Source organism: Micromonospora sp. DH13 (assembly GCF_020873825.1).
GTDB lineage: Bacteria > Actinomycetota > Actinomycetes > Mycobacteriales > Micromonosporaceae > Micromonospora > Micromonospora haikouensis.
On the sequence record NZ_JAHWGR010000049.1, the window covers coordinates 1 to 43,194 of the forward strand.

34 protein-coding genes are annotated in these 43,194 nt (G+C 74.3%); 29 read left to right on the forward strand and 5 right to left on the reverse strand.

Annotated elements, in window-relative coordinates:
• The first annotated feature begins 543 nt into the window (after window positions 1-543).
• Window positions 544-2,112, forward strand: a complete 1,569-nt coding sequence (locus LPA42_RS30605) for an MFS transporter (RefSeq protein WP_077939368.1) — start codon at window positions 544-546, stop codon at window positions 2,110-2,112.
• A gap of 11 nt (window positions 2,113-2,123) precedes the next feature.
• On the forward strand, window positions 2,124-2,732 hold the full coding sequence (locus LPA42_RS30610) for a TetR/AcrR family transcriptional regulator (RefSeq protein WP_077939369.1): 609 nt from the start codon (window positions 2,124-2,126) through the stop codon (window positions 2,730-2,732).
• Window positions 2,733-2,846: 114 nt separating this feature from the next.
• Here LPA42_RS30610 and LPA42_RS30615 read toward each other — a convergent pair whose 3' ends face one another.
• A complete protein-coding gene (locus LPA42_RS30615; RefSeq protein WP_077939370.1) occupies window positions 2,847-4,766 on the reverse strand; it encodes a helix-turn-helix domain-containing protein in 1,920 nt (639 codons plus the stop codon).
• Window positions 4,767-4,780: 14 nt separating this feature from the next.
• The gene (locus tag LPA42_RS30620; RefSeq protein WP_077939371.1) at window positions 4,781-5,563 is read right to left on the reverse strand and encodes a 3-hydroxybutyrate dehydrogenase; all 783 of its coding nucleotides are present in this window, start codon (window positions 5,561-5,563) and stop codon (window positions 4,781-4,783) included.
• A 227-nt stretch (window positions 5,564-5,790) separates the two neighbouring features.
• On the opposite strand from LPA42_RS30620, the gene ruvC reads away from it, so the two are divergent.
• The 8 genes from ruvC (at window position 5,791) to LPA42_RS30660 (ending at window position 15,203) form a co-directional block, all read left to right on the forward strand.
• Window positions 5,791-6,318 carry a crossover junction endodeoxyribonuclease RuvC gene (gene ruvC, locus LPA42_RS30625; RefSeq protein WP_077939372.1) on the forward strand — a complete coding sequence of 176 codons (528 nt, stop codon included), beginning with the start codon at window positions 5,791-5,793 and terminating at the stop codon, window positions 6,316-6,318.
• Window positions 6,315-6,917 carry a Holliday junction branch migration protein RuvA gene (gene ruvA / locus LPA42_RS30630; RefSeq protein ID WP_077939373.1) on the forward strand — a complete coding sequence of 201 codons (603 nt, stop codon included), beginning with the start codon at window positions 6,315-6,317 and terminating at the stop codon, window positions 6,915-6,917. The genes ruvC and ruvA overlap by 4 nt, the downstream gene beginning before the upstream one ends.
• Entirely contained in the window at window positions 6,914-7,984 is a 1,071-nt protein-coding gene (ruvB, locus tag LPA42_RS30635; RefSeq protein ID WP_077939374.1) for a Holliday junction branch migration DNA helicase RuvB, read from the forward strand. The genes ruvA and ruvB overlap by 4 nt, the downstream gene beginning before the upstream one ends.
• Window positions 7,985-8,123: 139 nt before the next feature.
• A complete protein-coding gene (gene yajC / locus LPA42_RS30640) occupies window positions 8,124-8,468 on the forward strand; it encodes a preprotein translocase subunit YajC (RefSeq protein ID WP_077939375.1) in 345 nt (114 codons plus the stop codon).
• A 247-nt stretch (window positions 8,469-8,715) separates the two neighbouring features.
• A complete protein-coding gene (gene secD, locus LPA42_RS30645) occupies window positions 8,716-10,602 on the forward strand; it encodes a protein translocase subunit SecD (RefSeq protein ID WP_077939376.1) in 1,887 nt (628 codons plus the stop codon).
• Between the two features lies 1 nt (window position 10,603).
• On the forward strand, window positions 10,604-11,791 hold the full coding sequence (gene secF / locus LPA42_RS30650) for a protein translocase subunit SecF (protein ID WP_077939377.1): 1,188 nt from the start codon (window positions 10,604-10,606) through the stop codon (window positions 11,789-11,791).
• 96 nt (window positions 11,792-11,887) lie between these two features.
• Complete coding sequence (locus LPA42_RS30655) at window positions 11,888-12,454, forward strand: adenine phosphoribosyltransferase (RefSeq protein WP_077939378.1); 567 nt, start codon at window positions 11,888-11,890, stop codon at window positions 12,452-12,454.
• A 277-nt stretch (window positions 12,455-12,731) separates the two neighbouring features.
• Window positions 12,732-15,203 (forward strand): bifunctional (p)ppGpp synthetase/guanosine-3',5'-bis(diphosphate) 3'-pyrophosphohydrolase, encoded by a 2,472-nt coding sequence (locus LPA42_RS30660; protein WP_198956702.1) that lies wholly within the window; start codon window positions 12,732-12,734, stop codon window positions 15,201-15,203.
• A gap of 82 nt (window positions 15,204-15,285) precedes the next feature.
• Here LPA42_RS30660 and LPA42_RS30665 read toward each other — a convergent pair whose 3' ends face one another.
• Entirely contained in the window at window positions 15,286-16,125 is an 840-nt protein-coding gene (locus LPA42_RS30665) for a peptidylprolyl isomerase (protein ID WP_077939380.1), read from the reverse strand.
• A gap of 70 nt (window positions 16,126-16,195) precedes the next feature.
• A complete protein-coding gene (locus LPA42_RS30670; protein ID WP_077939381.1) occupies window positions 16,196-17,071 on the reverse strand; it encodes a peptidylprolyl isomerase in 876 nt (291 codons plus the stop codon).
• Between the two features lie 256 nt (window positions 17,072-17,327).
• Here LPA42_RS30670 and LPA42_RS30675 point away from each other — a divergent pair, with 256 nt between their 5' ends.
• The 5 genes from LPA42_RS30675 (at window position 17,328) to LPA42_RS30695 (ending at window position 23,439) form a co-directional block, all read left to right on the forward strand.
• Window positions 17,328-18,047, forward strand: a complete 720-nt coding sequence (locus LPA42_RS30675) for an MBL fold metallo-hydrolase (RefSeq protein ID WP_077939382.1) — start codon at window positions 17,328-17,330, stop codon at window positions 18,045-18,047.
• 52 nt (window positions 18,048-18,099) lie between these two features.
• On the forward strand, window positions 18,100-19,428 hold the full coding sequence (hisS, locus tag LPA42_RS30680; RefSeq protein WP_077939383.1) for a histidine--tRNA ligase: 1,329 nt from the start codon (window positions 18,100-18,102) through the stop codon (window positions 19,426-19,428).
• Between the two features lie 88 nt (window positions 19,429-19,516).
• Complete coding sequence (locus LPA42_RS30685; protein ID WP_077939384.1) at window positions 19,517-20,452, forward strand: acyl-ACP desaturase; 936 nt, start codon at window positions 19,517-19,519, stop codon at window positions 20,450-20,452.
• 184 nt (window positions 20,453-20,636) lie between these two features.
• The gene (locus LPA42_RS30690; RefSeq protein ID WP_228987048.1) at window positions 20,637-21,686 is read left to right on the forward strand and encodes a S1 family peptidase; all 1,050 of its coding nucleotides are present in this window, start codon (window positions 20,637-20,639) and stop codon (window positions 21,684-21,686) included.
• Between the two features lie 154 nt (window positions 21,687-21,840).
• Window positions 21,841-23,439, forward strand: a complete 1,599-nt coding sequence (locus tag LPA42_RS30695; protein ID WP_077939386.1) for an MFS transporter — start codon at window positions 21,841-21,843, stop codon at window positions 23,437-23,439.
• 95 nt (window positions 23,440-23,534) lie between these two features.
• Here the strand turns inward: LPA42_RS30695 and LPA42_RS30700 are convergent, their stop codons facing one another.
• Window positions 23,535-24,173, reverse strand: a complete 639-nt coding sequence (locus LPA42_RS30700; protein WP_077939387.1) for a DUF998 domain-containing protein — start codon at window positions 24,171-24,173, stop codon at window positions 23,535-23,537.
• 219 nt (window positions 24,174-24,392) lie between these two features.
• Between LPA42_RS30700 and aspS the strand changes: the two genes are divergently transcribed.
• From aspS to LPA42_RS30770, 14 genes are all read left to right on the forward strand, one after another.
• Window positions 24,393-26,198 (forward strand): aspartate--tRNA ligase, encoded by a 1,806-nt coding sequence (aspS, locus tag LPA42_RS30705; RefSeq protein WP_074478700.1) that lies wholly within the window; start codon window positions 24,393-24,395, stop codon window positions 26,196-26,198.
• A gap of 103 nt (window positions 26,199-26,301) precedes the next feature.
• Complete coding sequence (locus LPA42_RS30710) at window positions 26,302-27,114, forward strand: sugar nucleotide-binding protein (RefSeq protein ID WP_077939388.1); 813 nt, start codon at window positions 26,302-26,304, stop codon at window positions 27,112-27,114.
• 72 nt (window positions 27,115-27,186) lie between these two features.
• The gene (locus LPA42_RS30715; protein WP_077939389.1) at window positions 27,187-27,843 is read left to right on the forward strand and encodes a helix-turn-helix transcriptional regulator; all 657 of its coding nucleotides are present in this window, start codon (window positions 27,187-27,189) and stop codon (window positions 27,841-27,843) included.
• Window positions 27,840-29,153, forward strand: coding sequence for an MFS transporter (locus tag LPA42_RS30720; protein ID WP_077939390.1), 1,314 nt, complete (start codon window positions 27,840-27,842; stop codon window positions 29,151-29,153). Before LPA42_RS30715 ends, LPA42_RS30720 begins: the two co-directional genes overlap by 4 nt.
• 175 nt (window positions 29,154-29,328) lie before the next feature.
• Window positions 29,329-29,541 carry a hypothetical protein gene (locus LPA42_RS30725; RefSeq protein WP_074478696.1) on the forward strand — a complete coding sequence of 71 codons (213 nt, stop codon included), beginning with the start codon at window positions 29,329-29,331 and terminating at the stop codon, window positions 29,539-29,541.
• A gap of 75 nt (window positions 29,542-29,616) precedes the next feature.
• Window positions 29,617-31,113 (forward strand): replication-associated recombination protein A, encoded by a 1,497-nt coding sequence (locus LPA42_RS30730; protein ID WP_077939391.1) that lies wholly within the window; start codon window positions 29,617-29,619, stop codon window positions 31,111-31,113.
• A gap of 2,888 nt (window positions 31,114-34,001) precedes the next feature.
• Window positions 34,002-34,628 (forward strand): hypothetical protein, encoded by a 627-nt coding sequence (locus LPA42_RS30735; RefSeq protein ID WP_077939398.1) that lies wholly within the window; start codon window positions 34,002-34,004, stop codon window positions 34,626-34,628.
• 149 nt (window positions 34,629-34,777) lie between these two features.
• Window positions 34,778-35,239 (forward strand): DUF948 domain-containing protein, encoded by a 462-nt coding sequence (locus LPA42_RS30740; RefSeq protein ID WP_043967924.1) that lies wholly within the window; start codon window positions 34,778-34,780, stop codon window positions 35,237-35,239.
• Between the two features lie 27 nt (window positions 35,240-35,266).
• The gene (locus LPA42_RS30745) at window positions 35,267-35,572 is read left to right on the forward strand and encodes a hypothetical protein (protein WP_043967926.1); all 306 of its coding nucleotides are present in this window, start codon (window positions 35,267-35,269) and stop codon (window positions 35,570-35,572) included.
• The gene (alaS, locus tag LPA42_RS30750) at window positions 35,569-38,247 is read left to right on the forward strand and encodes an alanine--tRNA ligase (protein ID WP_077939393.1); all 2,679 of its coding nucleotides are present in this window, start codon (window positions 35,569-35,571) and stop codon (window positions 38,245-38,247) included. The genes LPA42_RS30745 and alaS overlap by 4 nt, the downstream gene beginning before the upstream one ends.
• Before the next feature lie 138 nt (window positions 38,248-38,385).
• Window positions 38,386-38,847 (forward strand): Holliday junction resolvase RuvX, encoded by a 462-nt coding sequence (gene ruvX, locus LPA42_RS30755; protein WP_077939394.1) that lies wholly within the window; start codon window positions 38,386-38,388, stop codon window positions 38,845-38,847.
• Window positions 38,844-40,046 (forward strand): endolytic transglycosylase MltG, encoded by a 1,203-nt coding sequence (mltG, locus tag LPA42_RS30760; RefSeq protein WP_077939395.1) that lies wholly within the window; start codon window positions 38,844-38,846, stop codon window positions 40,044-40,046. Before ruvX ends, mltG begins: the two co-directional genes overlap by 4 nt.
• On the forward strand, window positions 40,046-40,888 hold the full coding sequence (locus LPA42_RS30765; protein WP_077939396.1) for a shikimate dehydrogenase: 843 nt from the start codon (window positions 40,046-40,048) through the stop codon (window positions 40,886-40,888). The genes mltG and LPA42_RS30765 overlap by 1 nt, the downstream gene beginning before the upstream one ends.
• Window positions 40,889-41,120: 232 nt before the next feature.
• On the forward strand, window positions 41,121-42,989 hold the full coding sequence (locus LPA42_RS30770; RefSeq protein ID WP_077939397.1) for a glycerophosphodiester phosphodiesterase family protein: 1,869 nt from the start codon (window positions 41,121-41,123) through the stop codon (window positions 42,987-42,989).
• Window positions 42,990-43,194: the final 205 nt, after the last annotated feature.

The window sequence follows — 43,194 nt, forward strand, 5'->3', positions numbered from 1 at the left end:
ACACCACCCCGCCGGGTCGGACAATCCGCTCATTCCGGTGGAGGGGTGACGGGATGCCGGGCAGGTGGGGGTATCAACGGCGCGGGATACCCCCACCTGCCCGACATGAAGTCGATCAACCCAGCGGCGCCCAGCCCGGCCCGCCCCCGGCTCGCCCCGCCCCCGGCCCGCCACGGCCCCGCCCCCGGCCCGCCCCGGCCCCGGCCCGCCACGGCCCCGGCCCCGGGCCGGGACCGCCGGTCACTCCCGCCCCGCCCCACGCCAAAGCCGCCTCATGCCACGGCGCCGGGTCGGACAAACCGCCGCGCCGGGCCGTCGCGTGCGGGATGTCGGGCAGGTGGGGGGTATCCCGGCGCGTTGATGCCGCCACGTCGCCGACATGGAGTCGATCAACAGGATCGGGTGCCGGGTGGTGCGTGACGTGGCGCACAAACGATACGATCCGGTTCCGTATCGTAAACGGTTCGCCTAACGTCGTCGGAGTTACGAGCCTGCCCCGTATCGTATTTGCGGGACGGGCGAACCGGGGGAGAGGACCGGCCCATGCAACCGCACGAGAACACCGGACATCCGAGGCGGTGGGCGATCCTCGGGGTGCTGGTGATCAGCCTCCTCGTCGTCGTCCTCGACAACACCATCCTCAACGTCGCCCTGCGCACCCTCGCCGACCCGGTGCACGGCCTCGGCGCGAGCCAGGGCGAGCTGGAGTGGGCGATCAACTCGTACACCCTGGTCTTCGCGGGTCTGCTCTTCACCTTCGGCGTGCTCGGCGACCGCGCCGGGCGCAAGCGCTTCCTGCTGGTCGGGCTGGTCCTGTTCGGGCTGTCGTCGCTGCTGTCGGCGTACGCGCAGAGCCCGGCGCAGCTCATCGGCGCCCGCGCGCTGATGGGCGTCGGCGGGGCGGCGATCATGCCGGTGACCCTGTCGATCATCTCCAACGTCTTCGACCCGCGGGAGCGCGGCCGGGCGATCGGCGTGTGGGCCGGCGCGGTCGGCCTCGCCGTGGCGATCGGCCCGATCCTCGGCGGCGCGCTGCTGGAACACTACTGGTGGGGCTCGGTCTTCCTGATCAACGTGCCGGTGGTCGCGGCCGGCGTGGTCCTGGTCGCCCTGCTGGTGCCCGAGTCCCGTGACCCCGACCCGGGGCGGGTCGACGTCCCCGGCGTGCTGCTGTCGGTGGTGGGCCTGGTCGCCCTGACCTACGGCATCATCGACGGCGGCGAGCACGGCTTCGAACGGCCCCTGGTCTGGGTGTCGATCCTCGGTGGCCTGGCCGTGCTGGCCTGGTTCGTGCTGCTGGAGCTGCGCAGCGACCACCCGTCGCTGGACGTCCGGCTGTTCCGGGTGCCCCGCTTCGCGGCCCCGGTGGCGCTGGTCGGGCTGGTCTTCTTCGCCGCCATGGGCGTGATGTTCTTCAGCTCGTTCTACCTGCAACTGGTCCGCGGCTACACCCCGCTGCAGACCGGCCTGCTCTTCCTGCCGTTCGCCGCCGCCCAGCTCGTCTTCGCCCCGCGCAGCGCGGCGATGGTCCGCCGGTACGGGGGCCGGGCCGTCGCGGCCGTCGGGCTGGCGCTGACCAGCGTGGCCCTCGCGGCGTTCGCGTTCATCGACGCGGGCACGCCGATCTGGGTGGTCCTGGTGGTCTTCCTCCTCCAGGGCATCGGCATGGCCAACATCATGCCGCCGGCCACCGAGTCGATCATGTCGGCGCTGCCCCGGGAGAAGGCCGGCGTCGGGTCGGCGGTCAGCAACACCGTGCGCCAGGTCGCCGGCGCCCTCGGCGTGGCCGTGCTCGGCTCGGTGCTGTCCGCGGTGTACCGGGACGACGTCGCCCCGGCCCTGCGGGGCCTGCCGGCGGGGGCGCACGAGGCGGCGAGCGAGTCGATCTCCGGCGCGTACGCGGCGGCCGGGCAGCTCGGTCCGACCGGGCCGGCCCTGGTCACGGCCGCCAACGGCGCCTTCGTCTCGGCGATGCACTGGGCCGCGGCGCTCTCCGCGGCGGTCGCCGTGCTCGGCTTCGTGGTCGTGCTGCGCTGGATGCCCGGCCGGGCCCTCGACCGGGCGGCCGGCGCACCGGCGGCGAGTGAACCCGAGTTGGCCGGAACAGCGTAGGTCCGGGAACAATGTCGGACATGACTTCCGCCGCCGAGGCTCCGCGGTCGCCCGGGCGACCGCGGAGCAGCCGCGCGGACGAGGCGATCGTGGAGGCCACCCTCGACCTGCTCGCGGAGGGCAGCACGATCGAGGCGCTCACCATCGAGGCGATCGCGGCCCGCGCCGGCGTCGGCAAGGCCACCATCTACCGCCGCTGGCCGGGCAAGGACGCGCTGCTGCTGGACGCGCTGCGCCGGCTCAAGGGCGTGCTGCCGAATCCGGCGGGCCACTCCGTGCGGGACGACCTGGTGCTGCTGGTCGGGGCGGTCGGCCACAACATCGACCCGCGCGCCGCGAAGATCATGCCCTGCCTCGTGCCGGAGGTGAACCGCAGCCCCGACCACTTCCGGCTCTACCAGAACATCATCGCGCCCCGCCGGCAGCTGATGCGCGAGGTGCTCCGCCGGGGGGTACGCCTCGGCGAGCTGCGGGCCGACCTCGACATCGAGGTGGCGATGGCGCTGCTCACCGGGCCGATGCTGATGCAGCGGATGCTGCGCTGGCACCCCGAGCTGGACGACGTCCTGCTCCCGGACCGGATCGTCGATGGCGTCCTGGACGGCATCCGGGCCCGCTGACGCACCCCGCCCCGGTCGGCGGGCCGTCGCCCCGCGCCGGTCGGCGGGCCGTCGCCCCGCGCCGGTCGGCGGGCCGTCGCCCCGCGCCGGTCGGCGGCGTGGCGCCCCGAACCGTCAGGGCGCCGGCTCGCGGAGCCGGTGCAGGCGCAGCGCGAGCTGCACCTCCAGGGCCCGGCCGGGCTTCTGCCAGTCGGGGCCGAGCAGCTGGCCGACCCGTTCCAGCCGCTGGGTCACCGTGTTGACGTGCACGTGCAGCAGCTCGGCCGCCCGGGCCAGGCTGCCGCCCACCCCGAAGTACGCCTCCAGGGTCTTCACCAGCGCGGTGCCCCGCCTGGCGTCGTAGTCCACCACCGGCCCGACGGTGGTGGCGATGAACCGGGCCACGTCCCCGTCGCCCCGGTCGCCCACTGCGCCCAGCAGCAGCCCGACGAAGCCCAGCTCGGCGGTGCTCGCCCCCTGCCCGGTGCGGCCCAGCGCGCCGAGCGCCGTCAGGCAGCGGTCCGCCTCCTGGAAGATCGTCGCCAGCGAGGCGGGATCGGTCGACGGGCCGCTCGCCCCGGCGGTCACCGGCCGGCCGGTCACCCGGGACAGGTCCCGCGACACGGCGCGGGCCGCGCCGCCCGCGTCCCGGCCGGGCAGCATCAGCACCACCCGGCCGTCGCGCGCCGCCGCCAGGCCGCCGCGCGTCGAGGCGTACGTGGTGGCCCAGGAGAGCGCCCGCTGCCGGGCGGAACCCGTCGCGGCGATCGCGTCGTCGCCGACCGCCACCAGCACGTGCGGGGCGTCCAGGTCGACACCGAGGCGGCGGGCCCGGGTGCGCAGGGCGTCGGTGTCGGCCAGCGGCCGGGCGATCAGGTCGTCGAGCAGCTCGCCCCGCACCCGCCCCTCCGCCTCGGCCACGGTGCGGCGGAACAGCAGCAGCAGCGCGGTCACCAGCGCCGCCCGCTCCAGGATGCGCTGGTCGGCGTCGACCAGTTCGCCGTCGGGGCGCAGCACCAGCGCGCCCAGGTTCTCCGTGCCGGCGACCACGGCCGCGTACCAGAAGGGGCCCCGGCGGACGCTGCGCCCCTCGGTCCGCGACGCCGCGACCGCCTCCACCAGGTCCGCCCGGTCCGGCTCGTCGATCTGACCGACCCGGGCGAGCCGCCGCCCGTGGGCGTCGAGCGCCAGCAGCGCCCCGCCGAGCACGTCGGTGACGGCGGACGCCACGTCCTCGACCCCGCCGCCGCGCAGCACCAGCGCCGTCATCCGGTCGTGCGCTGCCGCCGCCCGCTCGACGGAGCTGCTGTGCGCCCGGATGGTGGTGTTGGCCGCCGACAGCTCCGCCAGCGCGGCCTGGGTCTCGGCCAGCAGCCGCGCCGTGTCGATCGCGACCGCCGCGTGCGCCGCGAGGGACACCAGCAGCGACACCTCCTCCCGGGCGAACGGCCGGGCGGAGCGGTTGGCGGCGTACAGCACGCCGATGGAGGTGGAGCCGAGCCGCAGCGGCACGCCGAGGATCGCCACCAGGCCCTCCTCGCCCACCCCGGCGTCGATCTCCCCGGTGTGGTGGAAGCGTTCGTCCTCGGGGTAGTTCGCGGTGACGTACGGGGTGCCGGACTGGGCCACCAGACCGCCCAGGCCCGCGCCCATCGGCAGCCGCAGCCGCTGGAACCGCGCCGAGATCGACCCGTCGGTGACCCGCATGTACGTGTCGCCGCGCTCGTCGTCGTCGAGCGTCATGTACGCCACGTCCGCGCCGAGCAGGTGCCGGGCCCGGTGCACGATCGCCCGCAGCACGGCGTCGAGGTCGCGCAGGCCGGCCAGGTCGCTCGCGGTGTCGTACAGGCCGGACAGCTCGCTCTCCCGGCGGCGCCGGCGCTCCAGCAGGGCCCGGACCCGCAGCGCGACCACCTTCGCCTGCTCCAGCTCGGCGAGCCGGTCGGGGGGCGCGCCGGCCGCGCGGGCCGCCACCAGCGGGCCCTCGAACTCCACCGCGGCGGCCTCCCGGGCGAGCAGTTCCAGGAACTCCACCGGCGACGACATGACCGACATTGTGCGCGAGGCCACTAGTTCGCCGTCCAGCCCCCGTCGAGGGCGATGGACGCGCCGGTGATGAACGCGGCCGGTGGCGCGCACAGGTACGCCAGCAGCTCCGCGACCTCCTCCGGCTCGATGAGCCGCTTGATCGCCGCCCGGGCCAGCATGATCTTCTCCACCACCTCGGCCTCACCGATGCCGTGGGTGGCGGCCTGGTCGGCGATCTGGTCCTGCACCAGCGCCGTGCGCACGTACGCCGGGTTGATGCAGTTGGCGGTGACCCCGTGCGCCGCGCCCTCCAGCGCGACCACCTTCGACAGCCCCTCCAGGGCGTGCTTCGCCGACACGTACGCCGACTTGTACGGCGAGGCCCGCAGCCCGTGCACGGAGGAGATGTTGACGATCCGCCCCCAGCCCCGGGCGTACATGTGCGGCAGCGCCCGGCGCACGATCCGGAACGGCGCCTCCACCATCACCCGGTGGATGTAGGCGAACCGCTCGGGCGGGAAGTCCGGCACCGGCGCGACGTGCTGCAGGCCGGCGTTGTTGACGACGATGTCCACGTCGGCGTCGAGCCGGTCCACCTCCGCCGGGTCGGCCAGGTCCACCCGCACGGCCCGGCCGCCGGCCAGCGCTGCGACCTCCTCGGCCGCGTCCGCGTCGCGGTCGAGGACCAGCACGCGGGCCCCGGCCGCCGCGAGCCGCAGGGCACAGGCCCGGCCGATGCCGCCGCCACCGCCGGTCACCAGCGCGGTCCGACCGGCCAGGTCGACGTGTACGACGTGGGGGCCCGCCACGGGTTCTGCCGTCATGGCGCACAAAGCTACGAGCTGGGTGGCCGGGGGCACATGGGTCGATGGCACATACTCGACACCCCGGCTGTGTGCCGCCACGCCCCCCGGCCCGTCGGCGGCCTGACCCCCGGCCCCTCGGCGGCCCGCCCCCTGCTCTTCGGCGGCGTGTCCCCACAGCCGGCTGTCGGGGCCGCCCAGTAGGGTGTCGAACACACGTACTGCCGACGTGGTGGGGAGGAGGCGGCGTGCGCGTGCTCGGCGTCGACCCGGGGCTGACCCGGTGCGGGGTCGGCGTGGTCGAGGGCGTGCCGGGCCGGCCCTGCACCCTGGTCGCCTACTACGTCGTCTACACCGACCCGGGCGACGACCTGCCGCTGCGCCTGCTGCACCTGGACCGCTCGCTCACCGAACTGGTCGCCGAGCACCGGCCGGACGCCGTCGCCGTCGAGCGGGTGTTCAGCCAGCACAACGTGCGCACCGTGATGGGCACCGCCCAGGCCAGCGGGATCGCCGTGCTGGCCGGCGCGCGCGCCGGGCTGCCCGTGCAGACCTACACCCCGAGCGAGGTCAAGGCCGCCATCACCGGCTCCGGCCAGGCCGACAAGGCGCAGATGACGACCATGGTGACCCGGCTGCTGCGGCTGCCCGAGCCGCCGAAGCCGGCCGACGCCGCCGACGCCCTGGCCCTGGCCATCTGCCACGTCTGGCGCGGCGGCACCCGCTCGAAGCTGGCCGAGGCGGCCGACCGGGCACGACGAGGAGGAGCACGATGATCGCCAGTGTGCGCGGGACGGTGACCGCGACCGGCCCGGACCACGCGGTGGTGGAGGTCGGCGGGGTGGGCCTGGCGGTGCACTGCGCGCCCGGCACGCTCGCCGACCTGCGGGTCGGCGAGCCGGCCCGGCTGGCCACCAGCCTGGTGGTCCGGGAGGACTCGCTCACCCTCTACGGCTTCGCCGACGACGACGCCAAGCAGTTGTTCGAGCTGCTCCAGACCGCGAGCGGGGTGGGGCCCCGGCTGGCCCAGGCGGTGCTCGCCGTGCACACCCCCGACGCGGTGCGCAAGGCCATCGCCAACGCCGACACCGCCGCGCTGACCCGGGTGCCGGGCATCGGCAAGAAGGGCGCCGAGCGCCTGGTGCTGGAGCTGCGGGACCGGATCGGCCCGGTGCCGGTGGGCGCCGACGGGGCGGCCGGCGTGACCGGGGGCGCCTGGCCCGAGCAGGTCCGCCAGGCGCTGGTGGGCCTCGGCTGGACGGCGGGCCAGGCCGACCAGGCGGTGGCCGCGGTCGCGGAGACCGTCGACGGCCCGCCGCCGCCCGTGCCGGTCCTGCTCAAGCAGGCCATCCGCCTGCTCGGCCGCACCCGATGACGGGGCCCGACGGCAACCTCGTCTCCGCGTACGTCAACGACGCGGAGCGCGACGCCGAGGCCAGCGTCCGGCCGAAGCGGCTGGAGGAGTTCATCGCCCAGCACCGGGTCCGCGAGCAGCTCGACCTGCTGCTGCGCAGCGCGATGCGGCGCGGCTCCCCGCCCGACCACATCCTGTTGTCGGGGCCGCCTGGCTTGGGTAAGACGACGCTGGCCAACATCGTGGCGGCCGAGCTGGGCTCCGGCATCCGGGTGACCAGCGGCCCGGCCATCGAGCGCTCCGGCGACCTCGCGGCGATCCTGACCAGCCTCACCGAGGGTGACGTGCTGTTCATCGACGAGATCCACCGGATCGCCAAGCCGGCGGAGGAGCTGCTCTACAGCGCGATGGAGGACTTCCGGGTCGACGTGATCGTCGGCAAGGGGCCGGGGGCCACCGCCATCCCGCTGGACGTCGAGCCGTTCACCCTGGTCGGGGCGACCACCCGGTCGGGCCTGCTGACCGGGCCGATGCGGGACCGCTTCGGCTTCGTCGCGCACCTCGACTTCTACTCCCCGGCCGACCTGGAGGTGCTGCTGCGCCGCTCGGCGCGCATCCTCGGGGTGCCGATCACCGACGACGGGGCCGCCGAGATCGCCGGCCGGTCCCGGGGCACCCCCCGGATCGCCAACCGGCTGCTGCGCCGGGTGCGCGACTTCGCCGAGGTCCGGGCCGACGGCACGGTCACGCTGGAGACGGCCCGGGCGGCCCTGACGGTGTACGACGTCGACGCGCTCGGGCTGGACCGGCTGGACCGGGCGGTGGTCACCGCGCTGGTCGACTCGTTCCGGGGCGGCCCGGTGGGCCTGTCGACGCTGGCCGTGGCGGTGGGGGAGCAGCCGGACACCGTCGAGGAGGTGTGCGAGCCGTTCCTGGTGCGGGCCGGGCTGCTCGCGCGTACGCCCCGGGGGCGGGTGGCCACCGAGGCGGCCTGGCGTCATCTGGGTCGTACCCCACCGAATGGTACATTTGGCACCGGTGCCCCTCCCGCGCCCGATCTGTTCTCCGCCGCGCCCGATGAGCCGTGATCCGTTCGTGATCTGTGCCGCATTCGGCGTTCCCAGGTGCAGGGACTAGACTCGCCGCGGTCTGTACAGGACGTGAGAATCCGCCTCCGCTCCGGTGCCCCTCGTGCCGAGCCGGAGGCCAATCGGAAGGTCAGTAACCGTGCTTTACGCAGCAGCGGGTGGCGGGGGAGCCGGCGGTCTCACGCCGATCCTCATGATCGCCCTGCTCTTCGGCGTCATGTACTTCATGATGATCCGCCCCCAGCAGAAGCGCCGCCGCGAGGCGGAGCGGATGCAGTCCACCCTCGGCCCCGGCGACGAGGTGGTCACCATTGGCGGGCTCTACGGCACGGTCACCGGCGTGGACGACGAGACCGTCCTGCTCGAGGTCGCCCCCGGCGTGCAGACCCGGTACGCCCGTCCGGCCATCGCCCGCGTCGTCAGCCAGGCCGAGCGGGCCGAGTCGACCGAGGACGTCGAGGACGCCGAGACCGTCAAGGAGTGACCGTCGTCCCGGGGACGGGGCAGCGGAGACAGCGATAAAACTGGATAGTTGGGCCCACGCCCGACGCCGACGCGTGAGCGCTGCCGGCCGCCGCCCCCGCGACGGCCGTGGGCAGCCGTGTCGACGTCGGGTCGCCGGCCCGGACACCCGTCGCCGGGACCCCCGGCCCGACCCTCGTGCCGCCGCCTAGGGCGGTGCGACCGTAACAGGGAGACAGACAGCCGTGGCACCACCACCTCAGGGACAGATGCGGCCCGGACGGCAGCTCGCCGTGCTCGGGCTCATCTTCGTCGTCCTCTATCTCTTGGTGTTCTTCTCGGGCGGCGCCAGTGGTGGCTTCAAGGACCGGCTGGAGCCCCGGCTCGGCCTGGACCTGGTCGGCGGCACCCGGATGACGCTGGAGGCGACGAACAGCCTCGACGGCAAGCCCCCGACGGCGGAGAACCTCGAAGAGGCCCGCCAGATCATCGAGAACCGGGTCAACGCCTACGGCGTGGCCGAGGCCGAGGTGGTCACCGAGGGCAACCGGAACATCGTCATCTCCCTGCCCGGCGAGAACCGCGACCTCACCGACGTCGGCAGCGCGGCCGAGCTGCGCTTCCGCAAGGTGCTCAAGGCCGCCGACGGCAGCGGCGCGGCGGCGGCCCCCGCGCCCACCCCGACGCCGGCCCCGTCCGGCAGCGCGTCGCCGAAGCCGTCCGGCAGCGCCAAGCCGTCGGGCAGCGCGTCGCCGTCCGGCGCGAAGGCCACCGCGTCGCCGAGCGCGGGCGGCCAGGGCGGCGGGGCGCCGGCCCCGAGCGCCAGCGCCACCCCGTCGCCCTCGGCGAGCGCCGCGCCGTCGTCGAGCGCCAGCGCCGAGCCGGTGCCGGCGGGCGTCGAGGAGCAGCGCAAGGCCGTCGAGCAGAAGGTCGGTGCCGCCGCCTGGCAGGCCGCGAGCGGCCTGCAGGCCCCGGCCGACCTGACCGCCGACCCGTCGCTGGCCGACAAGCTCAAGCCGTTCGGCGCGCTCAGCCCGCGCGAGGTCGCCGTGCTGCCGGCCGAGATGCAGTTCAACGTGCCGACAATCACCTGCGCGCAGCTCGACCAGCGCCCCCCGGCGTCGATCAAGGACGAGAAGCAGAAGGCCGTCGCCTGCGAGGACGGCGTCCAGAAATACCTGCTGGACGTGGCGAAGGTGCTCGGCACCGACGTCGGCGACGCCAACGCGGTGCTCGACCAGACCAGCTCCTGGGTGGTGAGCCTCGACTTCAAGGGCGCAGGCCAGGAGAAGTGGACCAACCTGACCCGCGAGGCGTTCAACAACGAGGGCCAGGCCTGCGACCAGACCGCGCTGGGTCAGGACGGCAAGTGCCGGGTCGCCGTGGTGCTGGACAACAAGGTCGTCTCCTCGCCGGAGATCCAGGGCGTGCTCACCGGTGACTCGCAGATCACCGGCAGCTTCGACAACAAGACGGCCAACGCCCTGGCCGGCCAGTTGCGCTACGGCGCGCTGCCGGTGACCTTCGAGGCGCAGGAGCAGCAGAACGTCACCGCCACCCTCGGCGCGAGCCACCTGCGCGCGGGCCTGCTCGCCGCCGGCATCGGCATGCTGCTGGTCATCATCTACTCGTTCTTCTACTACCGGCTGCTCGGCTCGGTCATCTTCCTGAGCCTGGTGCTGTCGGGTCTGCTGGTCTTCGGCGCGCTGGTCGTCCTGGGGCGGCAGATCGGCTTCACCCTCACCCTCGCCGGCATCGCCGGCATGATCGTCTCACTCGGTGTGGCGGCGGACTCGTTCGTCATCTACTTCGAGCGGCTCAAGGACGAGATCCGGGAGGGGCGCAGCCCGCGCAGCGCGGTGCCCCGGGCGTGGACCCGGGCCCGCCGGACGATCATCTCGGCCAACGCCATCACCATCATGTCGGCCGTGGTGCTCTACATCGTCTCGGTCGGCGCGGTGAAGGGCTTCGCCTTCGCGCTCGGCCTGGCCACGGTGCTCGACCTGGTCGTGGTCTTCCTGTTCCGTCACCCGATCATGACGATGTTCGCCCGGACCCGGGCGTTCCTGTCCCCGCGGGTCAGCGGTCTCGGCCGGATCCTTCCGCCCGCGCGGAGCGAGCAGGCCACCCGCACCTCGCGCGTCAAGGAGGCCTGAGATGGCTAAGACTGGTTTGGCGAGCCGCCTCTACGCGGGCGAGGCCGGCCTCGACGTCATCGGCCGGCGCAAGCTGTGGTTCGGTGTGGCCGGGGCGCTGATCCTCGTCGCCGTGCTCAGCTTCGCCCTGCGCGGTTTCACCCTGGGCATCGAGTTCGCCGGCGGCAACTCGTTCCAGGTGCCGGCCAGCGTCGGCACCCTCGACGACGCCGAGAAGACGGTCGACACGGTGCTGGCGAGCACTGCGGCGGGCGCCGAGGTGGTGACCGCGCAGAAGGTCGGCGGCACCGGCGGCGACTTCTACGAGATGCGCACCACGCAGCTCAACGCCGAGCAGGCCAACGCGGCGAAGGCCGAGATGGCCCGTGCGTTCGGCATCCAGCCCGACCAGATCAGCGGCAACCAGGTCAGCGAGGCGTGGGGCAGCCAGGTCACCTCCCGGGCGCTGCTCGGTCTGGTGATCTTCGTCCTGCTGGTGACGGTCTACCTGGTCCTGCGGTTCGAGTGGCGGATGGCGGCCGCCGCCGTCTCCTCGCTGTTCATGAACCTGATCCTCACCGCCGGCATCTACTCGCTGGTCGGCTTCGAGGTCACCCCGTCGACGATCATCGGGTTCCTCACGATCCTGGGCTTCGCGCTCTACGACGTGGTGGTGGTCTTCGACAAGGTGCAGGAGAACACCCGGGGCATTACGGCGAACAACAACCAGACGTACGGCGAGGCGGCCAACCTGGCCATCAACCAGAGCCTCATGCGGTCGCTGAACACCTCGGTGGTCGCGCTGCTGCCCGTCGGTGGTCTGCTCTTCATCGGCGCCGGCCTGCTGGGCGCGGGCACGCTGAAGGACCTCGGCCTGGTGCTGTTCGTCGGTATGGCGGTCGCCTTCCTGACCTCCATCCTGCTGGCCACCCCGCTGCTGGTGCTGCTGAAGAACTACGAGCCGCGGATCCAGGCGCACAACAAGCGGGTCCTGGCCCGGCGGACCGCCCTCGCCCGGGGCGAGATCACCCCGAAGGGCGCGGCGCGCCCGGCCGCCGACGCCGACGAGCCCGCCGACGCCGACGCGGCCCTGGCCGGGGCCGCCCCGAAGGTGGGCGCCCGGCCCGCCGGCAAGCGCGCGACCGGCGCCCGGGGCGGTCGCCCCGCCGGTGGCGGCGGCAACCGGCCGGGCGGCGCCAAGCGGCGCTGATCGGCCACACCGGTAGGGAACACGTTCCGACGGCGTCCCGCAGGCTGTGCGAGCAGCGTGCGGGACGCCGTCGGCCATGAAGGGAGACGGGCCGCCGTGACGGAGACGCACAGCGCCGGGGTACGGGGAGACAGCGGCCCGCGGGTCGCCGAGCTGGTCGCCAGCCGCGTGCTGGACGTGCCGGACTTCCCGAAGCCGGGCGTGATGTTCAAGGACCTGATGCCGCTCTTCGCCGACGGCGAGGTGTTCCGGCAGGTCGTCGACGGGATCGTGGCGTACCACGGGCGGGACGCGTTCGACGCCGTGGTGGGCATCGAGGCCCGGGGCTTCGTCGTCGCGGCGGCCATCGCGTACGCGACGGGGGTGGGCGTGGTGCCGGTGCGCAAGGCCGGCAAGCTGCCCCGCCCCGCCTACTCGGCCTCCTACGCCCTGGAGTACGGCGAGGCGACGCTGGAGGTGCACGAGGACGCGTTCACCGCCGGGCACCGGGTGCTGGTGGTCGACGACGTGCTCGCCACCGGCGGCACCGCCGAGGCCACCCTCGATCTGGTGGAGCGGGCCGGCGGCACGGTGGCCGGCTTCACGGTGCTGCTGGAGCTGGGGTTCCTCGGCGGGCGCAAGCGGCTCGCCCCGCGCCCCGTGCACGCCCTGCTGAGCGTGTGAGCCGTCCGGGCCGCCCCTCGCCCCGGCACCGACGACCCGGGGCGCGGCGTGCGCAGTGCCTGTTCGTGCCCCGGTGCCCGATTGGTGGCCCCGGCCGCCGGGCGGACCCGGTGGGGACCGTCCGGCGGAGCGGCGGGGCACCGTGCGTGCGGGTAGCATTGCCCATTGCTGACCGGGCGGGTGACCGTCCGGGCGGCGTGAGACCAGGCCGGCCGGACGGTCGGCGCATCCCCGGCGAGCGGTGAGGAGGCCGGTGTCCCACGATGTCGTCCCTCCGGTGGAGGGCACGGTGCACCCGACAGGCGACGCTGACGGTTCGGTAACCGATCGGGGCGCTGACGCCCTGGCCGTGGCGGGTGGGAACGGCGCGGGCTCCGGGTCCGCCGACGGCGCGGCGGCGGGTGCCGGTGCGCCGCTGTTCCCGGCCGACGCCGCCGACGATCCGTCGCAGCTCACCGGCGATCCGTCGCCGAGCGGCGGCTTCGCCCTCTCCAACGCGCCCACCGGGCGGCGGGTGCGGGCGAGGCTGGCCCGGTTCAACGCGCCCTGGCAGACCTCGCAGGTCAGCGAGGTGCTGGAGCCGCTGATCTCCAGCCACCGGGAGAACCACCCGAAGGCCGACGCGAAGCTGATCCAGACCGCGTTCGACACCGCCAACCGCTGGCACTCCGGTCAATACCGCAAGTCCGGCGACCCGTACATCACCCATCCGCTCGCGGTGGCCACCATCCTGGCCAACCTGGGCATGGACACCACGACGCTGGTCGCCGCGCTGCTGCACGACACGATCGAGGACACCGAATACACCCTCGACCAGATGAAGGTCGACTTCGGCCCCGAGGTGACCCTGCTCGTCGACGGGGTGACCAAGCTCGACAAGGTCAAGCTCGGCGACGCCGCGAAGGCGGAGACGATCCGCAAGATGGTCGTGGCGATGGCGAAGGACCCGCGGGTCCTGGTGATCAAGCTGGCCGACCGGCTGCACAACATGCGCACCCTCTCCTTCCTGCCCGCGCCGAAGCGGGAGCAGAAGGCGAAGGAGACGCTGGAGATCCTGGCGCCGCTGGCGCACCGCCTCGGCATGAACACGATCAAGTGGGAGCTGGAGGACCTCGCCTTCGGCACGCTGTTCCCGAAGCGGTACGAGGAGATCCTGCGCCTGATCGGGGAGCACCAGCCGCAGCGGGAGTCGCTGCTGCGTCAGGTGACGCAGAAGGTGGGCACCGACCTGAAGGCCGCCAAGATCAAGGCGGAGACGACGGGCCGGCCGAAGCACCTCTACTCGATCTACCAGAAGATGATCGTGCGGGGCCGCGACTTCAACGACATCTACGACCTGGTCGGGGTGCGGATCCTGGTCGACACGGTGCGCGACTGCTACGCCGCGCTGGGCGTGATCCACGCGAACTGGCAGCCCGTGCCGGGCCGGTTCAAGGACTACATCGCGATGCCCAAGTTCAACATGTACCAGTCGCTGCACACGACGGTCATCGGGCCCACCGGCAAGCCGGTGGAGATGCAGATCCGCACGTACGCGATGCACCGCACCGCCGAGTTCGGCATCGCCGCCCACTGGAAGTACAAGGAGCACAAGGGCACCCAGATCGTCGGCCCGCCCGCGCACATCGACGAGATGACGTGGCTGCGGCAACTGCTGGACTGGCAGCGGGAGGCGGCCGATCCGAGCGAGTTCCTCGACGCGTTGCGGTTCGACCTGTCGAGCCAGGAGGTGTACGTCTTCACCCCCAAGGGTGACGTCATTCCGCTGCCGACGGGGTCGACGCCGGTGGACTTCGCGTACGCGGTGCACACCGAGGTCGGGCACAAGTGCATCGGGGCGCGGGTCAACGGCAAGCTGGTGCCGTTGGAGTCGACGCTGTCCAACGGCGACGTGATCGAGATCTTCACGTCGAAGTCGGACACGGCCGGGCCGACGCAGGACTGGCTGGGCTTCGTGAAGAGCCCCCGGGCGCGCACGAAGATCCGGCAATACTTCAACAAGGAGCGGCGCGAGGAGGCGATCGAGGCCGGCAAGGACGCGATCGTCAAGGCGATGCGCAAGCAGGGCATGCCGTTGCAGCGGATGCTCACCTCCGACGCGCTGATGGCCATCGCGCGGGACCTGCACCTGGCCGACGTGGCGTCGCTGTACGCGGCGGTCGGCGACAGCCAGGTCTCCGCCCAGTCGGTGGTGCAGAAGCTGATGGCCGCGTACGGGGGCGAGGAGGGCGCGGCGGAGGACATCGCCGAGACCGCCGTGGCCACCCGGCCGCCGCGCAGCCGGCAGAGCAGCGCCGACCCGGGTGTGGTGGTGCGGGGCGTCAGCGACGTGTGGATCAAGCTGGCCCGCTGCTGCACCCCGGTGCCGCCCGACTCGGTCTTCGGGTTCGTCACCCGCTCCGGCGGGGTCAGCGTGCACCGCGACGACTGCGCCAACGCCGAGGACCTGCGGGCCCAGGCCGAGCGGGTGGTCGAGGTCAGCTGGAAGCTCACCTCCGCCTCCACGTTCCTGGTGGCCATCCAGGTGGAGGCCCTCGACCGGCACAAGCTCCTCGCGGACGTCACCCGGGTGCTCTCCGAGGAGCGGGTCAACATCCTCTCCGCGACGGTCACCACCACCCGCGACCGGGTGGCGGTGAGCCGGTTCAGCTTCGAGATGGCGGACCCGAAGCACCTGGGGCACCTGCTGGCCGCCGTCCGCAAGGTCGACGGGGTGTTCGACGCCTACCGGGTCACCTCGGGGTCCTGAGCCGCTCAGCAGGGCCCCGGACACGACAGCGCCCGCCGGTGGTGACCGGCGGGCGCTTCGTCGTGCGGGGTGGGGCGGGCGGTCAGCCCTGCGCCTCGCTCATCGTCATCTTCTTGATGACGACCTCCTTCTTGGGGTGGCCGCCGCCGGCCTGCTTGGCGTACGCCCCGTCGTCGCCGGCCTTGGCGACATCCTTGACGATGTCCATCCCGCCGGTGATGGTGCCCAGGACGGTGTAGTTCGCGTCCAGCGGCGAGTCGCCGTAGACGATGAAGAACTGGCTGCCCGTGCTGCCCGGCTGCCCCGAGTTGGCCATCGCGATGACGCCCTCCGGGTACGGCGGGCGCTTGTCGGTCGGCAGGTTCTCCTCGGCCATCCGGTAGCTCGGGCCGCCGGTGCCGTCGGTGTCCCGCCAGCCCTTGCCGGTGGCGCTCGGGTCGCCGCACTGGAGCACCTTGATGCCCTCGGTGACCAGGCGGTGGCACTTGGTGTTGTCGAGGAAGTTCTTGCTCGCCAGGTGGGTGAAGCTCGCGGCGGTGCACGGCGCGGCCGACCGGTCGACCTTGGCGGTGATCGGGCCCAGGTTGGTGTCGAACGTCAGGGTCTGGGTGCCGGTGTTCGGTTGCTGGGCGGCCGGCAGCCCGACGTCCTTGATCTCCTTGGTCTGCTGCTCCTTGGGGACCTCGGTCCAGGCGCACTGCACGAAGCCGGGGGCGGCGGCGGTGTCCTGCTTCTTGTCGTCGTCGCCGCCGATGCTGGCGGCGAGCCAGACGGTGCCGGCGACCACGAGCAGCAGGGCCGCCCCGGCCCCGACGATCGCCTGCGTCTGCCGGCGCTTGCGGGCCCTGGCCGCGCGCTCGGCCATCTCCCGCTCGAGCCGGGCGCGCGCCGCCGCGCGCTGCCGCTCTCTGGTGGACGTCACGGTCGATCCTCCTGGACTGTCTCGGGCGCGGCCGGTGCCGCAAAAGGCTGTGGGGTGTGGGGGAGCCGGGTCAGCCGGCGCTGGGGCTGGCCGACGCGCCGCTGGGGGCCGGGGCCGGCGCGGTCGTCGGCTCGCCGACGGTGAGACTCTGGATCACCACGTCGGTCTTCGGCTTGACCTTGGCTCCGCTCCCATTGTCCACGGTCTGCAGGGCACCGATCTTCGTGACCACGTCCAGGCCGCCGGTGACCTTCCCGATCACCGGGTAGGCCGGCTTGTCCGGGTCGAAGTCCTTGAAGAAGATCAGGAACTGGCTGCCGTTGGCGCCCGGCGGGTTGGCGACCATCGCCACCGTGCCCTTCGGGTACGCCGGGGGCTGGTCGGGCGCGGGGCTCGCCGACGGGCTGGCCTCGGGGGCCACCGGGACGTTCTCGTCGTAGAACGAGTACGTCGGGCCGCCCAGCCCGGTGCCGCTCGGGTCGCCGCAGCGCAGCGCGCCCTCGGAGGTGATCTCGTGGCACTTCGTGTTGTCGTAGAAGCCCTTGCTCGCCAGGTGGGCGATGCTCGCCCCGGCGCACGGGGCCGACGCGAGGTCCAGCTCGGCGGTGATCGGGGCGCCCTGGTTGGTGGTGACGGTCAGTGCCCGGGTGCCGGAGGTCGGCAGGCCCTGGGTGGCCGGGGTGCCCACGTCCTTGAGGTTGGTGTTCGCGGTGGCGTCCTGCGGCGTCCAGAGGCAGACGTCCTCGGCGGCCGTGTCCTGCTTCGGGTCGTCGTCGAAGGCGCCCAGCGCCCAGGCCGAACCGGCCACGATCAGCACGAGCACCACGGCGGCGCCGACACCGGCCTGGATCTGCCGTCGGCGTCTGGTCCGGGCGGCCCGTCGCGCCAGCTGCCGGTCGAGCTTGGCCCGCGCCAGTTTGCGCTGCCGGTCCCTGCTGGAAGCCACCCGTGCTCCCCTTCCTCTACCCTGATGGTCACCGGCGGTCGGCGTCGCGCCCCGTCGGGTGCCACGTGCGCCACGCCACACGCCCGCCAGAGTGTACGGGTAGCGGCTGGGAAAGTGGTGTACGAGGTCCGGGCTGGCTTTATCGGAGTTGCTCACTGGGCCGGTGTTGCCACGGGGGCGGGTGGGCCGGCGCGATCCGCCCGCCGCTGCGGCTAGGCTTCCCGTGCAGGCTAGACAGCGACGGAAGGGGAGCGCCGTGCTCGTGGCGAGCTTTCCCGCGGACGCCTTCGGCACCAACTGCTATGTGGTGGCGACCGGGCCGGGGGAGCAGTGCGTGGTGGTCGACCCGGGCATCGGGGTGATCGACCGGCTCGACGCCGTCCTCGCCGAGCATCGCCTGCACCCCGCCGCCGTGCTGCTCACCCACGGCCACCTCGACCACACGTTCTCCGTCGCGCCGGTCTGCGGCGCGCGGGGCGTCACCGCGTACGTCCACCCGGAGGACCGGGAGCTGCTGGCCGATCCGGCCAAGGGGCTGTCGATGGACCTCCGCGGGCTCTTCGGCGGCCGGCTGCCCTACTCCGAGCCCGACGACGTCGCCGAGCTGACCGACGGCGCGACCCTGTCGCTCGCCGGGCTGGAGATCACCGTCGACCACGCCCCTGGCCATACCGGCGGGTCGGTGCTGTTCCGGCTGCCGGGCGAGGGCTCGGAGTGGGAGGCCGAGCAGGTCTGCCTCTCCGGCGACGTGCTCTTCGCCGGCTCGATCGGCCGCACCGACCTGTGGGGCGGCAGCATGCCCCGGATGCTCACCAGCCTGCGCGACAAGATCCTCCCGCTGGCCGACGACACGGTGGTGCTGCCCGGCCACGGCCCCGCGACCACCATCGGCCGCGAGCGCGCGAGCAACCCGTACCTCATCGAGGTGGCGGCCTCGGGCGACGCGCGCCCGGCCGCACCCACCCGCGGTCTCTAGGCCGCGCCTCGACCTTTCCCGCGCCGCCGGCGCGGGTGCTGAACGGAGCGTCATGAGCAAGCCCACGCCCATCTCCGGCTTCCCCGAGTGGACCCCGGCGCAGCGGATGATCGAGCAGTTCGTGCTGGACCGGATCCGCGCCACCTTCGAGCTGTACGGCTTCGCGCCGCTGGAGACGCGCTCCGTCGAGCCGCTGGACCAGCTGCTGCGCAAGGGGGAGACCTCCAAGGAGGTCTACGTGCTGCGCCGCCTCCAGGCCGACGCCGACGGCCCCGCCGGCGACGACGCCCTCGGCCTGCACTTCGACCTGACGGTGCCGTTCGCCCGCTACGTGCTGGAGAACGCCGGCAAGCTCCAGTTCCCGTTCCGCCGCTACCAGATCCAGAAGGTGTGGCGGGGCGAGCGCCCGCAGGAGGGGCGCTACCGGGAGTTCCTCCAGGCCGACATCGACATCGTCGACCGGGACACCCTGCCCGCCCACTACGAGGCGGAGATGCCGCTGGTCATCGGCGACGCGCTGCGGTCGCTGCCGATCCCGCCGGTGACCATCCAGGTCAACAACCGCAAGATCTGCGAGGGGTTCTACCGGGGCATCGGCCTGACCGACCCGGAGGCCGCCCTGCGCGCCGTCGACAAGCTCGACAAGATCGGCCCGGCGAAGGTGGCCGAGCTGCTCGCCGAGACGGCCGGGGCGAGCGAGGCGCAGGCCAAGGCGTGCCTGGCCCTGGCCGAGATCTCCGCCCCGGACGCCTCGTTCGCCGACGCCGTGCGCGGCCTCGGGGTGACCCACCCGCTGCTCGACGAGGGCGTCGCCGAGCTGGTCGCGGTGGTGGAGACCGCCGCCGCGCACTCCCCGGGGCTGTGCGTGGCCGACCTGCGCATCGCCCGCGGGCTCGACTACTACACCGGCACCGTCTACGAGACGTCGCTGGCCGGCTACGAGCGGTTCGGCTCGATCTGCTCCGGCGGCCGGTACGACAACCTGGTCAGCGCCGGTGGCGCGTCCTTCCCCGGGGTCGGCATCTCGATCGGGGTGAGCCGGCTGCTCGGGCTGCTCTTCGGCGCGGGCGCGCTCACCGTGTCCCGCAGCGTGCCGACGTGCGTGCTGGTCGCGGTGACCAGCGAGGAGCGGCGGGCGGCGAGCAACGCCGTCGCCGACGCGCTGCGCCGCCGGGGGGTGCCCACGGAGGTCGCGCCGAGCGCGGCGAAGTTCGGCAAGCAGATCCGGCACGCCGAGCGGCGCGGCATCCCGTACGTGTGGTTCCCCGGTGCCGACGGGGCGCCCGACGAGGTGAAGGACATCCGCTCCGGCGAGCAGGTGGTCGCGGCGGCCGGGGAGTGGACCCCGCCCCGGGCCGACCTGTCGCCCCTGGTGAGCTGAGGGGACGCCGCGCGGGCCGGGCGTTACTGGCGCGTACGGCGCGGAGGACCTACGGTGGCGTAAGTTACGCCACCGTAGGGAGAACGTCGTGACCGAACTCAGCCAGACCGCCCTGCTCGTCGAGCTCGAACCCGTCGTGGCGAAGAACCTCGACCGCCACCTCTCGATGGCGAAGGAGTGGTTCCCGCACGAGTACGTGCCGTGGAGCGAGGGGCGCACCTTCGACGGCCCGCTCGGTGGCGAGGCGTGGTCGCCGCAGGACTCGACGATCCCCGAGATCGCGCGCACCGCGCTGATCGTGAACCTGCTGACCGAGGACAACCTCCCCTCGTACCACCACCAGATCGCCACCCTCTTCGGCCCGGACGGGGCGTGGGGGACGTGGGTGGGCCGGTGGACCGCCGAGGAGGGCCGGCACGGCACCGCCATCCGCGACTACCTGACGGTGACCCGGGCGGTGGACCCGGTGGCGCTGGAGCGGGCCCGGATGGTGCACATGACCGCCGGCTACACCAACTCCCACGACGAATCGATGCTGCGCTCGCTGGCGTACGTGTCGTTCCAGGAGCTGGCCACCCGGATCTCGCACCGCAACACGGGCCGGGTGGCCGGCGACCCGGTGTGCGAGGCGCTGCTGGCCCGCGTCGCCGCCGACGAGAACCTGCACATGGTCTTCTATCGCAACCTGCTCGCCGCCGCCCTGGAGGTGGCCCCGAGCCAGGCGATGCGGGCCATCGCCGAGGTCCTCGCCGACTTCCAGATGCCCGGCGTGGGCATCGAGGGCTTCGCCCGCAAGTCGGTGGCGATCGCCCTGGCCGGCATCTACGACCTGCGCCAGCACCGTGACGAGGTGGTCGTCCCGGTGCTGCGCCAGTGGGACATCTTCAACGTGACCGGGCTGAACGCCGACGGCGAGGCCGCCCGCGACCAGATCGCCGCCCACCTGGACACCCTCGAGGTCCACGCGTCCCGTTTCGAGGAGAAGCGCGACGCCCGCGCGGCCCGCCTGGCCGCCGCCCGCTGACCCGTCTCCCGGAACGGGGGTGGCGGGTGGCTGGGGTGAAACGGGGCGAAGCCGGGTCTTGCGAGTTAATCCAAGTATGTGAATACTTCAGTTCACTCGGCCGGTTCACCCCAGCTCCGGCCGGTGGTCCTCGGGTCCGTCACCCCCGGCGCGACCCGTTCACCCCCTTCCGGGAGGTTGTTACATGCGACCCACGAGGTCAACGCTCCTCCGCGCCGTGTCCGTCGCCGCCGCCGGCACCCTGGTCGCCACCGCGCTGATCGGCGCCCCCGCCCAGGCCGCCCCCGCCGCCTCGCCCGACGCCGCCGCCACCCTGGCCGAGCGGCTCGGTGACCGCTCCGCCGGCACGTACGCCGACGCCAGCGGCAAGATGGTCGTCACCGTGACCGACGCGGCCGCCGCCCGTCAGGTCCGCGCCTCCGGCGCCATCGCCAAGCTCGTCAAGCGGGGCGCCGCCGAGCTCGACCGGGCCACCGCCGAGCTGGAGCGCTCCGCGAAGATCCCGGGCACCGCGTGGTGGACCGACCCGGTCACCAACCAGGTCGTCGTCTCCGTCGACAGCACCGTCACCGGCGCCAAGCTGGAGCGCGTCAAGGCCGCCGCCGCCCGGACCGGCGGCGCCGTCCGCATCGAGGCCGAGGCCGGCGTGCTGAGCACCCGCATCTCCGGCGGCCAGGCGATCTACGCCGCCGGCGGCGGCCGCTGCTCGCTCGGCTTCAACGTGCGCAGCAGCTCCGGCGTGACCTACTTCCTGACCGCCGGGCACTGCACCAACATCGCCTCGACCTGGTACTCGAACTCGGGCCAGACCAGCGTCCTGGGCACCCGCGCCGGCACCAGCTTCCCGGGCAACGACTACGGCATCGTCCGGCACAGCAACTCCGCCAACGCGACCGGCAACGTCTCCCTCTACAACGGCACCTACCGGGACGTCACCGGCGCGGCCAACGCGTACGTCGGCCAGAGCGTGCAGCGCTCCGGCAGCACCACCGGCGTGCACAGCGGCACGGTCGGGGCGCTCAACGCCACCGTCAACTACGCCGAGGGCTCCGTCTCCGGCCTGATCCGCACCAACGTCTGCGCCGAGCCGGGCGACAGCGGCGGCTCGCTGTTCAGCGGCAGCAGCGCCATCGGCCTCACCTCCGGCGGCAGCGGCAACTGCACCCGCGGCGGCACCACCTACTTCCAGCCGGTCACCGAGGCGCTCAGCGTCTACGGCGTCAGCATCATCTGATCCACCACGCCCTCGCGAAGCGGGTCGCCGGCCTCCGGCGGCCCGCTTCCGGCGTACCCCCGGAACCGGCGCAGCCGCGAGGAGCGGCGGCCCGGTCGGGCGGGATCCGCGCGCGGATCGACTGGGCGGGCCGAACCGGGGTACGTTGCGCCCGGTGAGCGCCACACCGCCTTCCGCCCCGCCCGCGTCGGCCTGGGCCCCGCTGCGCCTCGCCGTGTTCCGCAGCCTGTGGCTGGCCGTGCTGGCCAGCAACGTCGGCACCTGGATGCAGACCGTCGGCGCCCAGTGGCTGCTGGTCGAGCAACCCAACGCCCCCACCCTGGTCGCCCTCGTGCAGACCGCGAGCATGCTGCCGGTGCTGTTGCTGGCCCTGCCGGCCGGCGCGCTCGCCGACACCCTCGACCGGCGTCGGCTGCTCATCGGCGTGCAGTGCTTCCTGGCCGCCGTGGGGGTGCTGCTGACCGCGCTCACCGCCGCCGACCGGATGCCGCCGGCCCTGCTGCTCACCCTCACCTTCGCCCTCGGCGTCGGCCAGGCCCTAACCCTGCCCGCCTGGCAGGCGGTGATCCCGGAGCTGGTGCCCCGGGAACAGCTTGTCAGCGCCTCCGCGCTCGGCTCGATCAGCGTCAACCTGGCTCGCTCCGTCGGCCCGGCGGTGGCCGGCGTGCTGGTCGCCCAGGCCGGGGTGGCCGTGGTCTTCGCGGTGAACACCGCGTCCTTCGCGATCTTCGCCGGGGCGCTGCTGCGCTGGCGGCCGGACCGCCCCGACGGCCCGGCCATGCCGGAACGGTTCACCGCCGCGCTGCGCGCCGGCGGCCGGTACGTGCGCCACTCGCCGGTCGTCCGCCGCATCCTGCTGCGGGCCGCGCTGTTCGTGGTGCCCGGCAGCGCGCTGTGGGCGCTGCTGCCGCTGGTGGCCAGCCAGCGCCTCGGCCTGGGCCCCGGCGGGTACGGCGTGCTGCTCGCCGCGCTCGGCGTCGGCGCGGTCGCCGGCGCGCTCGTGCTGCCCCGGGTGCGCCGGGCGCTCACCGCCAGCCAGCTCCTCCTCGTCGCCGGGCTGGTCTACGGCGGGACGCTGCTGGTGCTCGCCCTCGTGCCCGTGCCGGCCCTGGTCACGGCGGCGCTGGTGCCCGCCGGGCTGGCCTGGATGACCGTGCTGTCCACCGTGAACGCCGCGATGCAGCTCTTCCTCCCCGGCTGGGTACGCGCCCGGGGGCTGTCGGTCTACCAGATGGTCTTCGCCGGCGGGCAGGCGCTCGGCGCCCTCGCCTGGGGCGCGCTCGGCGAACTCGCCGGCCTGGTCACCGCGCTCGCCGTGGCCGGGGCGGCCATGGCCGTCGCCGCGCTCACCGTGCCGCTGTGGCCGCTGCGCGACACCCGCGGGGTCGACCGGGACCCGGCCGTCTACTGGCCCGAGCCGCACCTGACCCTGGACGCGCACCCGCGCACCGGGCCCGTGCTGGTGACCGTCTCCTACACCGTGCCGCCCGAGCGGCAGGACGCCTTCGTCGAGGCGATGCGGGCGGTGGGCCGGTCGCGGCGGCGCACCGGGGCGATGCGCTGGGGGCTGTTCCGGGCGGGGGAGCGGGCGCACGGCTTCGTCGAGGTCTACCAGGTGCCGTCCTGGGAGGAACACCTGCGCCAGCACGGCGGCCGGCTCACCGGCGCGGACCGGGCGGCGGAGGAGCGGGCGAGGGCGCTCACCGAGGGCGAGGTCCACGTCGCCCACCTCCTCCCCGCCGACGAGCCGTAGCAGGGATGCAAGGAAGGGCACCTTGTTAACGCTTTCTGTTGTACAGGGGCCCCCTGTTAACACCACGGGCCGCGGTGCGCCCGGCGGTGCCGTGGTCAGCGCCGGGCCAGCCACCCGGCGACCAGCAACGGGCAGAGCGCCTCCGCGCCGGCGGCCACCCGCTCGGCCAGGCCGACCCGGTCACCGCCGGTGGCCAGCTCGACCGCGAACCAGGCCACCGGCACCAGCAGCCCCACCGCCAGTGCCGCCCAGGCGGCCCGCCCGCGGGCGTACCCGTCAGGGGCGGGCCGGTCGCCGCCCGCCGACCCGACCGCGTCGCGTCGGGGACGGCCGGCCCGTGGCCCGTCTCCGGCGGGGGCGAGCACTGGCCAGAGGGCCAGCGCGCCGAACGCGACGGCGGCGGCCAGCCCGTGCGGCGCCGAGCCGCCGGCGGCCGGCAGCGGAAACGCCGCCACCGCGAGCGTGGCGACCCCGCCCAGCGCGAGCAGCGCCCGCGCCCCGACCGCCAGCGGACGCAGCCCGGCGGCGGTCACGCAGTGGCACAGGCCGAGCCCGACGAGGCCGAGCGTCATGATCCACCGGTCGGCCGCGCCGACGGCCGCGAGCGCGCTGATCGTGCCGGTGACCTGGTCGAAACCGCCGGGCTGCCGGGCCGCGCCGAGCAGCCAGCCGCCGACCAGGAAGACCGGCGCCGCGCCGGCGGAGAGCAGGGCCCACGGGGGTACGACACGCATCCGGCACACCGTACGCGGCGCGGGGCGGATCGGCGCGTCGGCGGTGCTCCGGCGGTGCTCCCGCGGTGCGGGGCGGGTTAGCAGGGGTCCCTTGTACAACAGAAAGCGTTAACAAGGGGCCCCTCCTTACCCCCAACCGCGCCCGGTGACGGCGGGGGGCGGGGCACCCTGACAGAATGCGAGGGCAGACCGAACGCAGACGATGAGGAGACGCAAGCCGTGATCCGTACCCATGACGCCGGCAGCCTGCGCGCGACGGACGCCGGCACCACGGTGACGCTCGCCGGGTGGGTCGCCCGCCGGCGCGACCACGGCGGTGTCATCTTCGTCGATCTGCGCGACGCCTCGGGCGTCGTGCAGGTGGTCTTCCGCGAGGAGGACGCCCACGCGCTGCGCAACGAGTTCTGCGTGAAGGTGACCGGCGAGGTGACCCGCCGGCCCGAGGGCAACGAGAACCCGGAGCTGCCCACCGGCGAGATCGAGGTGACCGCGAGCGGCCTGGAGGTGCTCTCGGAGGCCGCGCCGCTGCCGCTGCCCGTCGACGACCAGGTCGAGGCCGGCGACGACATCCGGCTCAAGTACCGCTACCTGGACCTGCGCCGGGGCGGCCCGGCGAAGGCGATGCGGCTGCGGTCGCGGGCCAACCAGCTCGCCCGCGGCGTGCTGCACGAGCGTGACTTCCTGGAGATCGAGACGCCGACGCTGACCCGGTCCACCCCGGAGGGCGCGCGCGACTTCCTGGTCCCGGTCCGGCTCCAGCCGGGCAGCTGGTACGCGCTGCCGCAGTCCCCGCAGCTGTTCAAGCAGCTGCTGATGGTCGGCGGCATGGAGCGCTACTACCAGATCGCCCGCTGCTACCGCGACGAGGACTTCCGCGCCGACCGGCAGCCGGAGTTCACCCAGCTCGACATCGAGATGTCCTTCGTCACCGAGGACGACGTGATCGACCTCGGCGAGGCGATCGTGTCGGCGCTCTGGTCCGACCTGGCCGGCTACGAGATCCCCCGGCCCATCCCGCGCATCACCTGGCACGACGCGATGGCCCGGTACGGCTCCGACAAGCCGGACCTGCGCTACGGCGTGGAGCTGACCGAGCTGACGGACTACCTGCGCGGCACGGCGTTCCGGGTGTTCGCCGGGGCGATCGACGCGGGCGGGTACGTGGGCGCGGTCGTCATGCCGGGCGGCGCGGGCCAGACCCGCAAGGAGCTGGACGGCTGGCAGGACTGGGCGAAGGCGCGCGGCGCGAAGGGCCTCGCGTACGTGGTGCTCGACGCCGAGACCGGCGCGCCGCGGGGCCCGGTGGCGAAGAACCTCTCCGAGGAGCACCTGGCGGGGCTGGCCGACGCGGTCGGCGCGAAGCCCGGCGACGCGGTGTTCTTCGCGGCCAGCGCCGACGCCCGGGAGGCGCAGGAGCTGCTCGGCGCGGCCCGCATCGAGATCGCCAAGCGGGCGAAGCTGATCGACGAGAGCGCGTGGGCGTTCTGCTGGGTGGTCGACGCCCCGATGTTCGAGAAGACCGACGAGGGCGGCTGGACGGCCGTGCACCACCCGTTCACCTCGCCGAACGCCGAGTGGGTGGACCGGTTCGAGGAGGCGCCGGACCGGGCGCTGGCGTACGCGTACGACATCGTCTGCAACGGCAACGAGATCGGCGGCGGGTCGATCCGTATCCACCGGGGCGACGTGCAGCAGCGGGTGTTCGACCTGCTCGGCATCACCCCCGCCGAGGCGCAGGACAAGTTCGGCTTCCTGCTGGAGGCGTTCAAGTACGGCGCACCGCCGCACGGCGGCATCGCGTTCGGCTGGGACCGGGTCTGCATGCTGCTGGCCGGCGCGGACTCGATCCGCGAGGTGATCGCGTTCCCGAAGACCCGGGGCGGCTTCGACCCGCTGACGGGCGCGCCGACGCCGATCACCGCGCAGCAGCGCGCCGAGGCGGGCATCGACGCCAAGCCGAAGGCCCCGACCGGGGCGCACGCCGGCACCGCCGGCCCGGCCGCCCCGGTGGCCGACCCGGTCTGAGCCGACCGAGGCGATCCTGGCCCGAGCCGAGGCAACAGGAGCGACCGGCGATCCGGCGGGCGGCCCCACGGTGGGCCGTCCGCCGTCGGGGAGGGGGCGACGCGTGACGCTGCTCGTGGTGGGTGCCAGCGGGTACCTCGGCGGCGAGGTGTGCCGCCGGGCGGTCGCGGCGGGGCGGCGGGTGGTCGGCACGTACCACGCCAACCCGGGCGCGCCGGCCGGCGTCGAGGCGCGGCGGCTCGACGTGACCGACCGGGCCGCCGTGCGCGCGCTGGTCGCGGCGGTGCGGCCGGCCGCCGTGGTGAGCACCCCCTACCGGTACGACGACTGGACGGTCACCGCCGACGGCGCGGCGAACGTGGCGTACGCCGCCGCGGAGGCGGGCGCGCGGCTGGTGCACCTGTCCAGCGACGCGCTGCACGCCGGCCGGCCCGAGCCGTACGCCGACGACGACGTGCCGACGCCGGTGTTCGCGTACGGGGCGGCGAAGGCGGCGGCGGAGACCGCCGTGCGGGCGGTCGACCCGGGCGCGGCGCTGGTGCGTACCTCGTTGATCGTGGGCGACGAGCGGAGCAAGCAGGTCCGGCTCTGCCTGGCCGCCCTCGCGGGCCGGGGGGCCCTGTTCACCGACGAGCTGCGCTGCCCGGTCGACGTGGGCGACCTGGCCGCCGCCGTGCTGGAGCTGGCCGCGTCGGACTACGCCGGCCCGCTCAACGTGGCGGGGCCGGACGCGGTCAGCCGCGCCGAGCTGGGGCTGCTGGTGGCGCGGCGGTTCGGGCTCGACCCGGGCGGCCTGCGGACCGCCACGAGCGCCGCGTCGGGCCTGGTCCGCCCCGTCGAGGTACGCCTCGACAGCTCCCGCGCCGCCGGCCTGCTGCGCACCCGCCTGCGCGGGGTGCACGAGCTGCTCGGCTGAACCGACCCCGTCGCATCCCCGACTCTGCACAGAAGTTGTGCATAACTTCTGTGCACAGTTATTGTGCATGCCATGGAGAACGTCCCGGAGAACGAGGGGGCGCGGCCCGCGCCGCGCACCGTCCGGCTCGACCACCGGCAGGTGCGGGTGCTCGCCCACCCCCTGCGCATGCGCCTCGTCGGGGCGCTGCGGGTGAAGGGCCCCGCCACCGCCACCGACCTCGCCGAGACGCTCGGCACCAACACCGGCGCGACCAGCTACCACCTGCGGCAGCTCGCCGAGGTCGGCCTGGTCGTGGAGGACCCGGAGCTGGGCACCGGCCGGCAGCGCTACTGGCGCGCCGCACACCAGGTGACCCAGTGGGAGCCCAGCGACTACGACGACGACCCCGACGCCCGCGCCGCGATCGAGTGGATCGAGGGCGACCAGGTGCGCTACCTGACGCAACACGCCGAGCAGTGGTTCGCCCGGCGGCACGAGTGGTCGCCGGCCTGGCGCGACGCGTTCGGCATGGGCGACGTGTTCATGACCGTCCCGCCCGAGCGCCTCCAGGCCCTCAAGGACGAGCTCTGGGCGGTCTTCGAGCGCTACCGGGCGGAGGCCGACCCCGCCGCGCCCGGCGCCGAGCAGGTGCAGATCTACCTGGCCGCCTACCCGATGCTGGCCGAGCTGCGCCTCGCCGCCCCGATCTCCGACGCCGCCCCGCTTCCCGGCGAGGACAAGCCGTGACCGCGCTGACCGTACGCCAGGTCCAGGTCCGCTACCTGGTCCTGTACGGCCTGCGCTGGCTGCCGGGCGGCCTGATGATCCCGGTGATGATCCTGCTGATGCAGGAGCGCGGGATGTCGCTGTCCCAGATCGGCCTGGCCGGCATCGCGCAGGGCCTCATCGTCCTCGCGCTGGAGCTGCCGACCGGCGGGCTCGCCGACGCGCTCGGCCGCAAGCCGGTGCTCGCCGTGGCCTGGGCCGTCGGCCTCGTCTCGTTCGCCGTCTTCGCCGTGGCGCACTCGTTCTGGCTGTTCTTCCTGGCCTGGGCGCTGCAGGGCGTCTACCGCGCGCTCGACAGCGGCCCCCTGGAGTCCTGGTACGTCGACGCGACCCTCGCCGCCGACCCCGACGCCGAGTACGAGCGCGGCCTCGGCCACGCCGGCACGGTCATCGGCCTCGCCATCGGCGCGGGCGCGCTGCTCAGCGGCGGCCTCGTCGCCCTCGGCCCGGTCGGGCCGGTCAGCGCGCTGACCCTGCCGGTGCTGGCCGCCATCGTGCTGCAGGCCGTGCTGCTGGTCGCGTTGCTGGTCCTGCTCCGGGAGGCACGCACCGCCCGGGGGCCGGCGGCCCTGCGCGCCTCGGTGGTGGCGGCCCCCCGCATGGTCGGGCAGGCGGTCGGCCTGCTGCGCCGCTCCCGGGTGCTGCTCGCCCTGGTCGCGGTCGAGCTGTTCTGGGGCTTCGGCATGGTCACCTTCGAGACGCTGCTGCCCGTACGCCTCGCCGAGGTGGTCGGCGACGCCGACCGGGCCGCCGCGCTGCTCGGCCCGGCCAGCTCGGCGGCCTGGCTGGCCAACGCCCTCGGTGCCGCGCTCATCCCGCTCCTGTCCCGCCGGATCGGGGCCGCGCCGGCCGCCGGGCTGCTGCGGATCCTGCAGGGCGCGACCGTGGTCGGCATGGGCCTGCTCGCCGGCCCGGTGGGGGTGATCGTCGCCTACCTGGCCTGCTACGCCGTGCACGGCGCGTCGAACCCGCTGCACATGGGGCTGCTGCACCGACAGGTCGACGGCCCGTACCGCACCAGCGTGCTCTCGCTCAACTCGATGATGGCCCAGCCGGCCGGTGCGCTCGGCGCGCTGACGCTGACGGCCCTCGCCGAGCACACCAGTGTCAGCGCGGCGATGCTGGTCGGCGCGGTGGTGCTCGCCATGGCCGCCCCGCTGTACCTGCCCGCCTGGCGGGCCGGTCGTGCCCCCGCTCCCGCTGTTGCCGCCCCTGCCGTACCGGCTCCCGCCGCCGCTACCGATCCCGCCACCTCCCCGGTTCGGCAGTGAGAAGGGGACCCTTCTCTACCGCAGGCGTTAACAGGGGGCCCTTCCTTGCACCGCGGGCGAGCGGGCGGTGACCCACCGTCTCCGCGGCGAGCCCGGTCCACCGTGGAGATTGGCGATCGGACCGATTGGGTACATCACGCGGCGACCTACTGGGAACCCCCACCGGAGGACCGTCATGCTCGCCATTCTCGCGGCCGTCGTCTTCGGCTTCGCCCTGTTGATCGACCTGCTCGACACCAACTTCGGCGCGCCGGACCTGTTCAATGTGCACACCCTGCTGATGCTGGGCCTGCTGCTGCTCTCCCTCTACCTGGCCGGCGTGGGCAGCGGCCCGCGCGGCGGTGGCGGCGGCCGCTGGTACCGGGGCCGCCGCCCCGGCCGTGGCTGACCGTAAATGATCTAACCGGGCCGGGCCCGCAGCGCAGTTCCGGCGCGGCGGACCGGGCCCGGTACTGTCTTCGTGATGGAGTCCGACGCTCTCTTCTCGCTCGGCGCACCCGCCGGGGCGCACGGCGCCCCCACGGGTGCCGTCGGCGTCGACGGCTTCACCCCCGTGGCGGCCGACTCGCCGCTTCCCGTCCGGATGCGCCCGGCCAGCATCGACGAGCTGGTGGGGCAGCAGCACCTGCTCGCACCGGGTGCGCCGCTGCGCCAACTCGTCGGCGGCGTCACCCCGATGTCGGTGATCCTCTGGGGGCCGCCCGGCTGCGGGAAGACCACGATCGCCCACCTTGTGGCGAACGCCACCGACCGCCGCTTCGTGGCCATGTCGGCGCTCACCGCCGGGGTCAAGGACGTCCGCGCGGTGATCGACACCGCCCGCCGGCAGCGCCGCTCCGGGGGCCCGCCGACCGTCCTGTTCATCGACGAGGTGCACCGGTTCAGCAAGACCCAGCAGGATTCGCTGCTCGCCGCGGTGGAGGACCGTACGGTCACCCTGCTCGCGGCGACCACGGAGAACCCGTACTTCTCGGTCATCTCACCGCTGCTGTCGCGGTGCGTGCTGCTCACCCTCCAGCCGCTGGACGACGCGGCCGTGCGCGACCTGCTGCGCCGGGCGGTCACCGACGCGCGCGGCCTCGCCGGCGCGTTCACCCTCCAGGCCGACGCCGAGGACCATCTCGTCCGCCTCGCCGGCGGCGACGTGCGCAAGGCCCTGACCGCCCTGGAGGCCGCGGCGGCCTCGGCGGCGGCGCTGGGCCTCGACCGGATCGACCTGGCCACCGCCGAGCAGGCGGTGGACGTCGCGGCGGTGCGCTACGACCGGGCCGGCGACGCGCACTACGACGTGACCAGCGCCTTCATCAAGAGCATGCGCGGCTCCGACGTCGACGCGGCGCTGCACTGGCTGGCCCGGATGCTGGTGGCCGGCGAGGACGCCCGGTTCATCGCCCGCCGCCTGGTCATCTTCGCCAGCGAGGATGTCGGGATGGCCGACCCGGGCGCGCTGGGTGTGGCCACCGCCGCCGCGCAGGCCGTGGAGTTCGTCGGCCTGCCCGAGGCGCAGCTCAACCTCGCCCAGGCCGTGATCCACCTGGCCACCGCGCCCAAGTCCAACTCGGCGACCACCGCGATCGGGGCCGCCACGGCCGACGTCCGCGCCGGCCGGGGCGGACCGGTCCCGCGCGGCCTGCGCGACGCCCACTACTCCGGCGCGCGGGGGCTCGGCCACGGCACGGGCTACCGCTACCCGCACGACGACCCCCGGGGAGTGGTCGCCCAGCAGTACGCTCCCGACGACCTTGTCGGTGCCGACTACTACCGTCCCAGCGGGCACGGTGCGGAGCGGGCGGTGGCCGCCCGGCTGCCCCTGCTGCGTCGGATCGTCCGGGGGCTGCCGGCCCCGGCACGTCCGGACGAACCCGCCCCGGCAGGGAACGGCCGCCACCCGTCGGGCAACGGGCACGCCAGCGCGGCGGACGAGGACGGCACGGGCGCCGTCGGGGAGGGTCAGCAGTGAGATCCCGTGGTTCGGAGCGACCGGAGGACGGCCCCGAGGAGCAGCGCGAGCCGCGCCCCAAGGGGCGCCGGTGGGGCCGGGGCCGACCCGACAGCGAGCCCGAGGAGCCGGTGGCCGGCGAGGAGTTCGGCTGGATCGACGACCTGCGCTCCGCCAAGCAGCAGCGCGGCGAGCTGGGGCCCGGCGGCGCGCCGGGACAGGCACCGCCGCCCGACCAGCCCGACCCGCAGGCACGACAGGCTCCGACCGCGCCCGCGGCCCCGGCGCGCGGCGGCGAACCGGGTCCGGCGCGCCCGCGACCGGTCGACGGCCCGTGGCCCGGCTCGCCGCAGCCGGCCCGCCGCCCCGGGCCCGCCGAGCCGCCCCGCCCGCCGCAGGCCGCACCGCCGCACCTTCCGCCGCAGGGCCCTCCGCAGCCGCCCCACCAGCCGAACCGCCCGCCGCACGGCTCGGCGGAACCGCCCCGGGCTCCCCAGCAGGCGGCGAGGCCACCGCAGGGCCCCGCGCAGCCGCCGGCCCCGCCGGCCGGGCCGATGCCGGGGCCGGCCCACTCGTCGGTCCCGCCCCGCCCGACGGGTCAACCGTCCGGGCCGCCGTACCCGGCGGGTCAGCCCGCCCGGGCCCCGTACCCGGCGGACGCCGCGCCCCGGCGCCCGCGCGACGACGGTGAACCGTCCGGCGAACTGCCCCGAGCGGCGGCACCGGCGGGCGAGCGGGCCGGCGGACCCTCGTCGGCTACCGGTGCACCCGGGCAGCGCCCCCGCCCGCTGGGTCCGCCCGGAGCACCCGTGTCCCCGCCCGCGCGTGGTGGTCAGCCCTCCACCGGCGACTGGCCGGTCGTCCCCGCCGGGTCGCCCCCGGCCGGCCGGGCCGCCGCCCCGGCACCTCCCGCCGGCCGGGCCGCCGCCCCGGCACCTCCCGCCGGCCGGGCCGCCGCCCCGCCGCCCCCTGCCGGCCGGGCCGTCAGCCCGCCGCCTCCGGCCGGTCGGGCCGCCGCTGCGCCGTCCGGGCCGCACCGCGCCGCGCCGGGGCCCGCGGGCCCGCCCTACCCGGCCCCGATGCCTCCCGGCGACGAGCCCCGGCGCGGGCCGGCGGGCGAGCGCCCCGGCGGCCCCGCCGCACCCGCCGCGGACGAGCCGACGGGTCGTGGCACCGCCGGGCCGGTCGCGCCCGTGCCCGGCCCGGTCGGTCGCCGGCGGGCCGCCGAGGAGCAGCCGCCGATCGTCCCGCTCAGCGGCAACGCCCCCGAGGTGCCCGGGGTGCCCAACGGCCCCACCGGCGCGGATCCGGCCGTCGCCCAGGGGCCGACGGCCGCAGGCCGGGAGCCAGGCGGCCGCCGCCGGGCCCAGCCCGAGGCGGACCCGGGCGAGGCGACGTCGCACCGTCCGACCGGCCCCGTCGACACCGGGTACCCCGGCCCCGTCGAGCCTGGCGGCCCCCCGCAGGGCCGGGGCGACCGGCCGCAGCGTCCGGCGGAGTGGCTGCGCCAGGCCGGTCGGGGCACCCACACGGACACCGCGATGCCGATGGTCAACCGGGCGGGCGTGCCCGCGCCGCCGCCGGGTGTCGCGCCGCCGGTCGGGGAGCCGGGCCACCGGCCCGGTGACGGCGGCCGGGGCACCGGGGCGCCGCACGGCACCGGTGCCGTGCCGGCAGCCCCGATGGGCAGGGCCCGGCCCGCCACGGCGCCCGTCGACCCGGCGGAGGAGCCGGTCCCACTGCCCACCGGCCGGGCGGCGGCGCCGTCCCGTCCGCAGGTCGCGGGCCCACGCACCGGGGAACCCCGTCCGCCGGCAGATCCCCGTGCGGGAGGCCGCCGTCCGGCAGCCGACCCGCGTACGGGCGAGGTGGGCCGGCCGCCGGTGGATCCGCGTACGGGTGAGCTGCGGTCCCCTGCGGTGGATCCGCGTACGGGTGAGCTGCGGCCGCCGGTGGCGGATCCGCGCACCGGTGAAATGCGTCCCGGGCCGGTGGAGGAGCGCCGCCCGCAGGCCCCGCCGGTCGGGTCCGGCCCTCGGCCCGGTGCCGGCCCCCGCTCCAGCCCGGATCCCCGGTCCGGGGCTGCGGCCGGCCCTCGGCCCGCAGGCTCCGCCCCCGAGTCCGGGCCGACCGCTCGGGCGTCGGCGGCCCCCACCGCGCCCGGTCGAGCCACCCCACCCGGTGGTCCCGCTGCCGGCCGGGTTGTTCCCGGGTCCGGTGGCGCCGGCCCGGTCCACCCGCCGTCCGGCCCCGCCGGCCGGGCCGCGCCTCCGTCCGGCCCCGCCGCGCCTCCGCCCGGTCCTGGCGGCCGGGACGTGCCTCCGCCCGGTCCCGCAGGGCGCGCGACGCCGCCGGGGGGTCCCGCCGGCCGGGCCGCGCCGACCGCCGGCCCCCACCAGCCCGGCGTGGCACGGGCGGTGGTCCCGCCCGGTCGCCCGGGCGAGCGGCCGGCCGACCAGGCCGACGGCCGCGCGGCCCCGCCGTCACGCGACTCCGGCAGCGCGGCGGTGCCGCAGCGCGGCCCCGGCCCCGTGCCGCCGGCGCAGCCGGGCGGGCCCGGCGAGGCGCACCCGCACCACCGTCCCCCGGAGCCGGCAGCCGGTGCGGCGTCGGTGGTCCGCCCCGACCAGCCGCCCGCGGTGGCCCGGGCCGCCGCCGTGGTGCCGGCCGTCGACGTGCCCCCGTCCCGACCCGGCCCGGACGCGGACCGGCCCGGCCCGCAGGAGCACCGGCTCGGCCCGGGCCCCGCCGCCCGACCGGGCGGCGACGCATCCGGCCCCGGCCCCGACGGCGCGGAGCCTGCCGGGGCGGCCCAGTTGCGCCGGGCCGCCACCGCGGACGACCCGGACGATGCGGACGAGGACGCGTCGGGCGGCCTGCGCGGCGCCCGGTCGGAGCTGCGGCGGCAGATGCGGGAGCGTCGCCGGCTGCGGATGGGCATCCTCGCGCTGGTCAGCGTGGTGCTGCTGGGTGCCCTGCCGCTCTACTTCGGCATCCGTACGCTGAGCCGCGACCCCGTCTTCGACACCCTCGACGGGCTGAACGTGCCCGGCTGGGCGGCCACGAAGACCGTCGACAACGTCAGCGGCAGCCGCTGGTGCGTGGAGGAGTGCCGGCTGCGCGAGCGCACCGTCGAGTCGCAGCGGCCGGTCGAGGAGACGGCGCGGGCCTACGAGCGGGCCCTGACCGAGTCCGGCTGGCAGCAGTGGAAGGTGACCCGCTGCCCCGAGCAGCCGGCAAAGGGCGACTACACCTGCTGGCGTCGCGACGAGCTGACCCTCGACCTGTGGGTACGCGAGCCGACCTGCGTCCCGCCGCCGATCGACGGGGAGCCCGCCCCGACGTCCCTGGCCACGCCCCCCGCAGCGGGGGAGTGCAATGGGTCGTTGGTGTCGGTGAAGGTCCGCAACGCCATCGACGACGAGCGGACCCGGCCCCAGCCGAGCACCGACCCGTCGCTCACCGGCGAGGATCCCTTCCCGACCCTGAGCGAGGATCCGCTCGGCGAGTTGACGCCGACACCGTCACCGTCGTGAGCCGGGTTTCATCACTGACGGTAGGGTCTGGGGCTGGTAGGCCCGCCTGCCCCCGCTGACCCGGGGCGGGTCGCCGTACGACGGTGTGGGTATGACGGTCGCGCGTTCCGGGGCGTCGGGCCCCGGAACTCTGCTCGAGGAGGACAGGCGTGAGTTTTGGAGAGGTCGCGGCGCTGATCGCGGCGATCGCGTTCGCGATGCTCGTGTTGATCCTGACGCTGCCCATCCTGCGGCTGCGGCACACCGTGGACGCGGCCACCCGCATGATCAACGACCTCAACGACCGCACCGCGCCCCTGCTCGGTGACGTCAACACCACCGTGAAGAACGTCAACACCGCCCTGGAGCAGGTGCAGGTCTCGCTGGACGGGGTCAACCTCCAGCTGGCCAAGGTGGACACGATGACCACCCACGCCCAGAACGTCACCGCCAACGTGGCGAACCTGGCCACCGTGGTCTCCGCCGCCGCCGCGAACCCGCTGGTGAAGGTGGCCGCCTTCGGCTACGGCGTACGCCGGGCCGCCGCCGCCCGCCGGCACGCCGAGACCGAGCGCGAGGTGCGCGACACCATCAAGCAGCAGCGCCGCGCCGCCAAGCGCGGCAACGCCTGAGCCGGCCGGCGACGGAGGGATGAGATCATGAGGCGCCTGTTCTGGCTGGGCATCGGGCTGGCCGTCGGCGTGGTGGTGGTGCGCAAGGCGACCCAGGCCGCGCACGCGTACACGCCGGCCGGCATCGCCGGTGGCCTGTCGCAATCCGCTGGCGGTCTGGTGGAGTCGCTGCGTAGCTTCGTGGAGGACGTCCGGATCGGGATGGCCGAGCGCGAGCAGGAGATCCACGAGGCGTTCGCCCGGGGCGAGGCGTTCGACGACCAGTTCGCCGAGCTGCGGGAGGACCCGCGCATCGGCGACCGAGAGATCTTTCCGGAGGAGCACCAGCGATGAAGACGGCGGAGATCAAGCGGCGGTATCTCGCCCACTTCGAGGCGAACGGCCATGCCGTGGTGCCGTCCGCTCCGCTGCCCGCCATCAGCGACCCGAACCTGCTGTTCGTCAACGCCGGCATGGTGCAGTTCGTCCCCTACTTCCTGGGGCAGCACACCCCGCCCTACTCCCGGGCGGTCAGCGTGCAGAAGTGCATCCGCACCCCGGACATCGACGAGGTCGGCAAGACCAGCCGGCACGGCACGTTCTTCCAGATGAACGGCAACTTCTCCTTCGGTGACTACTTCAAGGCCGGGGCGATCCCGCTCGCTTGGGACCTGGTCACCAAGTCGGTCGCCGAGGGCGGCTTCGGGCTGGACCCGGAGCGGATCTGGGCGACGGTCTACCTCGACGACGACGAGGCGGCCGAGATCTGGCGTTCCGTCGGCATGCCGGCCGAGCGGATCGTCCGGCGGGGCAAGAAGGACAACTTCTGGTCGATGGGCATCCCCGGCCCGGCCGGCCCGTGCTCCGAGCTGTACTACGACCGGGGCCCCGCCTACGGGCGCGAGGGCGGCCCGGAGGTCGACGAGGACCGGTACCTGGAGTTCTGGAACCTCGTCTTCATGCAGTTCCAGATCGACGACGTGCAGAGCAAGGAGCACTTCCAGATCGTCGGCGAGCTGCCGAAGAAGAACATCGACACCGGCATGGGCCTGGAGCGGATGGCGTCGCTGCTGCAGGGCGTCGACAACCTCTACGAGATCGACGAGGTCCGGCCGATCCTGGCGCGCGCCGCCGAGCTGACCGGCAAGCGGTACGGTGCGCACTCCGGCCACGTCGCCAGCGAGTCGCACCCCGACGACGTGCGGCTGCGGGTGATCGCCGACCACGTGCGCACCGCGCTGATGCTGATCGGCGACGGGGTCACCCCGAGCAACGAGGGGCGCGGGTACGTGCTGCGCCGCATCATGCGCCGCGCCATCCGGGCGGTGCGGCTGCTCGGCTGGCAGGACCGGGCGCTGCCCGAGCTGCTGCCGGTGGCGCGGGACTGCATGGCCCCGTCCTACCCGGAGCTGTCGGCCGAGTTCGACCGGATCTCGCAGTACGCGTACGCCGAGGAGGACGCCTTCCTGGCGACGCTGCGTGCCGGGACGACGATCCTGGACACGGCGATCGCCGAGACCAAGTCGGCGGGCAAGCCGGCGCTGTCGGGCGACAAGGCGTTCCAGCTGCACGACACCTACGGCTTCCCGATCGACCTGACCCTGGAGATCGCGGCCGAGCAGGGCCTCCAGGTCGACGCCGACGGCTTCCGCCGGCTGATGGCCGACCAGCGGGCGCGGGCCAAGGCCGACGCGCGGGCGCGCAAGACCGGGCACACCGACCTGTCGGCGTACCGGTCGGTGCTGGACGCGGGCGGGCCGGTGGAGTTCACCGGCTACACGGAGCTGAACCGGGAGTCCCGGGTCCGTGCCGTGCTCGCCGGCGGCGACCAGGTCGGCGCGGCCGCCGAGGGCGACACGGTCGAGCTGGTGCTCGACACCACCCCCTTCTACGCCGAGGGCGGCGGCCAGCAGCCCGACCAGGGCCTGATCACCGTCGGCGGCGGCCAGGTCGAGGTCTTCGACGTGCAGCAGCCGGTGCCGGGCCTGATCGTGCACCGCGCCCGCGTCGTCCGGGGCGAGGTGCGCGCCGGCGAGACGGGGTACGCCGAGATCGACGTGACCCGGCGGCGGGCCATCTCGCGCTCGCACACGGCCACCCACCTGGTGCACCAGACGATGCGCAACTTCCTCGGCGAGTCGGCGACCCAGGCCGGTTCGCTGAACGCGCCGGGCCGGCTGCGGTTCGACTTCAACACCCCGACCGGGGTGTCGCCGAGCGTCCTGCACGACGTGGAGCAGCAGGTCAACGAGGTGCTCCTGGCCGACCTGGAGGTGCACGCCTTCGTCACCAGCCAGGAGGAGGCCCGCCGCATCGGCGCGATGGCGCTGTTCGGCGAGAAGTACGGCGAGCGGGTGCGGGTCGTCGAGGTCGGCGACTACGCCCGGGAGCTGTGCGGCGGCACCCACGTGGCCCGCTCGGCCCAGCTCGGCCTCGTCAAGATCCTCTCCGAGGCGTCGGTCGGTTCGGGCGTACGCCGCATCGAGGCGCTCGTCGGCATGGACGCGTTCGGCTTCCTGGCCCGCGAGCACCTGCTGGTCTCCCGGCTCGCCGAGCTGTTCCGGGTCCCCGGCGACCAGGTCGCCGACCGGGTGGAGCAGACCGTCACCCAGCTCCGCGACGCCGAGAAGGAGCTGGAGAAGCTGCGTGCCCAGCTCGTGCTCGGCGGAGCGGCGGCCCTCGCCGGGCAGGCGAAGGACGTACGCGGGGTGGCGTACGTCGGCACCGAGGCGCCCGAGGGCGCGGCCGGCAACGACGTGCGGACCCTGGCCCAGGAGATCCGGGGCAAGATCGACCCGGCCCGTCCGGCCGTGGTGGCCGTGGCGGCCCGGTCGAACGGCAAGGCGTCCCTCGTGGTGGCCGTGAACGCGGCGGCCCGCAGCCGGGGCCTGGCGGCGAAGGACCTGGTCAAGGCGGCGTTCTCCGGCCGGGGCGGCGGCAGCGACGACCTGGCCCAGGGCGGCGGCCTGCCGGCGGCCGAGGCGCCGAAGCTGCTGGCCACGGTCGAGCAGGCGATCGCCGACGCGTAGCGCGCCGCACGTCGGGTCAGGGCGGGCCGTCACGGTCCGCCCTGACCCGTTCCAGGGCAGGACGAAAACCGCTTGCTGGGCGGACAACGGTCTTTTCAGGGCAGGATGAACGGTCTTTCAGGGCAGGATGAACGGAACATGACCGAAACGGTGCACGGTGTCCGGCTGGGCGTCGACGTGGGGCAGGTGCGGGTCGGGGTCGCCCGCTCCGACCCGCACGGGGTGCTGGCCACCCCGCTGGTGACACTCGCCCGGGACCTGACAGCGGCCGAGGACGCGGTGCCCAGCGACATGGCCGGGATCGTCGCCCTGATCGCCGAGCACGAGTGCGTCGAGGTGGTCGTCGGCCTACCGGTCAACCTCTCCGGCCAGCACGGCCCGGCCGCCCGGAATGTGAAGGCGTATGCTGACCGGTTGGCTGACGTAATAGCGCCCGTTCCGGTAACGCTCACCGACGAGAGGATGTCGACGGTCGTGGCTTCTCGTAGGCTTGCCGAGCGTGGCGTCCGGGGAAAGCGCCAACGCGCGGTGGTCGACCAGGCCGCCGCGGTCGAGATCCTGCAGAGCTGGCTGGACGCGCAGCGGAGGCGGACGCGATGATCGACGATCTGGACCTCGGTTTCGACGAGTCGGAACGGAGTGGCGACAAGGGCAAGCACCGGCGCAGCTACGTACGCAAGCGCAAGGGTGAGTCGGGCGGGAGCGGGGGCAAGACCGCCCTCGCCCTGCTGATGGCCTTCGTGCTGCTCGGCGTCATCGGCGGCGGGGCCTTCTACGGCTTCGACCGGGTGCAGAGCTACTTCGTCACCCCCGACTACGACGGGGCCGGCACCGGCGAGGTGACCGTCGAGATCAAGCAGGGCGCGCTGATCGCCGACATGGCCGTCGCGCTCTACGACGCCGGGGTGGTCAAGAGCGCCAAGGCGTTCATCGAGGCGGCCGAGGCCAACTCGCGCAGCAAGAACATCCAGCCCGGCACCTACAAGGTGCGCAAGCAGATGAGCGGCGAGCAGGCCCTGGTCATGCTGCTCGACCTCAAGAACAAGATCACCAACCAGGTCACCATCCCCGAGGGCCGCACCGCCAAGAACGTCTACAAGCTGCTGTCGGAGAAGACCAAGATCCCGGTCAAGGAGTTCGAGGCCGCCGCGAAGGACCCGGAGGGGCTCGGCGTGCCGGACTGGTGGTTCAAGCGCACCGACGGCAAGCCGTCGAAGAAGTCGATCGAGGGCTTCCTCTACCCGGACACGTACGAGATTCCGCCGAAGGCCACCGCCGAGATCCTGCTGTCGACGATGGTGCAGAACTTCCTCACCGTCACCGGCGAGATGAAGTTCGTCGACCGGGTGCAGGAGGAGCGGGGCGGCATCAGCCCGTACGAGGCGCTGATCGTCGCGTCCCTCGCCCAGGCCGAGGCCGGCAACAAGGACGACCTCGGCAAGGTCGCCCGGGTGGCCTACAACCGGGTGTACGGCGAGTTCCCGTGCAACTGCCTGGAGATGGACGTCACGGTCAACTACTACTTCGAGTCCATCGGCAAGGAGGGCAAGAAGTCGAAGGACATGACCCAGGCCGAGCTGGACGACAAGAAGAACCCGTACAACCGCAAGCTGCGGGGGATGATCCCCACCCCGATCAACAACCCGGGCAAGCAGGCCATGGAGGGGGCCATGGACCCGCCCCCCGGCAAGTGGCTCTGGTTCGTGGCGATCGACGACAAGGGCCACTCCGCCTTCGCCGAGACCTACGAGCAGCAGTTGAAGAACGAGGCGAAGGCCAAGGAGGCCGGGATCATCTGATGACGACGCCACGGCGGGCGGCGGTGGTCGGCAAGCCGATCAGTCACTCCCTCTCCCCGGTGATCCACAACGCCGGCTACGCCGCCGCCGGCCTCGCCGGGTGGTCGTACACGACGATCGAGTGCGCGGAGGCGGAGCTGGCGGCGATGGTCGCCGGCCTCGGCCCCGAGTGGGCCGGGCTGTCGGTGACCATGCCCTGCAAGGAGGCCACCCTCGCCCTCGCGGCCGAGGTGTCGCCCGTCGCCGCCGCGATGGGCGCGGCGAACACGCTGGTCCACCGCCCCGACGGCTCCTGGTACGCGGACAACACCGATGCCGCCGGCATGATCGAGCTGCTCGGCGCGGCCGGCGTGCCGCCGGGGGCCCGGTTCACCGTGCTCGGCGCGGGCGGCACTGCGCGGGCCGCCCTGGCCGCCGCCGCCCGCCTCGGCTCGGGCACGGTGACCGTGGTGGCCCGTCGCACGTCGGCCATCGACGAGCTGCGCCCGGCCGCCGACGCGCTCGGCCTGCGCCTAGCCGGTGCCGACTGGGCCGATGCGGCCGGGCACACCGACGCCGACGTGGTCGTCTCCACCGTCCCGAAGGGCGTCGCCGACCCGATCGCGGCGCACGCCCGGTGGCGGCCCGGCGCGGTCTACTTCGACGCGTTGTACGATCCGTGGCCCACGCCCCTCGCCGCCTCGGCCGAGGCGGCCGGCTGCCGGGTCGTGTCCGGGCTGGATCTGCTGGTCGCCCAGGCGGTCGGCCAGTTCGAGCACTTCACCGGCGTCCGTGCCCCGGTCGCGGCGATGGCCGCCGCGCTGTCGGCCGAGGTAGGCATCGAGATCCGCCCGACCCGCTAGCGCCCCGACTCGCCCCGACTCGCCCCGCGTGGCTGCGCGGCGTGGCGGCGCGGCCGGTTCAGCGCCGCCATGTCGGCGACATGGCGGTATCCGCGCCCACGGATACCGCCATCTTCCCGACATTCGCCGTCCACCGAGCGGACCGGTGGCCCGCCGGGTGTGCATCCGGGGGTCGGCCGGTGTCAGCTGTGACGACACCGGACGTTCGGGCGCGGTTCCTAGCGTGCGGGGCATGTTGACCTTGAACCGACGGCCGCGCCGGCCCGTGGCCGTCCTCGTGGCGCTCGCCACGACCGCCGGCCTGTTCGCCGCCGTTCCCGTTTCCGCCCCCGCCGCCGCCGCGAAGCCCGGTGACGTCGTCGTCGCCGAGGACTTCTCCACCGGTACGCTGCCCGCCGGCTGGCGGGCCATCGACGGCGAGTGGACGGTGCGCGACGGCCGGCTGCGCGGCACCGCCACCAGCGGCACCAAGAAGATCACCTTCGGCCGGCACCTCACCGACTTCCGGTTCTCCGCCACCGTCCGCTTCGAGTCCGTCGCCGAGGCGACCCGGTGGACGGCGCTCGGCCTCGACGTGCCCGCCGACGGGCGTACCCCGTGGTGGATCGCGACCATGCGCAGCGGCACCACTGCCGCGAACGGCCTGGAGTTCGCCCAGCTCACCACCGCCAACGCCTGGAACGTCACCAACACCGGCTCGGCACCGTACGCCGCCGGCACCGGGCGGGACATGAAGGTCGCCGTGGAGGTGCACGGCAACCAGGCCCGCTGGTTCCTCGACGGCCGCCAGCTGCTGCGCACCAGCAGCCTCACCCGGTCCACCGACGGCGGGCAGGCCCTGATCGTCAACGGCGGCAGCGTCTCCTTCGACGACGTGCTGGTCACCGAGCTGCCGCCGAACGGCTACCTGCGCCCGGCCGGCGCACCGCTGACCATCATCGCCCACCGGGGCGCGTCCGCCGCCGCCCCCGAGAACACGCTCGTCGCGCAGGAGATCGCCCGCCGCTCCGGCGCGGACTTCGTCGAGAACGACGTGCAGCCCAGCCGCGACGGGGTCCCGTTCGTGCTGCACGACGCCACCGTCGACCGCACCACCGACGGCTCGGGCGCGATCCGTACGCTCACCGCCGCCCAGCTCAAGGCGCTCGACGCCGGCTCCTGGTTCGCCCCGCAGTACGCCGGGGCCCGGCTGCCCACCCTCGCCGAGCAGCTCGCCGACCTGCGGACCCGGGGCGGCAACCTGCTGCTGGAGATCAAGGGCGCGCACACCCGCGACGAGGTGGCCCGCATCGTCGAGGTGATCCGCGCCGAGAAGATGACGGCGCGCGTCTTCGTGCAGAGCTTCGAGGTCGACGCCCTGCGGTTCACCCGGGAACTCGCCCCCGAGCTGCCGACCGGCCTGCTGCGCAGCGGCCTGGACGCCGACCCGGTCGCCGTGGCGCGGGAGCTGGGCGTCACGGCGTACAACGCGACGGGTACGGCGCTGCTGGCCCGGCCGTCGGTGGTCGCCGACCTGCACGCCGCCGGTGTCGCCGTCATGGCCTGGACGGTCGACTCGCCGGCCCAGTGGCAGCAGCTGGAGCGGATCGGCACCGACGGGATCATCACGAACCGGCCGGCGCAGCTGGCCGGCTGGAACGCGGCCGGTCAGCTCGGCGCGGCCGTCCCCACCGTGTCGATCGCCGCCCTGGCCGACGGCGTCGAGCTGGACCGGGCGCAGCGGCCGGTGCTCACCGTGCCGGCCACCGACGCCGACACCGTGACCGTCACCCTCGACGGGGCGGCGGTGCCGGTGGGCAAGCCCCTCGACCTGACCGCGCTGGCGGCCGGCGCGCACCGGCTGCGCGCCGTGGCGACCGGCCCGAAGGGCACCGCCACCGCCGAGGCCACCTTCACCGTGGCGGTGACCCCGGCGGGCCTCGGTCACCTGGTGCTCACCTCCGGCGCGGCGGACCAGGCGCTGACGGTGCTCACCAACCACCTGGTCAAGGGCCGGTACGCGGAGCTGGCCCGGTACGCCGACCAGCACGCCGGCCGCTTCCTGCCGGAGGCGAAGGCCCGCGTCATCGCCGCCGACGCCCGCGCCCTGGCCACCCGCTAACCCCGGCCCCGCCCTCTGCGTGCGCCCCGCCTCGCCCCGGTCGGTGATCAAGAGGTTTGCGTCATCGTGATGATCAAACTTGACGCTTTTCTCTTGATCACCGGGCCGGGGCCTGGGCCCGGGGAGGGGGTGAGGTGGTGGTTGGGGTTCAGTGCTGTGGGGCAGGCTTGCCGTCAGTCCACAAGGACTCGAAGTGCTCGACGTA

Excerpts from the sequence above, each read along its gene's own strand:
- LPA42_RS30690 (WP_228987048.1), top strand. The coding sequence starts at position 20,637 with ATGCGACCCACGAGGTCAACGCTCCTCCGCGCCGTGTCCGTCGCCGCC.
- secD (WP_077939376.1), top strand. The coding sequence starts at position 8,716 with ATGCGGCCCGGACGGCAGCTCGCCGTGCTCGGGCTCATCTTCGTCGTC.
- LPA42_RS30745 (WP_043967926.1), top strand. The coding sequence starts at position 35,267 with ATGAGGCGCCTGTTCTGGCTGGGCATCGGGCTGGCCGTCGGCGTGGTG.
- LPA42_RS30615 (WP_077939370.1), bottom strand. The coding sequence starts at position 4,766 with ATGTCGGTCATGTCGTCGCCGGTGGAGTTCCTGGAACTGCTCGCCCGG.
- LPA42_RS30605 (WP_077939368.1), top strand. The coding sequence starts at position 544 with ATGCAACCGCACGAGAACACCGGACATCCGAGGCGGTGGGCGATCCTC.
- secF (WP_077939377.1), top strand. The coding sequence starts at position 10,604 with ATGGCTAAGACTGGTTTGGCGAGCCGCCTCTACGCGGGCGAGGCCGGC.
- LPA42_RS30725 (WP_074478696.1), top strand. The coding sequence starts at position 29,329 with ATGCTCGCCATTCTCGCGGCCGTCGTCTTCGGCTTCGCCCTGTTGATC.
- ruvB (WP_077939374.1), top strand. The coding sequence starts at position 6,914 with ATGACGGGGCCCGACGGCAACCTCGTCTCCGCGTACGTCAACGACGCG.
- LPA42_RS30700 (WP_077939387.1), bottom strand. The coding sequence starts at position 24,173 with ATGCGTGTCGTACCCCCGTGGGCCCTGCTCTCCGCCGGCGCGGCGCCG.
- LPA42_RS30735 (WP_077939398.1), top strand. The coding sequence starts at position 34,002 with ATGCGGGAGCGTCGCCGGCTGCGGATGGGCATCCTCGCGCTGGTCAGC.
- LPA42_RS30730 (WP_077939391.1), top strand. The coding sequence starts at position 29,617 with ATGGAGTCCGACGCTCTCTTCTCGCTCGGCGCACCCGCCGGGGCGCAC.
- mltG (WP_077939395.1), top strand. The coding sequence starts at position 38,844 with ATGATCGACGATCTGGACCTCGGTTTCGACGAGTCGGAACGGAGTGGC.
- LPA42_RS30715 (WP_077939389.1), top strand. The coding sequence starts at position 27,187 with ATGGAGAACGTCCCGGAGAACGAGGGGGCGCGGCCCGCGCCGCGCACC.
- LPA42_RS30620 (WP_077939371.1), bottom strand. The coding sequence starts at position 5,563 with ATGACGGCAGAACCCGTGGCGGGCCCCCACGTCGTACACGTCGACCTG.
- LPA42_RS30765 (WP_077939396.1), top strand. The coding sequence starts at position 40,046 with ATGACGACGCCACGGCGGGCGGCGGTGGTCGGCAAGCCGATCAGTCAC.
- alaS (WP_077939393.1), top strand. The coding sequence starts at position 35,569 with ATGAAGACGGCGGAGATCAAGCGGCGGTATCTCGCCCACTTCGAGGCG.
- hisS (WP_077939383.1), top strand. The coding sequence starts at position 18,100 with ATGAGCAAGCCCACGCCCATCTCCGGCTTCCCCGAGTGGACCCCGGCG.
- LPA42_RS30610 (WP_077939369.1), top strand. The coding sequence starts at position 2,124 with ATGTCGGACATGACTTCCGCCGCCGAGGCTCCGCGGTCGCCCGGGCGA.
- LPA42_RS30770 (WP_077939397.1), top strand. The coding sequence starts at position 41,121 with ATGTTGACCTTGAACCGACGGCCGCGCCGGCCCGTGGCCGTCCTCGTG.
- ruvX (WP_077939394.1), top strand. The coding sequence starts at position 38,386 with ATGACCGAAACGGTGCACGGTGTCCGGCTGGGCGTCGACGTGGGGCAG.
- ruvA (WP_077939373.1), top strand. The coding sequence starts at position 6,315 with ATGATCGCCAGTGTGCGCGGGACGGTGACCGCGACCGGCCCGGACCAC.